Here is a 52401-nt window from a genome sequence, read left to right as displayed (position 1 = left end):
TCTAACTTGGAAGTAAATGACCTCATTGAAGTACGAAACGAGGAAATTGTACCTTGTGATGCTATCCTTATGAGCCAAGAAGCATTGGTAGATTACAGCTTTGTTTCTGGAGAGTCTATCCCCAATACAATTTTCGAAGGTGATAAAATATATGCTGGTGGCAAAATCAAGGGGGTAGCTGTTCAAATGACAGTAATAAAACCCGTTTCGCAAAGCTATTTGACTCAACTATGGAATCATTCTTCCTTTGAGGATAGTGATATGAGCACCCCCTCTCTTATAGATCAAGTGAGCAGATACTTTACTCCCATTGTACTGCTGATTGCGCTAATTTCAGGAGTTTATTGGTCAGTGGTAGATAGTTCTAAAGTACTGTTTGTCATTTCTTCTGTATTAATAGTTGCCTGTCCTTGTGCACTAGCATTGGCCACTCCATTCACATTGAATGCCACTATGAATACTTTGGGCTTTCATAAGATGTACTTGAAAGGCACTCATGTCATTGAAAAATTGTGGCAAATCCAAAAAATAGTTTTTGACAAAACTGGAACCATCACTACAGGCAGTAAACAAAAAGTAGAGTGGATAGGTCGTGAATTGACTAATCATGAGAAAAGTAGCTTACACTCATTAGCTACTCAATCTGTGCATCCATTGAGCTTGCAACTTGCTCAGCACCTTCCACAAATCCAAAAAGGAAAATATTGTATCTGATTATCAGGAAGAAAAAGGAAAAGGCATCTCCGGAATTGTAAATGGATTCGAAATAAGATTGGGGTCTCCAGCTTTTATAGGTTTATCAGTTGACTCATCAAATGCATCCATTATAGCTGTCTCTATTAATCAGGAAATAATTGGGCGTTTTCTAATTCGAACTAAATATCGGTCGGGATTAAACTCAATGATAGACCGTCTCAGTAAATTATTTGACCTTGCCGTTTTATCAGGTGATAATGAAGCTGAACAAGAGAACCTAAACAAAATATTTCCTCAAGGAACAAAAATCAGTTTCAATCAAACACCAGAGAATAAGCTTCATGCTATTGAAGACTTCGAAAAGAAGCAAAAAACAATGATGATAGGTGATGGACTCAATGATGCAGGAGCCTTGAAACGTAGTTTTGTAGGTTTATCCGTGGCAGAGAATATGTCCAACTTTACTCCAGCAAGTGATGTCATTATGCTTGGAGATAAGCTCACGGAATTGCCTAAATTTCTTCAGCTAGTCCAATCATCCAAACGTATCGTTTTAGCTGGATTTGTCGTATCATTCATATACAATATTGTTGGGTTAGCACTGGCGGTGGCAGGATTCATCACTCCCGTAATTGCTGCGATACTCATGCCTATCAGCAGTATTACAGTAGTGGCCTTATCCACACTTGGTGTGAAATTTATTAGTCATAGATTAAATTTGAAGGCATGAAAATTCTAGTAATACTTATTGTAGTCAGCCTTGTGATTGCCCTGGCATTTCTTGCACTCTTCATCTGGTCAGTCAAATCAGATCAATATGAAGATACAGACTCTCCGGCTATGCGGATCCTGTATGACGATAAACCTAAAACGTCGACCGCTTCGAAAAATAAATGATACAGATCATGTTTTCATGTGATCGACTCCTTTAGAAGTACGCACAGACTCCGGTTGATTTGCCATAATTAAAATAAAGACATGGCAACTTCACTGATCAGTAAATACAATATTCCAGGGCCAAGATATACAAGCTACCCTACTGTACCTTTTTGGAATGAAAACCTAAACCTGGAAGGTTGGAAAGGGCAAATCAAAAATGCGTTCAATCTGACTAATAATGATAAGGGTATCAGTCTTTATATTCACCTACCCTTTTGTGAAAGTCTGTGTACATATTGTGGCTGCACCACTCGAATCACCATCAATCATGCAGTTGAAAAACCATATATTGATACTGTATTAAAGGAATGGAAGTTATACCTGGAATTATTCGATGATGTCCCAGAAATTACTGAAATACACCTGGGTGGAGGAACCCCTACGTTCTTCAGTCCTGAAAATTTAGCTCGATTAATTGACGGAATTCGACAAACTTCAATCATCCGTAATGATGCAGAATTTGGATTTGAAGCACACCCAAACAATACCACAGAAGAACACTTAAAAACACTCTACGATCAGGGGTTTCGTCGAGTCAGTTTTGGCATTCAGGACTTCGATCCAAAAGTTCAACATATTATTAACCGAGTCCAGACTTATGAACAAGTAAAAAAGGTAGTGGATCAAGCAAGAAGCATAGGGTACGAATCCATCAACTTCGATTTGATTTATGGGCTCCCCTTGCAAACGGACAATAGCATTAAAGGCACTTTTGAAAAAGTTCAGAAGTTAAGACCCGATCGGATAGCATTTTATAGTTATGCTCATGTCCCATGGGTCAAACCAGGCCAACGTATGTTCACTGAAAAAGACTTACCAAACAATGATGAAAAAAGGAGACTGTACGAATTGGGCAAACAATTACTCCTTGATATTAGATATAACGAATTAGGCATGGATCATTTCGCACTACCTGATGATTCATTGAATGAAGCAGCCAATAGTGGAACTATGCATAGAAACTTTATGGGCTATACCACCAACCATAGTATGCTTTCCATTGGTCTTGGTGTATCGGCCATTGGAGATTCCTGGCTTGGATATGGTCAAAACGAGAAAAAAGTGGAGGTCTATAAAAAAGTGGTTGAAAACAGAGATTTTCCAATTATCAAAACACACATTTTAACCAAACAAGAAGCATTCGTAAGAAGACATATCACCAACCTGATGTGTCAATTCGAGACAAGGTGGGATTTATCAGACACACAGGCAGGACTTTTCGAAAAAGTGGAACCGAGACTTCAAGAAATGATTACTGATGGTTTAGTAACATTTGAACCAGGTCATATTAGCATAACAAAAAAAGGACGCCCATTCGTCAGAAATGCTTGTATGGCCTTAGACATCTTCTTATGGAATGAATCAGAAAAGTCTAACAAATTTAGCCTGACGGTTTGAATATGATCTAAATCATTTTTTGAATTGCTTTTACTCAGATGAAGCACTAACTCAGTATGATACCTTTATAGTGTTAAACAAACATTAATGTCATGCAAACTATTGCCGTCCCATACGATTTCAGTCCATATGCAGCAGCTGCTTTGGATTTTGCTGTTCAGCTTAGCCAAAAGACACAAGCTAAGATTAAACTTATTCATGTCATTGAGTACCCTCTGGCTACTACATTCAATGTTACAGGAGAAGTAGAGCCAGAAGAAACAATGGATAAAATTTTTACTCTACAATTAATTGATAAGGCTAATGTAAAAATGAGAGATGTCCTTCATTCTTATGATGGAAAAGCGGAGATAGATCAAGTCATTCTGATGGGTAATGCCTACGATGGAATAACTGACCAATTAGAAGAACTAGACGCTGATTTGATCGTAATGGGTACCAAAGGCGCTACTGGTCTCAAAGAACTACTTGTTGGATCTAATACTGAGAAAATAGTTAGAAACGCCCATTGCCCAGTCTTGGCCATTCCTGAGAAGTGCAATGCCAGCACCATCAATGATGTCGTTTTTGCAACGGATCTGGATGATACTCACGGAAATATCCTGAAAGCATTCGATGAGTATCGAAAACAATTCAATGCAAAGCTTCATTTGGTTTGGGTAGATACTCCACACAATTCTGTAAATGAAGACCTGGGTAAAGAAAGATTAAAAGAAATAGCACGTAAAAACAACATTGAAAACTACGAGGTACATATTGCTAAAGCCTTTAAGCCAGAAGAAGGGATTCTTTCTTTTAGTTGGCAGATTAAAGCAGGTATGATAGGTATGAGTACCCATAGTCATAAAGGATTGATCCACTTATTTGTCGGAAGTGTGGCAGAAGACGTAGTGAATCACGCTAAAATTCCAGTGTGGACTTGCAGTATAAAATAGAAGGCAATGAAAATTAATAGAATATTAGTCCCTATGGACTACTCTCCATGTGCTGAAAATGCTTTTCGCTCAGCGCTCTTGTTAGCAAAAAAAACAGGATCCAGCATCCATATTGTATCTGTAACACATGTACCTCATTTGCACGCAGAAGCGGTAGGTGCTACTTCCATTATCCAACCGCTCCTTCAGGAGTATCATGAGCAACTTGATGAACAATTTGAAAAACTGATTAGCACAAATGATGTTGGAGAGATAGAAGTTTGTAACACAAAATACAATGCTCCCCTTCACAATGCCATATACAGCTGTACCATTCAAAATGAATGCGATTTGATTATAACTGGAACAAAATCACAACATGGCTGGCTCACCAATCTCCTAGGCAGTAACAGTATGGACATGGTGGAAAGAGCCAAAATACCTGTGCTAGTGATTCCTGAGTCTTGTGAATCTGTTACCTTCAAAAAACTAGGAGTAGCTATAGATTATTCTGATTTTGATGACCCAAATATTCTGGCGCCACTTCGAGATTTTGCAACAGTGAATTTCTCTCAGCTTTGTTTCTTAAACGTAACCTCTAAGCAGCACAAGCTTTTTGTATATGATGATATTAAATTGAGTATTTCTAATTATTTTAATGGTCTTAAACAATCTTATCACACTTTTACTGATAATAGAAAACTTGAAGACATTTTAATGGAAGCCATCAGCGACTTGGAATTAGATATGCTTTTTATGTTACCAAAAAATCACACAGTGCTTGACCGTCTGATTAATAAAAGTCACACTAAAGCCATGGCTTCTAAAACTGACAAACCGATGATGACTATCCACGAAAAAAAATAAAAGTATGAACGGAATATTAATCGCTGTAGTAGCTGCTGCATTCGCCATTTGGGCACTTGTTTCTGTTGCAAAAAGCAATATCAAAAATGATCAAAAGGTTATTTGGTTCGCAGTTGTTATTCTACTGCCTATTCTTGGCCCTATTGTATATTGGTTCAAGCATAAGAAGTAAATAAGAAATGTCTTAAACGGCTTGTAAACTCACTTTTTGATGAATAAATTGATAAAAATATTATCACATGATTTTTATCATGTTTTTGAATGATATAAAAAATTTCACAGACCTGACATAGTAACCTAATTTAGTCTTCAAATTATAAAATCAATTGCCTCATATGGAACTAGAAAAATTCAGTTACGACAATAAAATTGTCAAGTACTTTACTATTGCCTCCATTATTTTCGGAGTGGTGGCTATGCTTGCAGGACTCACTGCTGCTATTCAGTTGTTTTATCCAGCCTTCAATTTCGACTTACAATACACCACTTTTGGTAGAGTCAGGCCGTTGCATACGAACGCAGTAATTTTTGCATTTGTAGGAAATGCGATGTTTGCGGGCGTTTATTATTCGATGCAGCGATTGCTCAAGACTCGAATGTTTAATGATATGCTCTCCTGGATTCATTTCTGGGGTTGGCAATTGATTATCCTGGCAGCTGCAATCACTCTACCGATGGGATTTACAACTAGTAAAGAGTATGCCGAACTCGAATGGCCTATTGATATTGCCATCACCTTGATTTGGGTCGTATTTGGCATCAATATGATCGGGACAATCATCAAAAGACGAGAGCGCCACATGTATGTGGCTATTTGGTTTTATATCGCCACATTCGTAACCGTAGCTGTTTTACATATTGTGAACTCTATGGAAATTCCGGTGACTTTATTCAAAAGTTACTCTTGGTATGCCGGTGTTCAGGATGCACTGGTGCAATGGTGGTATGGTCATAATGCGGTAGCATTCTTCCTCACCACCCCATTCTTGGGTATCATGTACTACTACCTCCCAAAGGCAGCTAACAGACCGGTATATTCTTATCGACTTTCGATTATTCACTTTTGGTCATTGATTTTTATTTATATCTGGGCAGGTCCTCACCACTTATTATACACTTCTTTACCAGATTGGGCACAGTCTTTAGGCGTAGTATTCTCCATCATGCTAATCGCACCGTCTTGGGGTGGTATGTTGAATGGTCTATTGACACTTAGAGGCGCATGGGATCGAGTACGTGAAGATCCGGTGCTTAAATTTATGGTAGTAGCTGTAACCGCCTATGGTATGGCAACCTTCGAAGGTCCGATGCTTTCATTGAAGAACGTAAGCGCCATTGCCCACTATACGGATTGGATTGTGGCTCACGTTCATGTTGGTGGACTAGGTTGGAATGGATTTATCATTTTCGGTATGTTCTACTGGCTAGTTCCTAAAATGTGGAAGACTGAATTGTTCTCAAGAAATTTGGCAAACACACATTTCTGGTTAGGTACATTGGGAATCATTTTCTATGCTTTACCGCTTTATGTTGCAGGTATTACACAAGCATCTATGTGGAAGCAGTTTGATGCAGAAGGCTTTTTAGTTTATAAGAATTTCCTGGAAACTGTAGTCCAAATCTTACCGATGTATATGCTTCGTGCTGTTGGTGGTAGTTTGTATTTAATTGGTGTCCTCATCATGATTTACAACCTCATCAAGACTGCTGGCATGGGATCGTTTGTCAGTGATGAAGAAGCTGAAGCTCCTGCATTAGAAAAGAAAGAAATCACAGGTGGACACTGGCACAGTGTTCTTGAAAGAAAGCCAGTCATTTTTACGACACTTTCTTTAGTAGCAATTCTAATCGGTGGAATCATTGAATTGGTACCCACATTCTTAATTAAATCTAACGTTCCAACTATTGCCTCTGTAAAACCATATACTCCTTTGGAATTACACGGTCGTGACATATACATCAGAGAAGGATGCAACAACTGTCATTCGCAGATGATTAGACCATTCAGATCTGAAACGGAACGATATGGCGAATATTCAAAAGCAGGTGAATTCGTATATGATCATCCATTCTTGTGGGGATCCAAACGAACTGGTCCAGATTTAGCTCGTGAAGGTGTTGGTAAACTAAAGAAATCAGATTCATGGCATTTTTATCACATGCTTGATCCGGCTCAGGTTTCTGAAGGGTCAATCATGCCGCCTTACCCTTGGTTGTTTGAGCAAATGATTGACAAGGAACTGACTGCTGGAAAAATCAGTGCATTAAGAACGGTGGGCGTACCTTATCCTGATGGATATGAGGAGACTGCCAATAGTGAATTGGAAGCTCAGGCTAAAACTATCACTGATAATTTAGCTGCTGAAGATGTAGAGATTTCGGGTGATGCTGAAATTATTGCACTGATCGCTTACTTACAGCGATTAGGAAAGGATATTACTGTTAAAGAATAAAAGGAGGTCATTATGTTTAAATACTATTTCGAACAGGTAAATGGTGTGGCGATTTGGCCAATTATTTCCTTATCTATCTTTTTCATCTTTTTTGTTGGGCTACTTTGGTGGGTTTTCAAAGGAGTTAATAATTCATACATTGATGAAATGAAAAATCTTCCGATCAATAAAACCCCTAAATCTTAATCACATGAATCAATTTAAAACATATATAAAGGGACTGGGAGCTTTTTTGATGTTGCTCCTTACAGGTCCAGCTTCATTCGCACAAAGCGACATCGCTACTTCAATGAACTCAATTGACTCTTCCAAAATCATGATTGTATTGGTTTTGGTGGTTATGCTTTTGGTTTTACTCGTGGCCTTTTACTTACTTGTTATTCTTCGAGTAATGGTTAGAGAAGATGCCATAAGAAAAGCCAAAGAAAAGGGCATTGAATATATAGAAGAGCCAAGTGCCTGGTCTAAGTTTTATGCAGGGCTGACGGATGCTGTTCCGATTGATAAAGAAGCGACTATCGAACTCGACCATGATTACGATGGTATCCGAGAATTAGACAATCATTTACCACCCTGGTGGAAATATATGTTCTACGCGTCGATCGTTTTTGCAGTGGTTTATATGTTCATGTACCACATCAGTGGTTCACTTCCTCTGCAAACGCAAGAATATGAGATCGCTATGGCCGAAGCTCAAGCAAATATGAGCGAAGCAGAAGCAGGTAGCTCTATAGACGAATCAAACATAGTGTTTTCTGATGACCCTGCAGTGCTAGCTAGCGGAAAGACGGTATACGAACGTAATTGTGTAGCTTGTCACAAAGCAGCTGGTGAGGGCGGAATTGGCCCCAATCTTACAGATGATTACTGGTTGCACGGAGGAAGTATTCAGGACATTTATAATACTATCAAAGATGGAGTTCCCGATAAAGGAATGATTGCTTGGGGCGATGTCCTCTCTCCTAGCAAGATGAATGATGTTAGTTCGTATATAGAAACTTTGAAAGGAACAAACCCTGCCAATGCAAAAGCACCGCAGGGAGAGCTATATAAAGCTGAAGTTTCCGAAGAAATTCCTGCAGAATAACTATATGGAAAACCATTATGAGTTTGAAGAAGAGTACCGAAACACGATATCTACTGTAGACGAATCTGGTAAAAGAGTATGGATTTACCCTAAAAAACCAAAGGGCAAATTTCATAATTACAGAATTGTAGTAACGGTCATACTTTTAGGGCTATTGTTCTCTGGTCCATTCATAGAAATTGGAGGACATCCCCTACTTCTTCTAAACATATTTGAACGAAAATTTGTAATCCTGGGGCAGGCATTCTGGCCCCAGGATTTCTTTTTGTTGGCTTTATTGGCTGTCACCTTTTTTGTGTTCATCATTTTGTTTACCGTAGCCTTTGGTCGCGTTTGGTGTGGTTGGGCTTGCCCTCAAACACTCTTCATGGAAATGGTATTTCGAAAGATTGAATACTGGATAGAAGGAGACGCTAATCAACAAAGAAAACTCAATGCCGCACCTTGGAATGCATCCAAAGTTTGGAAAAAATCTTTAAAGCATTTTATCTATTTGGCTTTTTCCATATTGATCTCTCACACGGTAATGGCTTATTTAATTGGAATTGAACAAGTCAAAGAAATAATATCTCAACCGCCAACCGCTCATATGAGTGGGTTCATTGGACTTGCTGTTTTTACCGGTATTTTCTACTGGGTTTTTGCCTATTTCAGAGAACAGGCTTGTGTCACGGTTTGTCCTTATGGAAGATTGCAAAGTGTATTAATCGTAAAGGAAACGATGGCAGTCATGTATGATTGGTTGAGAGGCGAGCCACGAACAAAGATCAAGAAGAGCGAACAAAAATCAGATGCCGGGGATTGTATAGACTGCAAGCTTTGTGTACATGTCTGCCCTACAGGAATAGATATTCGTAATGGCACTCAACTGGAATGTGTGAATTGTACAGCCTGTATGGATGTGTGCGATGAAGTAATGACCAAAATCAAAAAACCTAAAGGGTTGATCCGATTGTCCTCACATACGGCTATAGAGACTGGTCAGAAAAAGCTTTTCACGCCACGAGTGGCAGGCTATTCAATTGTTCTATTGGCTATGATGGTGTTTTTGTCTTTCATGCTTGTCTCTAGGTCTGATGTAGAAATTACAGTATTGAAAGTACCTGGCACACTCTATCAAAAAACAGATGATGGGCAAATTTCAAACCTCTACAATATTCAATTTGTCAACAAGACCTTTGAGGAATTAGAATTAGAATTAAAGGTATTGAATTTGAAAGAAGCCCATATCGACCGAGTGGGTACACAAAACATTGTTATTCCAGCCAATGACAAATATGAAGGTGTCTTTTTCATTAAAATGCCAACATCAAACATCACCAAAACTAAATCAAGTATCGACATTGGTGTTTTTAAAGATGGTGTCATGATAGACGAAATCGACACCAAGTTTTTAGGACCAGTAAAAATGAAATAATGAATTGGGGAAAGAGTATAGTGTTAGCCTTTGTGCTATTTGCAGGAGTTATTATTACCATGGTGGTCATTTCCATGCAGCACGATGTAAATCTCGTGGCTGTAAATTACTACGAAGAGGAATTGGCCTATGAGGATCAAATGAACAGGATTAGGAATTTTGAAAGTCTCCCTGACAAACCAATAGTGAAAAGAGATGGCGGTCAAATCGTATTGAGTTTTCCAAGTGAAGTTGCAGACCAAATGAAAAATGGAGAAATTCATTTTTTCAGGCCTTCGGATCACAAATTTGATAAAAAAATAAAAATCAAATTAGACGAGCAAAACAGTCAGGTATTTCCAGTTTCAGCATTTGGCTCAGGTTTGTGGAAAACCAAACTCCATTGGAATACTGAAAACAAGGAGTATTTTTCCGAACAAAAAATAGTCCTCTAATGCACTGGACGGCTCTATTTCTTGGTTTTGTAGGAAGTCTACATTGCGTAGTGATGTGTGGCCCCATTGCATTGGCTCTTTCTGGTCAGTCATCCTTATCAAGATTTCTCACCAGTCGCATACTCTACAACATAGGAAGAGTATTAACTTACGCATTTATTGGCTTGTTATTTGGCCTTCTGGGCGAGTTGGTGTCATTTGGAGGGTATCAACAAGCCTTTTCCATAGGCATGGGGTTATTCATGATTATGGTAGCCTTGGCTGTATCCAGTTCGATCAGAGGGAAAGTATACCAACCCATGTATAAGCTGGCCCAAGGCCTAAAAAAAACACTGGCAAAATGGCTTCATACCAACAAGCTATCCGGCACCTTCCTACTTGGTATGCTGAATGGATTTCTTCCTTGTGGATTAGTATATGCCGCCGTGGCAGGCGCACTAGCAACAGCTAGTTTTCTCGAAGGCACCAAATACATGGTGATTTTTGGTCTAGGCACATTTCCTGCCATGTTACTTGTAGCTATTTCTGGAAGGGCTTTTCAAAAACTTTCCTTTATTAATTTGAACAAACTCTCCACCATTTTCATCTTTTCATTAGGTTGTCTTCTCATTGTGCGAGGACTTGATTTAAACATTCCCTATTTGAGTCCAGCGATATCTTTTCTTTATCCTACTGCGGACATTACCGTTTGCGATTAATTTATTAACAAAGAATATATCGGTATGTTCTACACATTTATTGAATTCGAATTAAATTGAAGTAAATATTTAACCACCAACGCGAAGAACTTCATGAAGCTATTTTTAAAAGTCCTAAAGATTGGCCTTCTCATTTTTTTCATAACATTCGGTATACTAGCTTTTAGCGGATGGATATTACAAGAACGAATTACTAACTATGCGATTGAAGAAATAGGTAGTTTTTTTGATGCACCATTGGGCAAAAAAAAGGTGAGTTTCTCTTTGATCAAGGATTTTCCTTATGGAAGTATTCAATTTGAAGATTTATGGTTAGGCGCTTATGTGTGGGATCAAAACCATGAAATCGTAGGAATAGATACGTTAGCTAAAATGCAAAACTTGTCTATAGCTATCAACACAAAAGAGATGCTAAACGGTGTATTCAACATCCGAAATGTTGAAATTCAAAATGGCTATTTAAGATACGAAATCGACACACTTGGAGGCACTAACTTTGATTTTCTTATGAGTTCGGATACTGTGATAGTAGAAGAAGATATCGAATCAGAACCTTTGGATCTGAATGCAGAAGGAATCAAACTAAGTAACTTCTCCTTGATTTATAAAGACGATCAACAAAAGATAAAAAGCAAAGTCTACATCCCTAAAATCAATGGGGCAGTCAGACTCAAAGATCCAAAGGCTTTTGCGCACTTCAAAGGGGATCTAGAAATCACAGCGCTTGACATCGAAGACACCCATTTGGACCGTATGAAGAAAGCCAATCTATCCGTCAACTTGACTTATAAAACCGATACATTGGAGTTTGAATCTTTAAAAATTCAAACAGCAGAAATTAATGTATCCTCTCAAGGCAAATTAATCCTTGGAGATCAAATCTACGCCAACTTAAATACCACTATCAAAGCGCCAAGTTTGGCTAAACTCACTAAGTATGCTCCGGATGGAATCTTAGCCTCTAACGGCATCAATCAGCTTTCCGGAAGTTTAGATATGACGTCCAGAGTCGAAGGAATGCTGGGAGAAGATGAGCTTCCTCATTACGAAATTGCGCTCAAGTATGAAAAAGGTAGTATAAAGTATGAAAACTATCCATTGATTTACAATATCGCAGTAGATACTGAAGTAACGAACGGCGCACAAAACAACAATACCACCACAGCCATCAAACTATCTGAATTGGCCGCCAGCATAAGTGGCAATAAAATGGTAATCAGTGGTGATTTCAGCAACCTGGACAGATTAAAATATAACCTAAAATCAAGTTTGGAGCTAGATTTTGATGAATCAAAAGAAATCATTCCAGATTCGATCGCTCAAGATATTGGTGGCAAAATAAATCTTCAGCTCGCTACAAAAGGTACAGCTCCAGATTCTGTAACGAGTGACTTCGTGAAATCTGCATTAGCTCATACCATCGCAGATGTAACATTCGAAAATTTTAAACTTAAAATGGATGAATCGATTCATTTGAAAAAAATGAATGGTAAACTAAGCTATTCTGACAATAGCATAAGTTTGAAAAACCTGAGTACATATTTGCCCGAGTATAAAGTTGAATTAATAAAAAATAGCTTTGATCTGAGATTCGATGGCGACCCGATGAAGCCTGAAACATTGAACATAAATATTCCATCCTTTCATCTGGCCACTACAGAAGGAACTGTAGATGGTTCTGCTAAACTAAATCAACTCAAACACTTAGAATTTGTCGCCAACAATCGTCTGGACTTGGATCTTTCTAAAATCAAGAGATTCACATCAGATACTTTGGTCAATGATATGAGTGGATCAATACAAGCTTCTATTCAGACAAAAGGAAAGCTTAATATTGAGAAAATGAGTGATAGCGAAATCGAAGCCATCTTGTATGACAATACCAATATAGAGCTGAAACTCAGCCAAGTATATTTAGATATGAAAGATACGCTAATGAATGTGAAAAACCTTCGAGGCAAAATCACCAAAAACCATCACAATATTGCTATCAACGGCTTGAAAGGTGGCTACCAAGGCATTTCATTTGATATACAAACCACAGTAGAAAATGCCATTAATACGGCACTCAGAAATCAACCTGGCACACTCAAAGTGAATAGCGATATTAAGCTGGGAGATTTAGACTACCGTGCATTGGCTGCTTTCATACCACAGGAAGCTGAACAAGCTCCCTCTCCTGAGAAAGCAGAGCCTATCCATTGGAATTATGAAATCACAGGAGAGGCATCGATAAAAAGCTTCACTTACGACGATTCAAGGGTCGAAGGCATTAGTGCCAGTTTCAACGCAAATGATGCCAATAATCTTGCAAAAAGCACCATAGAGGTGAAAAAAACTCGCTATGGTCAAACAGCTGCGGTAAACAATCTCACTACCAAATTGGAAGTAGATTTATCTAACATGGAAGTAAAAGGTAAACTAGCCATTAGTGATATAAAATATGAAGATGCCATATTGGATGACATTTCTGCGTTGTATAATGTGAGTGACACCGTATATACTATTGATCAATTTAAGTTTAACGGATTTGGCGGAAAGACCACATCATCTTTTCAATTTCACATGAAACCAGAGGATGAAATGGAAATTGAAATGAAAAGCAACATTTCCGAATTGAATGTCAGAAGATTGATGAAGGAAATGAAAAATTTCGATCAAAAAGAAATGACTTATGAGCAATTGAATGGTTTTGTATCTTCAGACAATTTATTCTTAAGAATGGTGATGATCGGTGATTCAATTGTCTATGACGATTTGAGAATGACCTGTGATCTTAAATTTCATGATGGTGGGATATATCACTATCCATACGTTCAGGATATGGCCCAGTATTTGCCTAAAGTAAGCAACCTGGATACGATGCGATTTAAAACAATTGATACCCACATGTTCTTATTTAAAGATGCAGTCTATGTACCAAGTACCTATGTAGTCACTAGTGTTTTTGATGTGGAAGTGATGGGTATGCAGAGCTTTGGAGAAGTGTTTGAATATCATGCAGGTGTGAATATCTTTCAAGTATTGGGTAAAAACAAAAAATTCAATCTGGAAGACAAAGGACCTGTGAAAGAAAAGAAAATGATCAGAAGAATGATTATCGGAAAAGATGGTGATTTTACCAATGAAAATAGTAGTCCTGGGAAAAGAACAACCATGGAAACCAAAATAAAAACGCAGGAAAAAGTATTGGAATTCCGATTCCAGCCAAAAGCATTTAATTTTGATACAGGTGCCGAAGGCATATAATTTTAACTATTAAAACAATATAATCACGAATAGATCATTACATTTAAAGTAAGATCAAGTAGAAATTAAAAATCAATAATATGAAACACAAAATATTTTTATATGCATTGCTTGCATCTGTCTTTACACTTGGAGCATGTAGCGATGATGATGAAGAGTCATGCGAAAAAGATGAAGTATGTGAAGTAGAATTTTCTGTTTGCTGTTCATCTGGATCTGATGACGATTGCACCTATGTTGTAGATGGTACAGAATACGACAATTTTGAAGATGCTTCAGAAAATTTTGTATGTACTGCTAGTGCATTTCCTGACGAAGCCAAATCAAGAGCAATGCAAAGTTTGAAAGATTTAACTGCTCGCGCCAAAGCAAATCTTTAAGCGCTACCAAGTTCAGTAACCGAAAAGGGACTTAAACCAGGATTCGGATTTCCGATTCTTTTTAAGTGCCTTTTCGAGCTTATCCCCTCTTGGGTTGACAGCTACGATCACCCCATCTCCATCTATGAGATAACTCATAGGCAGGCTACCAATCTTATATCTTAATGCAGCTTCGTTTTTCCAGCCCATCAAGTCGCTGACATTAGTAGTCCAGATCAAACTATCTTTCGATATCGCTTTTTGCCAGGCTTCCTTTTTTTTATCAAGTGAAATACTATACACTGTAAATCCAGTCCCGTTTTCAAATTCTTCATCCTTGTACTTCATGTAATCAGCTACAATCTGTGGATTCTCTTTTCGGCATGGCTTGCACCAGGACGCCCAAAAGTCGATAAATACCATTTGACCCCTTAGTGAAGATAACTTAACGATTTCACCATTCATATTAGGCAAGGCAATATCAGGTGCGACCTCTCCTACTTTAAAAGTAGGATCACTAGGCCCCATCATTATCAAACCTATAAAAAGTACTGTTAGTAGTTTCATATCTGTATGTTAGCTAATACTGAGCCAAAAGCAACGCAAAATTCAATTCAACATTAAATATAGACTTTACCCAATACATTTCATTTGAACAATCCTAACAAAATTTAACGCCTTATAGAGAGTTTACATTCATCGCTTAGGATGGAAAACACGAATTAATCTATCTCTAGTTTTTCATAAGACTGGAATAAACTCAAATTCAACGCATTCACATCCTTCTCAAATGTTGCCCATTCAGTTTCAAAAAACTCATTGGTTTGAGCCAGCACTCCATTCAATTGTGTTTTTAGTTGATTGGCTACCATCTCCTGAGATGTGTTATTTCTACTGTATAGCTGAGAGTAGTAACTGGCAGTCCAGAGCTGCCCGGAAATAAGCTTACCACCATCGATAAATCCTTGCAAGTCTTCTTTTTCATTTATCAACTCTTTGAGAGATTTAATTTTCTCTTTCAGAACTTTAGATTGCTTAGAAACTTCATCATTCGTCACATCTTGTCTTTTCATGGCAGCCAAAGTTAAATCAATGCTTTTCTTTGCTCCATTGAGCTGATCTATTGCTGTAGTTGCCAACATCCGGTACTTGTTAATTTGATCCAGCGTTTGAGCATTCTTCGCCATAGTTTCTTTCGTAATTTCAATTCGAGGGTCTTTCTTAATTAAGACATTGGTCACCATAGAATCGTTCCCATATTTAAACTGAACTTTATACTCACCTGGAAGCACCCAACGACCAGAAACATCCTGAATTTCTTTATCCGGCTTTGCAGTAGATGTAGAGCGATATCCTTTTTGACACATATCCCAGTTGTAACGGTTCATTCCCTGCTTGCCTATTGTATATGCTTTTCTAATTTCATTATTCTCAGCATCAAACACTTTGACCCAAACTGTATCAGATTTGATCGTTGTATCTTGTTTTGATGTCTTCTTCAGGGAGTAAGTCAATAATGCGCCATTGGCTTTGTCATCCCCCTTATAAATAGCATCACCTTGAAATCTTGTGCCAGCTGCCTCTTTCCGACTCCATAGGTAAGCATCTGCAACTTCGTACACATGTATATTTTTCTCTAACAGTGAAGTGCTTTCTTTGGCCAAAGCTCTCAATGGCCGTATATCATCCAACACCCAAATGGAGCGCCCAAACGTACCTATTACCAAATCTCCAAACTCTTCTTGGATTTCCAAATCGTATGTTGAAACCGTTGGATAACCTTCTTTCCATTGATTCCATGATTGTCCAGCATTGAATGATACGTACAAACCAAACTCAGTGCCTGCAAACATCAGATTAGGTTCTACCGGATCCTGTACAAAACTCAGCACATAACCGGATACGTCTTGTTCATCGATCAACCTTTCCCAACTTTTCCCATAATCTTTTGTTCTGTATAACCAAGGTGTCCAATCGTCTCTTCTGTAATCATTAACTACCAAGACTGCTTCTCCAGCATTGTATTTGGAAGCTTTTATTTGTGGCATCCAAGCACCTGATTTCAAGCCTTTAATTCTGCTATTGAGATTCGTCCAAGTCTTACCTCCATCCTTGGTCAATTGAATATTTCCGTCATCGGTAGAAACCCATATCACCTGATCATCCATTGGTGATGGTGAAATAGCCAATATGGTTGTGAAATTCTCAGCACCTGAAGCATCCATAGTTAACCCTCCACTTTCATTGCTTTTTTGTTTAGCAGGATCATTGGTAGTCAGGTCAGGAGAAATAATGGTCCAATTCTGTCCTTTATCTATACTCTTATGGACATATTGACTTCCGTAGTATATCACATCAGGATTCGTGCGATCTTGAGCTATTGCTGCATTCCAGTTAAACCTCAAGTTTTTTCCTTCCGGATGTACTGGTTTTATGTATTGTGATTCTCCGGTTTCCAAATCAATGTACAGCACATTACCCCCTTGCCACATGCCGAAGGCATACCTCGGATTGGATCGATCAGGCACTACATCAAATCCATCTCCAAAGGCGATCTCATCCCAATAACTATTTCTCAAGCCCCCATTTCTAAGAGAATTGGATGGACCTATCCAAGAACCATTGTCTTGCATTCCACCATAGATATTGTAGGGTACTTGATTATCTGTTGATATGTGATAAAACTGACCAACAGGCAAATTTTCTACAAAACGAAAAGTCTTTGCACGATCTCTAGAAATGGCCAGTCCACCATCATTCCCTATAATCACTAGAGAAGGGTCTGTAGGATGAATCCATATTGCATGGTAGTCACCATGCACACGTGTTGGGTTCCAACCCAACAACGTTGAAAATGTCTTTCCTCCATCCTCACTCAATCCTACTTCAGAATAGATATTATATAATCTATTTTCATTCAATGGGTCTGCGGCAATCTCAGCGTAATAAAACGGTCTCCCACCTATTTGTTTGTCCTGAACCTTCTTCCATTTTACTCCTCCATCTTCAGATTTGTAGAGCGCATTCTTTTTCGATTCTATCAAGGCATATACTACTTTAGAATTACTCTTAGATATAGCCAATCCCATTCTGCCTAATTCTCCTTCAGGCAATCCATCGTCGCTCGATAATTTCTTCCAAGTCTCTCCGCCATCATAAGTCACATGCAGCGCAGACCCCTCTCCTCCAGATTTAAAGAACCAAGGCCATCTTCTAAACTCCCACATCGCAGCGAATAGTTTGTTTGGGTTATTAGGATCCATAATTAGTTCACCTATGCCTGTTTTTGAATTGGTATAAAGAATCTTTTTCCATGTTTTGCCTCCATCGATAGTTTTATAAACTCCTCTATCCGCACTTTCACCCCAAGCAGAACCTTGAGCTCCAACATAGACCATGTTGGAATTTCTTGGATCTACAATCACCCGATGAATATTTCTGGTTCCTTCTAGCCCCATTAATTGCCATGTGACGCCTCCATCTAGTGTTCTATATACTCCAGCACCGCTCGTTGCACTATTTCTAGGGTTTCCTTCTCCAGTTCCAATCCATATTACATCAGGATTCGATTGATCAATAGCAAGTGCTCCCACTGAAGCTACAGCCTCCTTTTCAAAAACAGGAATCCAGGTCACTCCACCACCTAAAGACTTCCATACTCCTCCAGATGCTGTTCCGATATAAATGATATCCGGATTAGCATGAACAGCATCTATGGCCGTCACTCGACCACTCATACCGGCTGGTCCTATATTACGTATTTTGATGCCCTTCATTAGTGACATATCTATGTCCTGAGCATTTATAAGAAATGAGAATAGAGCTAAACTTAGGGTTGTTAATATTTTTCGCATGGATTAATAGTTTATTGTAAAACTAAAATAACCATAATAACCCGAAGAAGGTGTTTATTCTGATAGGCGGATTAATAAAATGATAAACAGAAGGATATAAAAAAACCACGCTTACACGTGGTTATATAGTTGAGGTTATGTACTCTAATCCAGGACACAACCAGTTGAAATCCTAACAATAATAAGAATTCTAGACTTGCTTCAAAAATCTATTCTCTCTTTTTTCTAAATGTAATCGGAATATATTCGTCCGTAGGAATACCAATATGTGCCAAATCCCACTCCTGATCATAGCTTGATACCAAATTCTTGATACACTCTACTCTGTCTTCAGTTGGAAATGGACATTCCTCCCAGTAGAATATTTCAACACGATAGTTGTATTGCTTTTTAATTCCATTGATCTTGACTTCCACGCTGATGTCCTGATCTTCTTCTAGTCGTGGGATTTCGATTCCGATGATACTCATAATTTAAAGTTTTTATTGATATAGTTAATAATTTGTTAACAAAAAATATACCTAACCAATTATCTACCTGATTTACTGGTACTTACATTATTTTTAAACTTGACACATTGATCGGTATTGATACAACTGCTGTGCGATAATTGTGCAATGATTCATTGTTTCAAGAAATTAGATTAATTCTTTGAACATAATTAGGGGTATCTCGTACACTTGACTCAAGAAAATATTAATTTGGCAAATTGAAAGAAAGGTTATCAAATATGAATATGAGCAATTGGTGGAAACTAATCGTGATCTTAACTCCTCTTGCATTAAGTGGATGTTACCGTCCAGAATATCCATCAAAATTTATCTCTTCAGATTTGAAAGAATTTGAATCTTATCAAAAAAAATGCGCCTCCAGACCATCTCCCCCAGCAAGAGCAATTACAAGTCTGGGAGACACAGATGTTTTTATTACATATAGCCAACCAGCGGTGAAAGGCCGTACTATTTGGGGGGAATTAGTTCCGTATGATCGCATATGGAGAACTGGAGCCAATGAGGCTACCGTGCTTTCCGCTACAGGCGATATTTTAGTAAATGGAGATACATTACTAGCTGGCAATTATGCACTCTATACCATACCATCAAAAGATAAATGGACAGTAGTATTAAACACTAAATATGAAGTCTGGGGAGCATATGATTACGATCAATCATTAGATGTGCTTCGGTTTGAAGTTGAACCAACACTTAATAACGAATTGAGTGAAAGAATGACCTTCAACATAAACGATGCTGGAGAAATAGTATTTGCTTGGGAAAAATTAAGATTTGATTTTTTAGTAATGCCCTTATAGTCAGACCACTTGTGCAGCCATCACCTTCATGGTACCGTCTTCATCTACCATTTGCATATTCACTTGTCTGATCTCATTGACTAATTGCTCTTGATAAGGCAATTTCACTTTCAGATAGTTCTCAGTAAAACCGAACATAAACCCATCCTTCACATCATTTTCCAACAAAACAGAAAATTCATTTCCAATTTGAGATTCGTAGAAGGCACGTTTTTTCTTTTCAGATAGAATACGAAGCATATTTGAGCGTTCATTTCTTTCCTTCTTAGGAACCACCCCACCCATTTCTACCGCATTTGTATTTGCTCGTTCAGAATAAGTAAAAACATGTAAGTAGGACACGGGCAAATCATTGATGAAATTGTAAGTATCCAGAAAGTCCTCATGAGTCTCTCCTGGAAATCCAGTAATTACATCTACCCCTATACATGCATTTGGCATGGTTTCCTTGATCTTAGCTACACGCTCTACATAGAGTTCTCTCAAATATCTCCTGTTCATCAATTTGAGAATCTTATTGCTTCCAGACTGTAGTGGAATATGGAAATGTGGAGCAAAGCTTTTACTCTGCGCTACAAACTCTATGATTTGGTTATTAAGCAAGTTGGGTTCTATAGAAGAAATTCTAAACCGTTCAATTCCCTCTACCTCATCCAAAGCTTTAACCAATTCAAGGAAACGTTCTTTTCTTCTACCACCTTGAACTCCAAAATCGCCAATATTAACGCCAGTCAACACTACTTCTTTCACATCGGTTTGGGCAATTTCATACGCCGACTTGAGTATATTCTCGATACTATCACTACGACTTTTACCCCTAGCCAATGGAATAGTGCAGAAGGCACAACCGTAGTTACAACCATCCTGAACTTTAAGAAAAGTTCGCGTGCGATCTGCTATTGAATAGGCATTGTTGAATTCTGTAGCATTTGAAATTTCTGAAGCACAAACGATCGCTTCCTTTTGCTTTTCAAAACTCTTTAAATGTTCGAGTAATTTAAACTTCTCAGCAGCTCCCAGCACTGCGTCTACACCTGGGATTTCAGAAATCTCTTGAGGCTTTAGTTGCGCAAAACAACCAATGATAACCACAAATGAATCTGGAGATACCTTCTTTGCATTCTTTACTATTTGTCTGCATTTTTTATCTGCATTCTCGGTGACCGAACACGTATTAATCACAAAAATATCAGGTTCATTTTCGAATGCTACTTTCTCATACCCCTCTTCTTCAAATAGCCTTGAAATAGTAGAGGTCTCAGAAAAATTGAGCTTACAGCCCAACGTATAAAATGCAACTTTTTTCATGCTCAAGAAATAAAACGCAAAAGTACTAAAAAAAAGAAAGCCCCACTAGGGGGCTTTCTCCAAGGTAAATCTCTTTACCTTTTTCTCAATGAAGCGTCTTTATTAAAAAATATATCTTACGCCAAGTTGCAATTGCCATCTAGACCTAAGTCCAAAATCATCTGCAAAAGTTTCCGTGGCACTTGTATCAAACGAATATACTGGCTCGCCGGTACCGTCGAAACCAGCCACTCCAATAGGTGAAGTATTCAAAGGGACTTTTCTCACACCCCACTTATTTGAAATTAAGTTTCCAATATTAAGAATATCTAAGCTTAACTGCAAAGTTTGTTCGCCAATATAAAAATCTTGAAGTACTCTCATGTCCCAAGTAGAGAACCAAGGACTCATAGCACTGTACTTTTCTGCATACCTTCCTCTTCTTTTACTTAAATAATCATCTTGAGCTATATAAGCTTTCAAGCCAGCCTGTTGAGCTGCTTCAGTAGCAAAAAATGTATCGAATTGCATCTGATCAATTTCGCCATCAGTTGGTACGTAAATCAAATCATTCAAGCCAGAACCGTCATTATTGATATCTCCCGCATAGGTATAGGAAAATCTTCCACCTTTAGCATATTCAATAAAGAATGATACCGTAGTTGCAGTTTTATCACCACCGTAAGTGAATTTCTTATTGATAGATCCTACAATTCTATGTCTATTACCATAAAGCGAAGGAGTGGCTGTAGCCGCATTCACATTGTTTATTGCAGGGTTTCTATCATAAGTATCACTAGAAATTTCTCCAACAAGTGAGGAAGCATCCTTAGAATCCAAGAAATTATAAGCTAATGATGTATATAATCCGTTGACCCAGCTTTTCTTCAGTTCCAAAGACAAATTCACACTACGACCTACATCGGCGTTAGACAATACATAGGCGTTAGTTGCTCCTCCAAAAACAGTAGCTCGATCACCAGCACCATATACTTGTCTCCCTGGCTGCCCTGGCAATGATGAATTAGGCTGAATCAACCCATAATTTCTAACCATGATGCCATTGATATCCTTTGAGTAAACCAAGTCTGCTGACATGGTAAATCCTTCTCCTAATTTCTTATCTATACCCAAATTGGTTTTCCAAACTTGAGGAAATTTAAAGTCTGTTCTTGAAACCGTATAAAAGAAGAAGTTTGGATTCGCCACCTGGTTACCTATCCAAACAAATGGAAATCTACCCGTAAACAATCCAGTTCCCCCTCTTACCTGAACACTTCTATCTCCATTCACGTCCCAATTAAATCCAAGCCTAGGCGAGAATAAAGGTTTCTGCTCTGGGAATTCTAATGAATTGAACATGATTGGATTCCCATTTTCATCATAATATTGGATCGTAGGATCATAGCAACAGTTTCTATCTATACTCTCTTGCATCTTTTCTTTTGTATCAAAATACAAAGGCAGATCCATTCTCAAACCTAAGGTTAAAGCTAGATTATCTGTAGCTTGCCATTCATCCTGCAGATAAAATGAAAGCTGGCCCACATTCGTTTCTGCCAGCGCCCACCCTCCTGTATCAGGAGTGGCTGCATTATTTGAATTAAATGTGGCTTCTGCAGCAGCCATCTGACCTGCTATGTACCCACTTGCAATTGAGTCTTGGAATTGACCTACATTAGCATATGGAGGTCCAAAAGTTCCACCATACGCACCTAAGTTGAATGAATTATCAAACATGAATTTTTCAAAGGACCCCCCAACTGTGAACGTATGAGCGCCTGTGAAAATATTGACATTATTTGTAATCTGGATGACATCTTGATTCAATTTATTATGAATAGAAAATGGTTCATGACCAGCCACGATATAATTGATTGTATTGTTTGCAATGTTCAGATCAGGAAAAGGAGCACTTTTAGGATCTCTGGCATCTCTAAACAGAGTCATACCGACTTGCAATTTGTTTGATACGGTATTACTGAATATAGAATTTAATTCAAGCATACCAGATTGAATTTTGTTCTCAATATTGTATCCTGAATTTTCAAACTGCATGGTTGTTCTGTCTGGCCCTCTTCTAATAATAGCATTCGGGTGAGCAGGCAAGTCTCTATTGGCATTCAGCATGTTATATGTTGCTGTCAAACTATGCTTATCATTGATATTCCAATCAATTTTCAACATCGCTTTTAAGTTCTCTGTATTGTGCGTATATCCCTGATAGGCACCTGGATCATATCCTATTCCTCTCAAGGCACTTTGCACCGCTATCAAATCCGTTTCGGACACTCTGGCAACATTGCTTTCTCCAGAATTACTTCCATTGTCAGCAACTACATTTTGTCCCAAGTCCTCTCTTTTCTCCATCTCCATATTGGCGAAGAAGAAAAGCTTGTTTTTAATGATCGGACCTCCTACGGAAAAACCACCCTGAAACTGAGTTAAATCAGGCACATCAATAGATGTACCATTGACTTTCTTCCCAGTCATGGCTTGGTTACGATAAAAACCGAATACGGTACCTTTAAATGCATTGGTACCACTTTTGGTCACTGCATCAACTGAAGCACCAGTAAAACCCGCTTTCGTCACATCAAAAGGTGCTACTGAAACTTGAATCTGATCAATAGCATCCAAAGAAATAGGCTGAGCTCCGGCTTGACCACCTGGGGTAGCTGCATCAAGTCCAAATGGGTTATTAAAAATAGAACCATCTAGAGAAAAATTAGTGTCATGATCACTTCGACCAGCGAAACCATTGCCATCATTTGAAGGCGTCAATCGGTAGATATCCTGAGTAGATCTTGAAATGGTTGGCAATAACACCAACTGATCATTGCTAATAGTAGTCTCAGCACCTGTACGCTCACTATTCATTACATCATCACGATTTGCAGTAATGACCACTTCCTGAATAGTTGTAGCATCCTCCTGCAAAACAAAATCAAGTCTTTGTTTTTGTCCAAGCGTTAGAAAAACACCTTCCGCTTTCTGGCTTTTAAAGCCAACAAAAGAAACTTCAACTGAATAAGGACCTCCAATTTTTGCATTCGGAATATCATATCCTCCATCCAATCTAGTTGATACACCATACTTTGTCCCAGTGGGCACATGTATAGCTATCACCGTGGATCCCACCAGATCCGCACCATCGGCACCTTGCACTCGACCTGTGATCCACGAAGTGGTAGTCTGTGCTACAGCACCAATACTAAAAAACAAGAAAGCAATCCCTATATACAGAGATTTTCGAGTATTGGTTTTTATCATAATTAAGAGTTTGAGTGAAGCACCAAATATATGATATAAATGTTATGCACGCATACAATAAAGCAGACTATATGTATGTACAATTAAAATTTCTTGCAACCTTTTTGTTAACCTGTAGTCCTTATAAGGAACAATCAAAAAATATTTAAACTCATGAAAAAAGCAATAACCTGTTTGGGGATAATTTTGGCCAGTATTCTTGTCGCTCAGGCACAGTCTAGCGAAACAAGAAAACTTGATTCATTTGATGAAATAAAAGTAAGTGAATCCATTTCTGTAAGAATGAAAAAAGGCAATATCAATGAAGCTAAAATCGAAACTCGTGGAGTTGATACGGAACGTGTAGAAACTGAGGTAGAAGGATCGACTCTATACATACGAATGAAAAGAGGCAATTACTTCTCCAAAAACGTAGAAATTGAGCTTACATATACCGGTGAATTAGAATCTGTTTCGGTAAGTTCTTCAGCCTCAATTATTGGTAAAGATGAAATAGCTACTGAGAATTTCGATGTAAGAGCTAGTAGCTCAGGAAGAGCAGACTTAGTTCTAAACGTCAGAAAACTAGATGTTAGGATTTCCAGTAGTGCAGATGTAATGCTATCTGGTAAGGCCAAATTTCAGGAGATCGATATCAGCAGTTCTGGGAAATTATCCGCCTATGATATGGACAGTGAAGAGGTAGATGTTAGCGTTAGTAGTTCTGGAAAAGCGGAAGTCACTGTGCATGCACTTATAGAAGGAAGAGCAAGCAGCAGTGGCAGAGTCTATTATAGAGGCAATCCAGACAAAGTATACGTGGACACAAGTAGCAGTGGGAAAATTAGAAAAGACTAAATCCCTAAAATAAAAAAGCCCGAATCACTAGTCAGAGATTCGGGCTTTTGTTTCTTAGCATTTTTTAAGCAACTGAAACATGCTCTTCTATGCCCACAATACTTTCTGTCACATTGATAATATGATCACCAATTCGCTCACAACCAAAAATGATATCTCTATAAACAATGCCAGTTTGCACATCATAGTGGTTCTCTTCGACACTTTTCCAGTGTTGCTTACTCAATTCCTTTTTAAGTTTGTTGATGGCATTTTCTTTCGACATGGCATCCTCAAGCACTACTTCTGAATAGTCAGACTTAAGATTTTCATGCATTACAGCCAATGCCTCATCCACTAAACCAAAAATCTTTTTGATATTTCCTACCTGTCCTTCAGTAAAAGTGAGGTTGTGTTTATTTTTTCTATTGATCTCTCGTGACATTCTCATGAAAATATCTGCTTTTCTTTCCAAGTCACTTGTAATACTCATAATCGCTCTAATCTCTTCAGAAGCCGCTGTACTCAATCGACCTTCAGATACTTTGACCAAGTAATCATCAATTTCCATTTCTAACTCATCAGTTCTATCTTCATATTTAGATATTTTCTCCGTCAACCTATCTATGCGCTTAGTATCATCAGCTTCTACAAGCTCTTGAACAAACTTGCTCATCTTCACTACATGCTTACTGAATTTAGCTACTTCTTTTCTAGCTTCCATTAATGACAATTCAGCAGTTCGCATCAATTGAGTACCAATAAATTCCAAATGAAATTCTTCATCCTCTTCATCTTTAGATGAAATCAATTTTGTTACTAGGTTTTCGATTTGTGGAACAAACCAAATCATTATGGCAGTGTTCAATATATTGAAACTAATATGAAAATATGTAAGTCCCCACTTGATCGCACCAGTCTCATTTAAAGGAGATCCATTGCCCGAACTTACCATTATCGAATCAATACCATTGATATAAAAATTGAAAATCAAAAGCATCCAGACCACTCCAAAAACATTGAACATGAAATGAGCAAGAGCTGCTCTTTTCGCATGCACGTTTCCTACTAGCGCAGCCAAATTAGCAGTAATAGTTGTGCCTATATTTTCTCCAAGTACAATTCCAGCAGCCATGTCATAAGGAATCCAACCATTATCACACATGATCAAAGTAATGGCCATAGCAGCACTTGATGACTGGACTACAACAGTAAGAACTGTACCGATTAGTACGGCAATAACTACTGATAAGAATCCAAGATTATTTATATCAGTGATCCAAGCTAGAATTTCCGGATTATGTTTCAAATCTGGAACGGCACCTTTCAATGCACTCAATCCCATGAATAGAAGTGCGAACCCAATAAGAAATTCTCCCCAGTACTTCCACTCCACCTTTTTAGCAAATAGTAAAGGAAAGCCTACTGCAATAATTGGAAGTGTATAATGCGAAATACTGAATTTCGAGAAACCAAATACCAAAATAAGTACTGCAGTAATTGTAGTTCCAATATTGGCCCCCATAATTACGCCAATTGCCTGTCTAAGCTTAAGTAAACCTGCGTTTACAAAGCTAACTACCATAACCGTGGTAGCAGATGAAGATTGAATAATTGCAGTGGTCAGAAATCCAGTAAAAACACCACTTACTCTATTCGAAGTAATTATGCTCATTACTGACCTCAAGGAATCCCCCGCTACCTTCTGAATCGATTCACTCATTACTTTCATCCCATAGATAAAAAAACCGAGTGCGCCTATAAGTTTTAAAATGTCATAAATTCCGTATTCCACGAGATCGTTATTTTATTTTCTGAATAATAATTTTTTACGCTGCAAAGCTATAAATATATAGCAAGCCCAATTTTAAATAAATGTTAAGGATAAACCCAATTCTTAGCCGCCTTCCTTTTATAAGTTAACAATTTGGTAATATATGGCTAGACAATCTACTCTACTTTTGCAGCCAGAATCATGGAAGGTAATACAAATCAAAAACAACTTAGTGTAATCCAATTCATTTTGAGCATATCCATTGCTCTTTTTGTGTTTTTGTGGTCATTAGACTTAATGACCAGCACCTTTCATGTTATTGGGAATGAGACAGTAATTAAAATACTATCTATCACCTCAAACCCTTTCATTAGTTTATTTATTGGATTGTTCATTACTGCTGTAATCCAAAGCAGCAGCACAAGTACTTCTCTTATTGTGGCCGTAGTGGCATCTGGTGGAATGACTTTAGAAAATGCAGTACCAATGATTATGGGAGCTAACATTGGCACCACATTAACCAGCACCATTGTTTCTCTGAGTTATATCACAGACAATAAAGAATTCAAAAACGCCATCGCTACTGGGGTGATGCATGACTTTTTCAATATCATGACTGTGATGATCTTGTTTCCATTGGAATACTATTATCACTTATTGTCGAGACTTTCGACATCCGTTGCGTCTGTTTTTAATCTTTCGGCTGTACCTACAAAAATTGATCAAGATCTTAATTCTGGATTATTTGATTTAATTAATGGATTCCTTATAGAGTCTATCAATTACAAAATCATACTTGTACTTATAGCTTGCGCTACCCTATTCGCGTCAATTAAAATAATTTCCAAAATCATATCAAAAAGAATGATAGGTGCTTCTGATGAAAAATTTCAAGAAGTATTCTTCAAACACACGCTCAACTCATTTGGGCTTGGTACCATGCTTACTGCTGGAATTCAGTCTAGCTCAATTACCACGTCTATCATAGTTCCTCTTGGAGCAACAGGAAAAATTCACCACAACAAAATATTTCCATATATAGTGGGAGCCAATATCGGCACTACCATCACGGCTTTAATTGCAGCTTTCAACAAGTCAGAAGCTGCGTTGAGTATTGCCTTAGTGCATTTTTTATTCAATTTTATTGGCACACTCATTTTCTTGCTCATTCCCTATTTGAAACAACTGCCCATACAATACGCACGAAAATTTGGATTGATGACTATGCAGTACAGAGTTATTGGCTTTTTCTATATTCTGTTTGTGTTTTTCATCTTGCCCCTTGCCCTAATCTTTCTCAACAAGCTCTGATAGTCGTATTTCAGGCTTTTTCTGTGTTAACAATTACATAACATTAAAATAATTGTACAGTAACTACTTGCGAATTGCAACCCCATATCTTCGCGGCATATATTCAGAAAATATGAGATTCATTTACATTACTTTAGCTTTAGCCGTATGCGCCGTTATGGCCCAAGCTCAATCGTTCGACGGCAGTAAGATGGGAAAAGGCATTCGCTTTATGGCGAAAGATTCCTCTTTCAGTATGCAATGGAATAACAGATTCCAAACGCAGTATATCGGTGCTCAAGACTTAGAAACCAATGAGTACGCAGATGCATTCACGATCAGACGTTTTCGTTTGAAATTCAAAGGACACTTGTACCATCCTAATATCAACTACAAAATTGAGTTGGCATTATCCAATCGTGATCAAGGGGACTTCTTTGCGGAACACAATGGAGCAGCCAGCATTGTATTGGATGCAGTATTGAAATGGAAGTTTCACCCAGGGTGGCAACTATGGGTAGGACAAACTAAGCTTCCTGGCAACAGAGAACGAGTCATTTCCTCAGGAGCGTTACAATTGGTAGATCGAAGTAGACTAAACAGTAGGTTTAACATCGATCGTGATAAAGGTATTTGGCTTCATCATGAGCACAAACTTGGCCAAGTAGTCCTAAGAGAAATAGTTGCAGCTACGAGTGGAGATGGAAGAAACATCACGGCTACTGCTGAAGAAGGATACGATTTCACATTCCGGGGAGAGATTCTTCCATTTGGTAAATTCATTGATAAAGGAGATTATTTTGGTGAAGATTTGGCTAGAGAGCCATCACCAAAACTATCTATTGGCGCCACTTATGATCATAATTTTGGTACTTCAAGACAGCGCGGACAATTGGGTTTATTTATTTTAGAATCAGTTGACGGTGACAAAGTGCACAGTGATTTGTCCACTATTTTCGTAGATATGATGTTTAAGTACAATGGCTTTAGTGTCATGTCTGAATTCGTGAACAAAAGAGTGGCTGATGGACCTATTAGCGGATTTACTACAAGTGGTGAATCCATATACTTTTATACGGGGCAAGCTTTCAATATACAAGGAGGCTATTTATTTAAAAATAATTTATCTATTGATGTGAGGTATACTGATGTTCAGCCTGAAAGAATGGAGATTGACGACGCGGAACAAAGGTATGAATTAGGATTCGGAAAATACATTGTTGGTCACACGTTGAAGTTTCAAGCGAGCGTAGCTTATAGAGACCGTGAGACAAAAAATGACAACATGATCTATTCTGCCCAGCTAGAGATAGGATTCTAACTTTGGAACAATATTTCTAAAAACACCCCATAAAGATTAATTCTTTGTGGGGTGTTTTTATTTAGAGTCTTTGAGTTTTATGATTTCGTTCTGAAGATTTTTGACGATGCCAGAAAGTTCCTCCATAGACAAGTCGCCTTTACCATCTGCATCAGGAAAATCAATACTAATAAATGCCTTTGATTCCCACACCTCAATGATATCCTTAGCATCTACTTGATACGGTGCATAAGATTTATTGTCTGAAACGAGAAATAGCTTTCCATTCTCCTCTACATAGTTAAATACTCTTTTGTACACTACTCCCTCCTCTTTGCTCAGCAAAACATAAGTCTTACCATTCTTTATGTTAGATATGTTCTCTACATACTCTCCTATGATCACAGTTCCTGGCAGTAAGGGCAACATGGAGTCACCTGAAATTTCAAAAGCCCTGTAGGTCGCATTCTTTGGTAACATGGGCAGCTGAAACTTAGGCATAGTTTCAATGTAAGTTGGGTCTGCATAGCCATTCATATAACCGGCAGATGCTTTCTGAGGAATCAGTTCAATGTTTTCATTTTCATCCTTATCCACAGTAATAGCCAGCACTTTAGCACTTCCCTCCTCCTGCTGATGTAGTTCATCACCAGACAACTCACTAACTACTTTACTAATCAGTGTATCCACACTCACATTGAACACCTCTGACATCCTAAGCAAGTTATTCAGACGAGGGTCCGCTCTACCTTCTTCATAAGCTCCTACCAGTGATCGTTTGATCCCAATGGCCTCGGCAAAAGTCTCTTGTGTGTATCCAAATTTCTTTCTTAAAAACTTAATATTATCGTTAACCTTGGCTTTTTCCATGTTCAATTTTGAATTGATAACAAACTTAACAGAACCCTACAATTTTGCAATCCTTATGCATCAAATAACACCATACCCGTATCACTGACAGCTGGCTTTCCAATGGAATACAGATTGATATGATGAAAATTTTCCCTATTCTTTAGCTTGTCCAAACGTTGAATAATTTTTTCTACGACGTGTTTTAAAGTCTCTCCAGAATCCGCCAAAACATAGCCATACATTTTCTTAGTTTTTTGAATAGATGCATGAAATTTGACTTGACATTTTCCAGATTTCAACTTTTTTGACGTGAGCTTCAGTCTGTATTCTCCTCCTACAGTATATGATTCCATTACTAATTTTTTTATCATTAAATTAATTAAACCTATTGATTAATCAATTAATTAGCGCTAATGACAATAAAATTAGCATTAAATTACTAATCAGCAAAACTAATTGCTAATTATTTTAGTTTTTCAAGAGTGATAGCTTCTATTTCTTACTAAATCGACGTTTGCCTTGGCCACCACCACTTCTCCGTGGTTTGGAAGCTCGAAATTTCGGATTATAATCTGGGCCTTCTCCGATATGCTCGGGAATTTTTACTTTCTGAATCTCCTTTCCTATCAACTCTTCAATGTTAGAAAAGTTGTACATGTCTTCTTCATTGACAAATGTAAAAGCGACTCCATTCGCATCTGCCCTACCTGTTCGTCCAATTCTATGTACATAATCAGCCGCATCTCCAGGCACATTATAGTTGATCACCATATCAATACCTTTGATATCAATACCTCTACTCATTACATCCGTGGCTACAAGTACATTGATTTTCTTATTGATAAAATCTTGTAGGACATCTTCGCGTTTCTTTTGTTCTAGGCCGGAATGAATAGGTGCTGCATTGATTCCGAGGCTTTTTATCTCCCTGGCAATTTTGTCTACTTCACTTTTTCTGGATAGGAACACAATCACACTATCCATTTTTTTGGCGGAAAATATATGCTTGATCAATTCAGGTTTCTGGCCATCGTAGATCATAAATGCCCCTTGAAGAATGTTTTCAGATGGCTTAGATATAGCAATATTTACCTCCTCAGGTTCATTCAATATTTCCTTGGCCAGCTTTCTGATTTTCGGTGGCATAGTAGCCGAAAACATCAGTCGCTGACAATCTTTGGGAATGAACTTCATGATTTTTTTCAGATCATCGTAGAAGCCCATGTCCAGCATTCGGTCGGCTTCATCAAGGATGAAATGCTTCACTTTCGATAGATCCACATACTCTTGATTCAAGTGAGCAATCATTCTACCTGGGGTAGCTATGATAATATTAGCTCCTTTGAGGAGTGCTTTTTTTTGCACATCCCAACTCATACCATCTCCTCCTCCGTAGACTGCCAATGAACTGGTTTCTACAAAGTAGCCCAAGCCTTGAATCTGCTGATCTATTTGGATAGCTAGCTCCCTCGTTGGCACAACCACCAATGCATCTATACTTCCATGATCAGATTGGTCATGGATTTGCTGCATGGTAGGTAACAAAAAAGCTGCGGTTTTACCTGTACCTGTTTGGGCACAGGCAATGAGGTCTTTGTTTTCTAAAATAATGGGAATGGCTTTCTCCTGAATCGGAGTAGTATTTTCAAAACCCATGGCATCTACCCCATCCAATACTGGAGGATGAATACCAACTTCTTTAAATTTCAAATTAAATATTCTTATTGATCGTACCCAAATCTACAAGTTATTCTCCATTTTCTGAGGCTTCCCCTTGATTTCTACTTCACTATTACGATTTGGATACTTATTATTATCATAATTGAGATCAATCATTCTACGAGATGGATCTATCTCGACAGATTCTACCTCATCAATGTCCACATCCACAATGAAAGAATAATAAGGATTCACCCATTTCCAAGGCGTCATCAAGGTTTCATGTCCGGACAAATCTCTATTCCCTCTCATCATTCCCATTGGAATATTGAAACTTTGCTTACTCCCGTCTTTCATGGTAAGTACTACATCAAGTGGCATGGGCATCAAGCCAATTTTTTCCATCGAAATTTCTATACCACCTTTGACCGTATTGACATTTGAAATGGAATAATCAATAGTTTTGGTTGTTTTTATCCAATAGTCAAAAAACCAACTCAACTCAAGTCCACTTTCTTTTTCCATAATTACTTCAAAATCAACTGCATTGGGGTGCTTAAATTTCCAAGTATTATAATACCTCAACATCGCTCGATCAAAAACTTCTCTACCCATAATGTATTCAAGACTCTGCAGTGCCAAAGCTCCTTTGCCATAAGCAGCCATACCATAGGCTCTGTGATCCTCAAAGTGGTCCGCATGAGTAGTCAAAGCTTCTTCTTTTCCAGATTCAACTATAGATTTATAAAATCTATATGAACCTGCCATTGGTTTGCGTGATTCATAATTTTCATCAAACAAATAATTCATGGTCATCTCATCATAATACTGATCAAACCCCTCATCCATCCAATACAGGTAACTCTCATTCGTACCTAATACCAGTTGGTAATAGCTATGTAAAAATTCATGAACTGCTGTACCAACCACAGACTTCAATGGTTTTTGACCCAACATAAGTGTGAGCATAGGGTATTCCATTCCTCCATCTCCACCTTGAACAACTTTGTACACTGGGTAAGGATATTTACCACATTTAGATTCAATGAATGGAATAGCCTTTTTCATGTAATCACCCAACTGTTTCCATTGTTCGACCAAGGTATCACCTTGATAGTATATGTGAAAATCCAATCCTTCTCTAATATTCACAACATCATGCAGATAATCAGGATCCGCTCCCCATGCAAAATCATGAACATTTTCTGCTAAGTATCTATAAGCTGTTAAATTTCCTTTTTTCGATTTCGTTGTTTTTTGTAAAACCCCGGAAGCAGCAACCACATAATCACTATCAATATTTATAGTCACATCATAGTCTCCCCATGGACTATAAAATTCTCTAGCTATATAATCGTGAGGATGCCAACCTGAATAGTCATATTCAGCGATCTTAGGAAACCATTGTCCCATGGAATATCTAACTCCCTCTCTATTATCTCTTCCGTTTCTTCTAATTTGAATGGGCACCTGGCTTTCAAACTCCATATCGAATACCACACTTTGACCAGGCAAGATTGGAGCCGAGAGTCTAGCTGTCATAATCGTACCATCAACTGAAATTTTCACTTTCTTTCCATCCCGTTTGAAGCTTTTGATTTTATGATAGCCAATCTCATCATCCTTGAGATTGAAGATGCGATCCTGAATTCCCCTTCTAGTATCCGCATGCGTTCTGCTTCGCACATCCATCATGCTCCCGGGTTGGAAGGCATTGAAATAAAGGTGGTAAAAAACCTTATCCAAAGTGTCAGGTGAATTGTTATAATATTTGAGTTGTTGAACACCGGTGAATTGATTCGTTTCTACATCCATATCAATTTCCATTTGATACTCCACTCTTTGTTGCCACCTGTCTGGTTGTGCCAACGCCGTGTACCCTATAATCACTAAACTCAACACAAGTATTCTCCCTGCCATCATAACTTTATCATCATTAAATTAAGTCGGCAATTTAAATACAATCTCTGGAGGTCAGTAGATAATTGTGATGGATTGAAATATGATGTGGTTGGCGGTAATTTGAATTTCTATTCCTAATCTAAACAGGTAAATAGTACTTCCCTTGGCATTTCGTGTTTACCATCAAATGTGATTAATTCCGGTTTCAATCCAATGACAGTCTCCATTTTATCTACTTCAGGTTGATAGTTTTTATCTAATGTGTAAAACTCATCATGATCCCCAAGCACTACTTTGAGCCTGGCACGCCCGTTAATATGTTCAAAATCTTCCGACTGGAGCTCTGGAGGAAAGCCTCCAGCCCACAGAACTAATGTTTTGAAATCTACTTTTGAATAGGCCGCCATTCTACTAATCATAGACACGCCTTGAGAGAACCCCATCAAATGAACCTTATAATCACTTAAAGACTTTGATTTGAACAACTCATTGATAACTGCATCAAAATAGAACTTTTGATTCCGCATATCGGTCTCTCTATCTTCTTTAGTCATCCAGCTGGCTCCTACATTCTTTTGGTCTGGAAGATAGAATTTTGATAAACCTTGAAGTACAACAACAAAATACTTTTTGGAATCAAACACATCGAATCTTCTGATGAAATACTTCCCTAATTGACCATAACCAGGACAAGCAATCCATATATCAGTGGTTTGATCACTTAGCTCATTAAGTGTATAGTACGGAGCTGAAAAATTAAACCTAATGTGATGCTCCATCAGTTCACCGAATATGTAATACGGTAAATGACTCCAGCTCGATCATCTGAAACTAGCATGGCTCCATCGGGCATGATTAAAACATCTACAGGTCTGCCAAATGCTTCCTGCGCTTCTTCATCTAACCAGCCAAATGCAAAGGGCTCATAGTCAGTAGCTATACCATCTTTCAACTTAATCCGCATGATGCGATACCCAATTTTACTACTCCTATTCCATGAGCCATGCTCTGCGATGAAAATATCATTTTTATATTCTTCTGGAAACATATCACCCGTATAAAATTTCAATCCTAAAGGCGCCACATGAGGGCCTAGCTTTTGTGCCGGAGGAGTGAATTCTGTACAGCTGTATTCTCCGCCATAGGTAGGATCAGCAATATCTCCTCCATGACAGTAAGGATAACCGAAATGCATACCTTCTTTTGGGGCATGATTCAACTCGCATGGGGGCATATTATCCCCCATCATGTCTCGACCATTATCCGTAAACCACATTTCATTAGTTTCTGGATGCCAGGTAAAACCAACAGTATTTCTTACGCCTTCCGCAAAGATTTCAAATTCAGAACCATCCTTATTCATTCGAGTAATAGAAGCATAAACCTCCTTCTTGCTTTCACAAATATTGCATGGAGCGCCAACAGGCACATATAGTTTATCATCTGGCCCGAAAGCAATGTATTTCCAACCGTGATGCTTGTCACTAGGAAAGTTATCTGAAACCAAAACGGGTTTCTTTACCTTGTTCAAATTGGATTCAATATTCACAAACTTCCATATTTTATTAATCTCGGCGACATACAAATCACCATCTTTGAATGCCACCCCATTGGGTGTATTCATATCCTGTGCAACAATGTATTTTTTATCAATTACGTTATCATCATCTGTATCCTCCAGGGCATACACTTTATCATCTTGCCTGGTTCCTACATACAAAATACCTCCTGGACTCAGTGTCATGGAGCGAGCATTTGGTACATTGTCAGCATATAAACTTATAACAAACCCCTCTGGCAGTATAATTTTCTTTAATGATTCATTCAGAGTTTCTTCTTCCGATGACTCTGTTGTCTCTTGGACAGATGTAGTATTCTGTGGTGTAGAATCACACTGATAGAATGAAAAAGCACTGAAAGTCAGTATGGTAATAGTAAGGAAGTAGTGCATGGTTGTCTAATGAAAATCTTAGCTAAAATTACTAGGGATGATATCCAATATCAAATGTTCTGAGAGTTTTAATTGCTTATGATCCTTTGCATATTTGCGGCATGATTTCAATCAACAATTTATCGTACTACCTGGGCAGTAGAGCCCTTTTTGAAAATGCGTCTCTCCACATCAAACCCAAAGATAAAATTGGTTTGATCGGACTCAACGGTACTGGTAAATCTACCTTATTGAAATTGATCACCGGGCAACTTCAAAAAGACAGCGGAGACATCAGTATGGCCAAGGAATGTTCTATTGGTTTTTTGAATCAAGACCTGCTTTCATTCCAGTCTGATGAATCCATCCTTTCTGTTGCGATGGAAGCGTTTGCCGACGTCATCGAGATTCAACATAAAATCGACAAAGTCCTCAAAAAAATGGAAACCAACTATGAAGATAAGTTGGTAGACAAACTGACTCGATTGCAAGATGAATTTGAAGCCAATGAAGGTTATGTATTGCAAAGCAAAGCCGAAGAAGTTCTGGAAGGAATCGGATTTAATACCGTTGACCTTCAACGTCCACTAAAAGAATTTTCCGGAGGATGGAGAATGAGAGTGATACTAGCTAAAATGCTACTCGAAAAGCCATCTATACTCATGCTGGATGAGCCTACCAACCACTTGGATCTTCCCTCTATTCAATGGATTGAAAACTATCTCAAGACCTATGAAGGAGCAGTAATCGTTGTATCTCACGACAGGCAATTCCTGAACAATACTGTGAATAAAATAGTGGAAGTCAGTAATCAAGATTTAATTTCCTATCCAGGTAATTATTCGAATTACCTAGAAGAAAAGGAATTGAGAAACGAGCTTCAGAAAAATGCTTTTGAAAATCAGCAATCTAAAATCAGACAAACCGAGCGATTTGTAGAGCGATTCCGTGCCAAAGCCACCAAAGCCAGACAGGTGCAGTCTAGAGTTAAAGCTTTGGAACGTATGGATCGTGTGGAAGACGTGATTGCCGACAATGCTGCGGTCAACTTCAAATTTAATTTCAATAAGCAGTCAGGTAGACATGTGTGTACCCTGGATGAGGTTTCCAAATCCTACCCTGAAATTGACATACTCAAGAAAGCCAGTGCGAATATAGAACGAGGAGACAAAATTGCACTGATTGGGGCCAATGGCAAAGGAAAATCTACTGTTCTCAGAATAATAGATGGAGACGAAAAAATTGAAGGCAAAGCCAAGTTGGGCTTTAATGTAAATCCTTCTTTCTACGCACAGCATCAACTTGAATCTCTGAACGTTGAGAATGACCTTTTGGAAGAGTTAAAGCAGTTTGGTTCCGGTAAATCTGAGCAAGAGTTGCGCGGCGTATTAGGCTGTTTCCTTTTCTCTGATGAAGACGTATTTAAGAAAATAAAAGTACTTTCCGGTGGAGAAAAATCCAGAGTAGCTTTGGCAAAAACATTGATTTCAGAAGCAAATTTTCTTCTACTAGATGAGCCTACCAACCACTTAGATATTCAATCTGTTAATATTTTGATTCAAGCTTTACAACAATATCAAGGTTCATTCATTTTAGTATCTCACGACAGATATTTTGTCACCCAAGTGGCTAATAAAATTTGGTGGATCGAGGATCATCAAATCAAAGAATATCTAGGCACCTACGAAGAATACACCTACTGGTGCGACAAAAACAACAAGCCTAAGGATACTTTCAAACCAACAGTGATCAAAGAAGAAAAGCCAAAAAAAGAAAAGAAACAAAAACCAGTTGATGTAGATCAAAAGGAACTTTCACGTTTGAAAAAAGAACTCAGTAAAGTAGAAAAAGATCTTGAAAAGCTTGAAAACGAGAAAACCAAACTAGAAGCTGATCTCGCTGATCCGGCTAATTTTAACGATGCCGAAAAACTGGCAGCTATAAATCTGTCCTATGAATCGAATGGTCAATCACTAAAAGACAAGGATCAGGCGTGGGAACAGCTGGTAGAACAAATTGAAGAATTAGAAAGTTAAATACGCTTTATATTTCATCGCCCAAGTTATGAGAAATCCATGATATCTCAAGAGTAACTATCTTTACTTATATTAAAACTATGAAACCAATGACTAGACTACTTTCCATCGCCTTTGCAGCCATCATAGCAGCAAGCTGCAGTACAGGATCAAATTCGGACAAAAAAAAGGAAATTGAAAAAATGGTTGCTGAACGAGAAGAATCAAATATCATTCACGATATTGATCAACTGCTCAAAGACCTTCCTGCTCCATCTTTAGTTCCATTTACTCTTAAATCAGTAAATGCTGTATTTGACAAAAGTCTTATCAATGAATTGAGCAATCTAGAAAAGTATAAAGGAAATGCTGACAAGATGGCGATGAACATGGGTGTATTTGCCTCTGATGTAAGCTATTTGGCAGCCTACGGATATGAAGAAGAGTGTCTGGAGTATTTAAAAACATCTCACTCCATTGCCCAAGAGCTTGGAGACTCAACGATTTATGATGATGCGCATTTACGCAACTTCCTCGGTCACATTAAAGACCAAAACCAAGAAGAAATTTCAAAGATTCTTAGTGAGCTATTTATTACCACAAGTGTCCAAATGGAAGAAGGGCATCATCTCAATATGGCCGGTCTGGCATTGGCAGGAAGTTTTATTGAAGGTTTGTATCAAGCGGTAGTAACGATAGATAATTCACCAGAAACAGCAGAAAGTGACAAACTTCTAGCACCTCTAGTAAAAGTCGTATTGGACCAAGAACCAGCACTCAAAGAAGTGATCAAAGTGCTCAAAGACTTACCTTCTGATGATGCGATCAGTACAATTATTGCAGAACTTCAGATTTTAGATGTACTATTTCAAGGTGAACTTCAGGAAATCGATGAAAAGATGAAGGCAGACCCAAATTTTGTTATCAAAAAACATATGCTTATCGATAGCGACTCTGAAATAAAAAGAATCCGTCAATGGATAGTGGAATGATATGAAAGCACCAGCCAATAGCTAACAACCTCCAAAAGGATGAAAAAAGTAATTGGAAAATATGCTTTTGAAGTGGTCGTGATATTTATAGGTATCACGACCTCTTTTCTTTTTGAAGAATGGAGGCAAAGCTTAGAAAAAGAAGCTAAAGCCATTGAAATTATGCAATCTTTGGTTATCGAATTGGAGCGAAACCACAACTATATGCTGGACATTGACACCGGTTATATGGAGTTAGACTCTGCTATTCATAGCTTGTTGGTCAGCGATAGCATCCAAAGAGAGGAAGTTGCAGAAATCACCTTTTTCCTCATGGAAGAAATTCCGAAATTCAGATTGAAAAGCATATCCTCCTTCATTCATGGCTTTTCATCCACAGACCAACTTCATATTCTCAATAGAAATAAAAAAATACGCCAATATTTAAGCTATTTAGAAGGTTTGCTCGAAGAGCATGAAAGCTACACCAATGCCATTAGTGAATACTCATCCACGCATCTTTGGCCTATAGCTAATAAGTATGGAGTTGCCAATTTCTTAATAGCCGAGGATAAAGAAGAATATGAAATTCTCGAGAATAGTTGGTCCGGACGAGCTAATAAAAATATCCAGCAAATTAAATCCAATCAAGATTTCATCACACATCTCAAGTGGTCTAGACTAAAAATCAGAAGACTAATAGAAATCAATCAGTTCATTCACAAACATATCAAAAACACAATCAGAGAACTGAATATAGCAATAGAAGAAGCCTAAAATTCACACTTTGCTAAGCATCCCCTACAAGAAGAGTTTAATAGTTAGTTTATATAATCTACAATTGCGAATTAAATAATTCTTTCTATATTTACGACAATTACGACTAATATAGAATAATGAAAAAGACCAAACTGGGTGAATTAGAAGAGCTTGTACTCCTTACCGTAGTGTATTTGAATGAATCAGCTTATGGCGTACAAATCAAATCTGAGTTGGAAAATCGTTTAAATCAATCTCTTAGCGTTGGCTCAATTCAAACTTCTCTCAAACGGATGGAGGAAAAGGGTTATTTGACTTCAGAATTTGGAGAGGCTACTCAAAAAAGAGGTGGCAAACGCAAACGCATTTATTATGCCACTCCACTAGGGCAAAACGTACTACAGGAAATGAAAGAAGTACGTACAAAATTATACGAAGTCATTCCTTCCATCTCCTAGCATATAAACTATGAAAAATAGACAGCAATCCCCTCCAACTTGGCCTTTGCAAATCCTCAAACTTCTAATTCACCAGCACTACCTGGAAGAAATTGAAGGTGACCTGGAAGAAATCTATCAGAATAACTTAGAAAAACATGCTACCCTCAAAGCCAATTGGCTTTATACGCTAGAAGTTATAAGACTACTCCGACCTTTACTTTTAAAAAGTCTTGAAGGCACTTATAGATTGAATAACTACGGAATAATAAAGAACTATATAAAAGTAGCCTGCAGAAACCTGCAAGCAAACAAATTTCAAAATGCTATTAAAATTGTCGGAATCACAATAGCACTGTCCACTTCCATGGCTATCTATCAATACATTACTTTCGAAAGGAGTTTTGACAACTTTCATTCCAATGTAGAGCAATTGTACAGAGTAGATGTGGATCGTATTCATAGCGGTGTCATACAAAGTCAAAAGGCCACCTCCTACTCAGCTTTTGGACCTGATGCTCAACAAGATATCGTCGGCATAGAAGAATTTACAAGAATCAGAATACGAGCTTCTAGCGTGGTGGTGGGTAAAGACTCTTCGCTCATGACTTATAGCATTCAAAAACCAGCTTTTGTCGACCCTTCTTTCTTATCCATGTTTGATTTTGGACTGAAAGACCCATCTATGCTTGAAAACCCTAACAGCATCATCCTAACGGAAACAATCAGTCGTAAATATTTTGGCAATCAGAATCCATTAGGGCAAATTGTCACCTTCATACATGGCAGGTATGAATTGCCGCTGGAAGTCAAGGCCATTATTCCAGATGTCAAACCCAATACACACATCCAATTTGAAGCTTTAATACCGTATCATGCCTTTTTCCCAGAAACCGATTGGATCAGTCATTCCTGGGATTGGTCAGGTGTGACCACCTATTTGAAACTAAGTACTGATGTGTCTCCGAACAAAGTAGCGTCTTCATTTCCAAATTTAGTGCGCAAGTTCAAAGGTGACAAAATGAAGGAGCGGGATATGGATTATCAATTTTCCCTAAGACCAGTTAAAGAAATTCATCTGAACAGTCAGCTAGACGGTGAATTGGAACCCAATGGCAATGAGCTGTCACTTTACTTCCTTGGTATCGCTGCCTTGTTAATTCTGACTCTCTCCTGGTTAAATAATGTAAACCTAACCACAGCACACAATGCAACCAGGTCAAAAGAAATGTCTGTCAGAAGAGTACTTGGGGCCCAAAAATCGCAAATATTCATGCAGTTATTTATGGAATCATTAATAACCCATGGCATAGCGGTTGTCCTTGCTTTCGCTGTTATTTTCACTTCAACTGACCTAATAGAAGCCTGGTTGGATATTTCACTAAATGTAGATACACACTTGCAATTTGAGTTTTGGGGTTTATTTATACTTTATATTGTTCTAGGTAGTCTCTTGGTTTCATTTGACTACCGAACAATCTTCAATTCAATTCGCACAAAGCGTACATCACAAGCTCTTAGTGCAAAGTCAAGTGGTTCTTTTAGAAAATTAGCTGTAGTATTTCAATTTGGTATTCTTCTGGCACTCATCATTATGACTTGGGCAGTCACTGCTCAACTCACCTACATCCAAAACTATAACCTAGGACTGGACAAAGAAAAAGTCATCGTCATTGAAAAGCCTAGACTATCAAGAAACGAAAGACAACTATCTCCGACATCTGCATTTCAAACTCAATTAGAGAATCTACACTGGGTCAAATCATATACCAGCAGTTTTCAAATACCCGGAAGTGAATTGGGTTGGAGTGGTGGAATCCGCCAAACCACGCAACCTAAGGAACTCGGTCAGGATCTTTATGCCACTGCAGTGAGTGATCATTATATTAGAACACTTGGACTAAAATTAGTAGCAGGATCGAGTTTTGAGGATATTTCTTGTGAAGAACACAGCCACGTAATTCTCAATGAAACCGCCACTAAATTGCTCGGTTTTGACAAGCCAGAAGATGCAGTATTAGCTAATTTGATCAACAGCACGGATCGCAAACAAAAAGTAATTGGCGTCGTAGAAGACTTTCATTACAGCTCGCTTCGAGACCAAGTAGAACCTTTGATGCTTGCCCACCTGTCCAGACCCTTGGATTATATATTTGTCAATCTAGGAGATGGTGACTTGTACAATCAAATTGAACAAGTAGAATTGGCATGGAAAGAGGCTTATGCAAATACTCCATTTGATTTTTTCTTCTTAGATGATCATATCAATCAGCAATACAAGGCAGATATTGAATTCAAGAAGTTGTTTACAGCATTTTCAAGTATAGCCAGTCTTTTGGCCACAATGGGTATATTAGGACTATCCTCGTTCTATGCTGCCAGAAGGATCAAAGAAATAGGAATCAGAAAGGTATTGGGAGCCAATATTGCTTCAATCATTTGGTTACTCTCTGGTCGGTTTATGATACTTATAGTTGTAGGCTCCTTTATTGCGGCACCTACCTCCTACTACCTCATATCCATTTGGCTTCAAAGTTTTGCTTATCAGATTGAGATTACTTGGGTGTGGTTTGCTGGCTCGTTTCTCTTGGTAGTTTTAATCTCGTGGAGCGTACTATGCCTTCAAACTTTAAAAACTGCCAACATCAATCCTGTTGAGTGCCTGAAAGATGAGTGATTGAAGTTCTCTAATTGAACTCAAATTTTTATTTCTTCTCCAGCGGTTTATCCATTTTCATGACTATGCCTTTGAATATCTCCCAAGCACGATAAAAACGATAATGGATTTTGAAATCAGAATCTTCTACAAGATTCTTCTGTGCGTAAAACAACATTAGACTATTCAACTTGGCATACAGTTCCTCTCCTAGTCTTGTCCTTTTGGTATATCCAAAGGGCACGAAACCCATCATTGCTACTTGCTTACCTCCCATAGGCTCTACATAATGCTCTTCTACTAGACCTAAGCCTTCCAATCTTTCCAGAATATCTTCAATAGACCCACCAAACAAAGAGGCATATTCAAAAATGGGATCTTCCAGTTTTTTACGAGTGGTATAAAACAACATAGAATTGAGCATCTCCAACATACCTTCTAGTGCTTCAGCTCTGTTACTCCATCGGGTACGATGGTGCGTCGTCAATGAGTCCAAAGACATCTCCAAAAAGATCTTCATGTCCTCCTCGGAAATCTCTACATTTTCGACGATGTACGACAGGATGGGCACCCACATATAAGCTTGTTTTGAAGTATAGAGCACTTCTGAACTTGGTTCCACTTCTCCCTCTGGAGGAATATAGGCGGTAGTCATACATAACAATCCATACTCATCTACTTTTAGAATGGCTTCGTTTCGCTCGTTTATCAGTTGTTCTAAACTCATTAATTCCCTTAATTATTTACGTGGGGCAGTCAATAATACGAAATATTCGCTAGTTATCAAATCCTATTTTTTGAACTTCATTTGATGCAACATCAGGCCGGATGCCGGAGCGATGTAGTAATCCGGAGATTCAGAAGGTAGATCAAGTGATTGCTGAATACTTTCCAAAGAGATTTGGTGCTTGCCCAACCTAATCAATCGCCCCATAAAAAAGTCGAATCTGATTGCGCATAAAACCCATTCCTTTTACCCGATAAACAAAACTCTGTTCAGGAAAAAAATTAGCGGTCCAAATGTCATTTTCTACAATCTCACTACAGCTAACCCTCTCGCTCAAACTGTGTGCCTTCTTTGGGTTTGTAGCAATACTCCTGGAAGTTGTGCGTACCTTGAAATAGCTGTGCTCCCTGTTTCATCAAGTCTATATCCAAGTCTTCACGAATGTAGGTAATAAAGGGCGCTGCAAACGGATGGTTTTTTCTCTCCAAATGAAAACAAGTACAAGTACTCCTTTTCCTTGGCATGTTGGATCACGTTAAACTTTTGATCTACGGCTTCGATGCTAATGGCTCGAATATCAGCAGGCAAGTTTTCATTGAAATCGGCCAATAATTGCTGCTCATCCTCAGACTCTTCTAAAAACAACTCAAATGCTGCCTGAGTAGCAGATACCATAGCATCTGTACGGCTTGCACCTAATATCTTAAAAGGCTTGTCAGACAAAATATACTTAAGCGTACGTTCAATCATTTCCTGCACGGTCTTCACGCCTGGCTGTCTTTGCCATCCATGATATCGAAAACCAAGGTATTGAACTTCTATTAAGTAGAAATGAGTTGCCTTCATAATTTATTGCGAACCAATAGGAAGGCGCAAAACTAGTAAGAATGTACTCCGTTCGGATACATCTCTACTTATTCAATCCTAAAATTTTATTGAGTTGATTTTGATCAATTGCACCTCCGGCAAAATCATCAAACGCTTTTTGTGTCACTTCTATGATATGATCTGTTATAAATGGTACTCCTTCGCTCGCCCCTCGTTCCGGCGATTTGATACAACACTCCCACTCCAGAACTGCCCAGCCATCGTAGCCATATTGACTTAGCTTACTAAATATTTGTTTGAAGTCCACCTGTCCATCACCTAATGATCGAAACCTACCTGGTCGATCTACCCAGTCTTGATAGCCTCCATAGACCCCGGATTTTCCGTTGGGATGAAACTCGGCATCTTTCACATGAAACATCCGGATATAATCGTGATAGAAATCGATAAACTGAATATAGTCTATCTGCTGCAAAACAAAATGGCTTGGATCGTACAAGATCTTGACATTCGAATGATTATTCGTCACTTCCAAAAACCGCTCGAAAGTCACGCCATCGTGTAAGTCTTCGCCAGGATGTAACTCATAGCACACCTCTACCCCTAAACCATTGCAATGATCCAAAATAGGCAACCATCTCTTCGCCAGCTCCTTAAATCCAGCTTCTACCAAACCCGTGGGCCTTTGTGGCCAGGGATACATAGTATGAAAAAGTAATGATCCCGAAAATGAACCCATCACCTTTAGACCTAAATGATTACTTGCTTGAGCCGAAGCTTTCATTTGATTTACGGCCCATTCAGACCTGGCTTTAGGATTGTTGTGCAATACCTCTGGTGCAAAAGCATCGAACATGGCATCATAAGCTGGGTGCGAAGCCACCAATTGACCCAGGAGATGGGTCGATAGCTCAGAGATTTCCAAACCAGCTTCGTTCACCACACCTTTGATATCATCACAATAACTTTTACTCTCTGCGGCTTTTTCTATGTCAATGACACGCTGGTCCCAGGCCGGAAGCTGCACAGCCTTATATCCCAATTCTGCTACCCATTCACAGATATTTTTCAGATTGTTGTAAGGGGCCACATCGCCGAGAAACTGAGCCAAAAATATGGCCGGTCCTTTAATCGTTTTCATCTTAGAGTGTTTTCCAGACGTTTCCGTCAAGGTTAGATTCTACTACTTTTTCTATAAACTTCATGCCTCGTACACCATCCATAACCGTAGGATATTCACCTGCCATCAGTTGTTCTTCACGTATGGCTTTGGCCATGCCTTTGTAAATATTGCCCATGGCATCAAAAATCCCTTCAGGATGCCCAGGTGCCATCTTAGTGCTCGCCATTGTTAGTGCCGTGTTGTAAGGATTGCCGGGCTTCAGTGTTTGAATAGGTTGTCCTTCTTTCAATAGTACCAACTCAGTAGGATTTTCCTGGCACCACTTTAAACCTCCTTCCTTTCCATATACCTGAATGGTTAGATTATTTTCTTCTCCAGTAGCAATCTGACTAGCTCTAATCACTCCTTTGGCTTTCCCCATACGGATCAGCATCGTACCATCCACATCCAAACTATTATCTTCATACAAATGATTGAGATCAGACAGCAAATGATCCACCTTTAAGCCTGTAGTGTATTCTGCTAGATTGAATGCATGTAGACCAATATCTCCGATACAGCAGGAAATCCCAGACTTTTCTGGATCCAATCTCCACACCTCTTTTCTTTTTTCACTTTCGTGAATGAAAGGATTGATCCAACCCTGATAATATTGAACATCCACGCGTTGAATTTCTCCAATTTCTCCCTTGGCGATCATGGTTTTCATCTGCCGAACCATCGGATATCCCGTATAAGTATGCGTCAAACAAAAATGCTTACCTGATTGTTTCACAAGACTTTGTATGTCTTCTGCTTCAGCAGCAGTCATTGTCATGGGTTTTTCGCAAATCACATGAAAACCGCCTTCCAAAAGACTTTTAGCCATAGGGTAATGCAAGAAGTTCGGCGTCACTATGGACACCACTTCCATCCGCTCCGAATTGGGTAATTTGCTCTCCTCTGAAATAAGCGTCTCTACGTCAGGATATACTCGTTGAATGTTTAACTCAAGATCATTGGCAAAAGACTTACCCTGTTCATAATCCACATCAAAGGCACCACCTACCAGTTCATATCGCTCTCCCATATAAGCTGCAATGCGATGAGCTATTCCGATAAAAGCACCTTGACCACCGCCAAGCATTCCCCATTTTATTCTTCCTTTACTCATCTGTTGTTAGGCTTTATATTCGACTTCCTCGTTTTTGAAACTCAGGCTAAAGACAATAAGAATAAGGGCTGCAAATCCCGCTGGATAAAACCAAATCTCATTCCAGTCATGTAGGCCTTCTGCATTTACATAGCTATCCGATATCTTTCCGGCTATCCAAAACCCAATCAACATTCCTACGCCATAAGTGGCCAAAGTGATCAATCCTTGTGCTGCACTTTTATGTTTTTCTCCTGCCTTGCTATCTGTATAAATCTGTCCGGAGACAAAAAAGAAATCGTAGCAAATACCATGGAGTGCTATGCCCAATAGGAGCATGAAGCTCAATTCGTCTGCATTGCCAAAGGCAAACAATACATATCGGAGAGCCCAGGCCAGCATACCTACCAAAATGGTTTTCTTAAATCCAAATCTCTTAAAGAACACTGGAAGTAATAACATGAACAATACTTCGGAAGCTTGTCCAATAGTCATCTTTCCAGTTGGGTTGGCTACACCAATTTCCGCCAAAAAAGGGTTGGCGTTTTGATAGTAAAAAGCCAACGGAATACAAATCATCACTGAAGAAAGGAAAAATATGAGAAAATTTCGATCTTTTAATAACTTTAGAGCTTCTAGTCCAAGTATATCAGACAAAGAAAGTTTATCACCTCCGTTTTCTCTAGGTGGTGTCTTGGGCAGGCTAAAGCTAAACAAACCCAAAACTCCAGAAGCAAAAGCAGTCATGAGGAATGAATTTTTGAGAAGTCCATTTTGAATCCCTTCACGAGAATCCCAACCAAAAACATAACTGATTGCCAGACCTGCAATAATCCACCCTATTGTACCCCATACTCTAATATAAGAAAACTCCTTAGTGGGGTCTGTCATCTGATTGAATGATACAGAATTAACCAAAGCCAGGGTAGGCATGTACAATATCATATAACCTAAAAGGTAGGGATAGAATGCACCAAAATCAGACGCTTGGGAAAGTAAAAACATCATAAGAGCGCCTGCAATATGGAGAACTCCCAATATTCGTTCTGCATTAAAATATCGGTCAGCAATCAGCCCAATAATAAATGGAGCAACAATGGCGCCCCAGGATTGCGTGGAATAGGCCATGCCCGTTTCTGCTCCTGTGGCATTTAGGTTATTTCCCAAAAAAGTACCTAGCGTCACAAACCACCCACCCCAAATAAAAAACTCCAGAAACATCATCACTGACAACTGGGTTTGTGTTGATTTCTTCATTAAAAACGTTAATTAAATTTTTGTATAAATTTGATCAATCCAATTGCCCCACTTTCCCGAAACTGGATAACTAAAGCAAAATAGCTTTTTTCAATTTGTAACATGTTTAAAATATTTCAATGAATAATATTAAACAAAGCATCGTACCCTTTCGGGAAGAAAATGGATCGGTCTATCATGCTGACACTTGCTTACCACTCGTAGACGCTGTCAAACGCGAAAAGGTGGAGTTTAAAGCATTAGCCAGGCACACCTACCCTGGTGACCGACTCACCAATGACACCAGAGGCCTGAATACCATCGGCTACTGGAGTGCCAACGAATCTCAAGATTGGGGGCTGGACTGGCACCGCAACGAAGGTGTGGAGTTTCACTTCCTGGAATCAGGCCACATGCCCTATGCAGTAGAAAACACTGAAACAGAATTATTTCCAGGAGACTTTACCATCACTCGCCCCTGGCAGCAGCACAAAGTGGGCAATCCATACGTCGGCATTGGCAAATTTTACTGGGTGATTATAGATGTGGGCGTTCGTCGTCCACATCAACCATGGACTTGGCCGGATTGGATTGTACTATCAGACCATGACCTCAATCGTCTTAATCTATTGCTCAGACAAAACGAACAACCTGTCTGGAAAGCTACAACTGAAATCAAAGCCTGCTTCAAACAAATCAATCAGACAATCCATCAGGATGTAAATGGCTCTTCAGCTTCCAAACTTAGGATTCATATCAACGAACTATTGATCCATCTTTTGGACATGTTTGACAAGGGCAAGATGGTACTAAATGAGTCACTAACTGACAGTATGCGCTCGGCTAAGCAGTTTATCTCCGAATTATCCAACAACCTTTCCCACCCCTGGACGATCGAAGAGATGGCTGCATCCTCCGGGCTGGGTGCTACACGATTCACCCATCACTGCAAGCAGTTAACCAATCTCACACCCATGCAGCTACTCACCAAGAAACGTATTGATTGGTCTAAAAGATTACTACTTGATCACCCTGAACAAAGCGCAACGCAAATCGCATATACCTGTGGTTTTGCGACCAGTCAGTATTTTTCTACTGTATTTAAGAAGCAAGAAAAATGTTCTCCGCAGGAGTTTAGGGTGAAAAATAAGGTGGAAGTGACTTGAGTTTCCTACTTGCCGCATTCATTGCGGCATCTGTCTCTTTCGGAGCTGCTGTTCTTTCAGATAGATCGCAGAACGGGTCTGCGAAGGAGATGAATACGAATTGAATACTGTAGTGCAAGAGTCAAACAGGTTAACCGGACTCTCCTATTCAACACTTCCAAAGTTTGGAACTTTGGAAGTGTTTCTATGTACAATTTCATTCATTGAATGATTTTAAACAATCCATTTATTCTAATCCTATACTTTAGATAAAGTTTTAAGTGAATTCATAAAACAGGGATTATGAACTGATAGATTTTATACACTTACTGACACTACATCAAAACGATTAAATGAAAACATTAAATCACGTCTTATTCTGCTACTTGAGTCTAGCCATCTTGAGTTGTGGTTCTGGCAAGAGCAGCGAGCAATCCGCAGCAGAGCGGCCTATAGCAAACAAATTCAAAATCAAGCAACTGCTGGAGAAAAACACCTGCTTTGCTTGTCATAAAGAAAAGGAGAAGTTGATGGGGCCTCCTTATGTGGAAATTGCCAAACGAAATTATAGCAATGAACGAATCGTCGAACTGATCTACAAGCCAGAACCTGAAAATTGGCCGGATTACCCTGCACCTATGATAGCATTACCCCACCTGGATAAAGACGAATTATTGGATATTGCTAACTGGATCAATTCCTTGAATTAACACAAATCAAAAATGAAAACAAACAGAAGAAACTTCATCAAGCAATCAGGATTACTCACAGGCAGTTTGGCCGTTGCTTCCTCTCCCCTCCTAAATGCATGTACAAACACAATGAATACTTCAGACTTCAAAATCTCACTGGCGCAATGGTCATTACACAAAGCCTTGTTCGCAGGAGAAATAGACAACCTGGATTTCGCCAAAGTCACCAAAAATGAATTCGGTATCTCGGCTGTGGAATACGTCAGTCAGTTTTTCAAAGACAAGGCCAAGGACAAAGCATATATCAACCAAATGAAGCAAGTAGCAGCTGATTAATGGCGTGAAAAGCTTGCTGATTATGATAGATGGTGAAGGTGATCTAGGTGATAATGATGAATCGAAAAGAAATCAGGCAGTAGAAAACCATTACAAATGGATAGAAGCAGCCAAACAGCTGGACTGTCACTCCATACGCGTAAATGCTGCTGGCCAAGGTTCAGCTGAGGAAGTACAGCAGAATGCCATCGAAGGACTTAGAAGCCTGTCCACTTTCGCCAAGGGTCTTGACATCAATGTGATCGTCGAAAATCACGGTGGGCACTCTTCTAATGGGCAATGGCTTAACAAAGTGATTTCTTCTGTTGATATGAACAACTGTGGTACCCTACCCGACTTCGGCAACTTCTGCATCACTAGAGACGAAAACTGGAATTGTCTCGAAGACTACGATCGCTACCAGGGCATGAAAGAAATCATGCCATTTGCCAAAGGAGTTAGTGCCAAGTCGCATGACTTTGACGAAAACGGCAATGAAATTCATTCTGACTTTTCCAAAATGCTGAAGATTGTGAAGAGCGCTGGATTCAAAGGATACATTGGCGTAGAATATGAAGGCAAAAAACTGAGTGAATATGAGGGCATCAAGGCCACAAAAGCGCTGCTAGAAAAAACCATCGCTTCCTTGTAAACCCATTAACCCAATAGAAAATGAACAAGATTCTAGAAGATAGCAGTACGTTCAACATCAACTCGAACAAAGCCAATCACTTTGACGCCATCGTTGTAGGTTCAGGCTTGAGTGGTGGCTGGGCAGCAAAAGAATTAACCGAAAAGGGATTTAACACGCTTGTTTTGGAACGCGGTCGCAATATCGAGCATGGCGACTATCCCACCGCGACGATGGAGCCATGGACGGACCCATATGGCATGGCCATGGATCCTCAAGTGATAGCCGACAATCCTGTCGTCGGCAAGTGCTACGCTTTTACTAAAGAACACGAGCACCACTTCGTGAAAGACAAAGAGCATCCTTACATCCAAATCAAACCGTTTGACTGGATCAGGGGTTATCAGGTGGGCGGAAAATCGCTCATGTGGGCCAGGCAGGTTCAGCGCTGGAGTGACCTGGATTTTGAAGCGAATGCTAAAGATGGAAATGGCATCGACTGGCCAATTCGCTATGCAGACCTTGCACCATGGTACAGTTATGTTGAGGAGTTCATCGGCATAAGCGGCAACCGTGACGGGCTAGATCAAATTCCAGATGGAGAATTTCTACCTGCTTTTGAGATGAATTGTGTAGAGAAAGACATCAAAAAAGCAATTGAGGGCGACTTTCCTGGCCGAAATGTGGTCAGTGGCCGATCAGCCAACATCACTCAAAGGCACAACGAAAGAGGACCATGTATGTCTCGTAATCGCTGTGCTAGAGGCTGCCCTTATGGAGGCTACTATAGTTCCAATAGCTCTACACTTCCCGCGGCCAAAAAAACGGGCTACATGACCTTACGTCCTCACTCCGTGGTTCATTCCATCATCTATGATGACGACAAAGGAAAAGCCATCGGTGTACGAGTTATTGATGCCAACACAAAAGAAGTAACTGAATATTACAGCCGTATAATCTTCTTAAACGCTGGTACAGTGAATACCACTGCGATATTACTCAATTCGAAGTCCAACACTTTCCAGGAAGGATTAGGAAATGAAAACGATGTACTTGGACGCTACCTGATGGATCACGATTTTAGAGGCTATGCTCGTGGGAGAATAGAAGGCTACGAAGACAGTTATTTTAATGGCCATCGCCCTACAGGCTTGTACATGCCTAGATTCAGAAATTATAAAGATGACAGACAAGAGGATTTCTTAAGAGGTTATGCCTATCAACTCAGAGCTGGAAGAGGTGCTGGAAATTTCAAACCAGATGATCCGAAATTTGGTATCGGATTCAAAGACAAACTGACTGAATTTGGTTCTTGGGGTATGAGTATGGGACCTATGGGTGAGCAACTACCCTATGCAGAAAACCGAATCACACTGAATGGTAAACAAAAAGACGAATGGGGTGTGCCACTGATTGAAGTAGATGCAGAGTTTAAAGAAAATGAGGATGCTATGCTTCAGGACTCGCTCGACACGGCAGCCGAAATGATGGAAGCTTTTGGCTGCAAGGACATAAGCACAGGGATTGACCCAAAATGGAATGTAGGGCTTGGGATACACGAAATGGGCACGGCACGTATGGGACACAGTCCAAAGGATTCTATCCTCAACAAATACAATCAAGTGCATAATGCTAAAAATGTATTTGTGTCAGATGGAGCCTGCATGACATCCTCAGCTTGTCAGAATCCATCGCTGACCTACATGGCAATTACAGCCAGGGCAGCTAATTATGCTATTGATGAACTGAAAAAAGGAAACCTATGAACAGACGTGAGATACTCAAATCAGTTGGCCTGATCGTAGGCGGAACGGTGATTGGCGCAGATGCCTTTTTATTGAATGGATGTACTTTTTCTGAGAAACAGGAAGGACTACTGACTATCAATCAGATAAAATTATTAGAAGAAATTGCAGAAGTAATCTTACCGCATACCGAAAAATCTCCTGGAGCAAAAGATGCTAAAGTGGGACC

Annotated in this window: 47 protein-coding genes (1 of these 47 cut by a window edge); 29 read left to right on the top strand and 18 right to left on the bottom strand. The window is 38.9% G+C overall.

What is annotated here, in order from left to right; genetic code table 11:
• From ACOQO5_RS07660 to ACOQO5_RS07595, 14 genes are all read left to right on the top strand, one after another.
• The coding region (locus ACOQO5_RS07660; protein WP_420581103.1) for an HAD-IC family P-type ATPase at positions 1 to 714 on the top strand (714 nt) is incomplete at its 5' end.
• Entirely contained in the window at positions 668 to 1426 is a 759-nt protein-coding gene (locus tag ACOQO5_RS07655) for an HAD-IC family P-type ATPase (protein WP_420581102.1), read from the top strand. The genes ACOQO5_RS07660 and ACOQO5_RS07655, both read left to right, overlap by 47 nt.
• On the top strand, positions 1423 to 1593 hold the full coding sequence (gene ccoS / locus ACOQO5_RS07650; RefSeq protein ID WP_420581101.1) for a cbb3-type cytochrome oxidase assembly protein CcoS: 171 nt from the start codon (positions 1423 to 1425) through the stop codon (positions 1591 to 1593). Before ACOQO5_RS07655 ends, ccoS begins: the two co-directional genes overlap by 4 nt.
• Before the next feature lie 81 nt (positions 1594 to 1674).
• Positions 1675 to 3033 (top strand): oxygen-independent coproporphyrinogen III oxidase, encoded by a 1359-nt coding sequence (hemN, locus tag ACOQO5_RS07645; protein ID WP_420581100.1) that lies wholly within the window; start codon positions 1675 to 1677, stop codon positions 3031 to 3033.
• A 92-nt stretch (positions 3034 to 3125) separates the two neighbouring features.
• Positions 3126 to 3968 carry a universal stress protein gene (locus tag ACOQO5_RS07640; protein WP_420581099.1) on the top strand — a complete coding sequence of 281 codons (843 nt, stop codon included), beginning with the start codon at positions 3126 to 3128 and terminating at the stop codon, positions 3966 to 3968.
• A 6-nt stretch (positions 3969 to 3974) separates the two neighbouring features.
• The gene (locus ACOQO5_RS07635) at positions 3975 to 4814 is read left to right on the top strand and encodes a universal stress protein (protein ID WP_420581098.1); all 840 of its coding nucleotides are present in this window, start codon (positions 3975 to 3977) and stop codon (positions 4812 to 4814) included.
• A gap of 4 nt (positions 4815 to 4818) precedes the next feature.
• Positions 4819 to 4986, top strand: a complete 168-nt coding sequence (locus ACOQO5_RS07630) for a PLDc N-terminal domain-containing protein (RefSeq protein ID WP_420581097.1) — start codon at positions 4819 to 4821, stop codon at positions 4984 to 4986.
• A gap of 163 nt (positions 4987 to 5149) precedes the next feature.
• Entirely contained in the window at positions 5150 to 7267 is a 2118-nt protein-coding gene (gene ccoN, locus ACOQO5_RS07625; protein WP_420581096.1) for a cytochrome-c oxidase, cbb3-type subunit I, read from the top strand.
• A 190-nt stretch (positions 7268 to 7457) separates the two neighbouring features.
• Entirely contained in the window at positions 7458 to 8354 is an 897-nt protein-coding gene (locus tag ACOQO5_RS07620) for a cbb3-type cytochrome c oxidase N-terminal domain-containing protein (RefSeq protein WP_420581095.1), read from the top strand.
• A gap of 4 nt (positions 8355 to 8358) precedes the next feature.
• A complete protein-coding gene (gene ccoG, locus ACOQO5_RS07615) occupies positions 8359 to 9771 on the top strand; it encodes a cytochrome c oxidase accessory protein CcoG (RefSeq protein ID WP_420581094.1) in 1413 nt (470 codons plus the stop codon).
• Complete coding sequence (locus tag ACOQO5_RS07610; protein ID WP_420581093.1) at positions 9771 to 10205, top strand: FixH family protein; 435 nt, start codon at positions 9771 to 9773, stop codon at positions 10203 to 10205. The genes ccoG and ACOQO5_RS07610 overlap by 1 nt, the downstream gene beginning before the upstream one ends.
• Complete coding sequence (locus tag ACOQO5_RS07605; protein WP_420581092.1) at positions 10205 to 10903, top strand: sulfite exporter TauE/SafE family protein; 699 nt, start codon at positions 10205 to 10207, stop codon at positions 10901 to 10903. The genes ACOQO5_RS07610 and ACOQO5_RS07605 overlap by 1 nt, the downstream gene beginning before the upstream one ends.
• A gap of 93 nt (positions 10904 to 10996) precedes the next feature.
• Positions 10997 to 14152 (top strand): hypothetical protein, encoded by a 3156-nt coding sequence (locus ACOQO5_RS07600; RefSeq protein ID WP_420581091.1) that lies wholly within the window; start codon positions 10997 to 10999, stop codon positions 14150 to 14152.
• An 80-nt stretch (positions 14153 to 14232) separates the two neighbouring features.
• Entirely contained in the window at positions 14233 to 14532 is a 300-nt protein-coding gene (locus tag ACOQO5_RS07595; RefSeq protein WP_420581090.1) for a hypothetical protein, read from the top strand.
• A gap of 12 nt (positions 14533 to 14544) precedes the next feature.
• Here the strand turns inward: ACOQO5_RS07595 and ACOQO5_RS07590 are convergent, their stop codons facing one another.
• The 3 genes from ACOQO5_RS07590 to ACOQO5_RS07580 all read right to left on the bottom strand — a co-directional run bounded on the left by ACOQO5_RS07590 (position 14545) and on the right by ACOQO5_RS07580 (position 18835).
• Entirely contained in the window at positions 14545 to 15078 is a 534-nt protein-coding gene (locus ACOQO5_RS07590) for a peroxiredoxin family protein (RefSeq protein ID WP_420581089.1), read from the bottom strand.
• 155 nt (positions 15079 to 15233) lie between these two features.
• Positions 15234 to 18365, bottom strand: coding sequence for a WD40/YVTN/BNR-like repeat-containing protein (locus ACOQO5_RS07585; protein ID WP_420581088.1), 3132 nt, complete (start codon positions 18363 to 18365; stop codon positions 15234 to 15236).
• Between the two features lie 209 nt (positions 18366 to 18574).
• A complete protein-coding gene (locus tag ACOQO5_RS07580; protein WP_420581087.1) occupies positions 18575 to 18835 on the bottom strand; it encodes a hypothetical protein in 261 nt (86 codons plus the stop codon).
• 266 nt (positions 18836 to 19101) lie between these two features.
• Here ACOQO5_RS07580 and ACOQO5_RS07575 point away from each other — a divergent pair, with 266 nt between their 5' ends.
• Positions 19102 to 19677 carry a DUF2911 domain-containing protein gene (locus tag ACOQO5_RS07575; RefSeq protein WP_420581086.1) on the top strand — a complete coding sequence of 192 codons (576 nt, stop codon included), beginning with the start codon at positions 19102 to 19104 and terminating at the stop codon, positions 19675 to 19677.
• Here the strand turns inward: ACOQO5_RS07575 and mtaB are convergent, their stop codons facing one another.
• Together mtaB and ACOQO5_RS07565 are read right to left on the bottom strand one after the other, a co-directional pair.
• Positions 19678 to 20985 carry a tRNA (N(6)-L-threonylcarbamoyladenosine(37)-C(2))-methylthiotransferase MtaB gene (gene mtaB, locus ACOQO5_RS07570; protein WP_420581085.1) on the bottom strand — a complete coding sequence of 436 codons (1308 nt, stop codon included), beginning with the start codon at positions 20983 to 20985 and terminating at the stop codon, positions 19678 to 19680.
• Between the two features lie 102 nt (positions 20986 to 21087).
• Positions 21088 to 24237, bottom strand: a complete 3150-nt coding sequence (locus ACOQO5_RS07565) for a TonB-dependent receptor (protein WP_420581084.1) — start codon at positions 24235 to 24237, stop codon at positions 21088 to 21090.
• 153 nt (positions 24238 to 24390) lie between these two features.
• Between ACOQO5_RS07565 and ACOQO5_RS07560 the strand changes: the two genes are divergently transcribed.
• Complete coding sequence (locus ACOQO5_RS07560) at positions 24391 to 25074, top strand: head GIN domain-containing protein (RefSeq protein WP_420581083.1); 684 nt, start codon at positions 24391 to 24393, stop codon at positions 25072 to 25074.
• Positions 25075 to 25138: 64 nt separating this feature from the next.
• Here ACOQO5_RS07560 and ACOQO5_RS07555 read toward each other — a convergent pair whose 3' ends face one another.
• Entirely contained in the window at positions 25139 to 26848 is a 1710-nt protein-coding gene (locus tag ACOQO5_RS07555) for a Na/Pi cotransporter family protein (protein ID WP_420581082.1), read from the bottom strand.
• A gap of 180 nt (positions 26849 to 27028) precedes the next feature.
• Here ACOQO5_RS07555 and ACOQO5_RS07550 point away from each other — a divergent pair, with 180 nt between their 5' ends.
• The gene (locus ACOQO5_RS07550) at positions 27029 to 28138 is read left to right on the top strand and encodes a Na/Pi symporter (RefSeq protein ID WP_420581081.1); all 1110 of its coding nucleotides are present in this window, start codon (positions 27029 to 27031) and stop codon (positions 28136 to 28138) included.
• 112 nt (positions 28139 to 28250) lie between these two features.
• Entirely contained in the window at positions 28251 to 29438 is a 1188-nt protein-coding gene (locus ACOQO5_RS07545; protein ID WP_420581080.1) for a porin, read from the top strand.
• 57 nt (positions 29439 to 29495) lie between these two features.
• Here ACOQO5_RS07545 and ACOQO5_RS07540 read toward each other — a convergent pair whose 3' ends face one another.
• The 6 genes from ACOQO5_RS07540 to ACOQO5_RS07515 all read right to left on the bottom strand — a co-directional run bounded on the left by ACOQO5_RS07540 (position 29496) and on the right by ACOQO5_RS07515 (position 35781).
• Entirely contained in the window at positions 29496 to 30287 is a 792-nt protein-coding gene (locus ACOQO5_RS07540; protein ID WP_420581079.1) for an XRE family transcriptional regulator, read from the bottom strand.
• Between the two features lie 53 nt (positions 30288 to 30340).
• On the bottom strand, positions 30341 to 30622 hold the full coding sequence (locus ACOQO5_RS07535) for a hypothetical protein (RefSeq protein ID WP_420581078.1): 282 nt from the start codon (positions 30620 to 30622) through the stop codon (positions 30341 to 30343).
• 139 nt (positions 30623 to 30761) lie between these two features.
• Positions 30762 to 31979 (bottom strand): DEAD/DEAH box helicase, encoded by a 1218-nt coding sequence (locus ACOQO5_RS07530; RefSeq protein WP_420581077.1) that lies wholly within the window; start codon positions 31977 to 31979, stop codon positions 30762 to 30764.
• Between the two features lie 30 nt (positions 31980 to 32009).
• Positions 32010 to 33851: a M1 family metallopeptidase gene (locus ACOQO5_RS07525; protein ID WP_420581076.1), complete on the bottom strand. Its 1842-nt coding sequence runs from the start codon at positions 33849 to 33851 to the stop codon at positions 32010 to 32012.
• Positions 33852 to 33964: 113 nt separating this feature from the next.
• Positions 33965 to 34609 carry an alpha/beta hydrolase gene (locus ACOQO5_RS07520; RefSeq protein WP_420581075.1) on the bottom strand — a complete coding sequence of 215 codons (645 nt, stop codon included), beginning with the start codon at positions 34607 to 34609 and terminating at the stop codon, positions 33965 to 33967.
• On the bottom strand, positions 34609 to 35781 hold the full coding sequence (locus ACOQO5_RS07515) for a PQQ-dependent sugar dehydrogenase (RefSeq protein ID WP_420581074.1): 1173 nt from the start codon (positions 35779 to 35781) through the stop codon (positions 34609 to 34611). The genes ACOQO5_RS07520 and ACOQO5_RS07515 overlap by 1 nt, the downstream gene beginning before the upstream one ends.
• A gap of 101 nt (positions 35782 to 35882) precedes the next feature.
• Here ACOQO5_RS07515 and abc-f point away from each other — a divergent pair, with 101 nt between their 5' ends.
• The 5 genes from abc-f to ACOQO5_RS07490 all read left to right on the top strand — a co-directional run bounded on the left by abc-f (position 35883) and on the right by ACOQO5_RS07490 (position 42619).
• Positions 35883 to 37796 carry a ribosomal protection-like ABC-F family protein gene (abc-f, locus tag ACOQO5_RS07510; RefSeq protein WP_420581073.1) on the top strand — a complete coding sequence of 638 codons (1914 nt, stop codon included), beginning with the start codon at positions 35883 to 35885 and terminating at the stop codon, positions 37794 to 37796.
• 89 nt (positions 37797 to 37885) lie between these two features.
• Positions 37886 to 38767: a hypothetical protein gene (locus tag ACOQO5_RS07505; RefSeq protein ID WP_420581072.1), complete on the top strand. Its 882-nt coding sequence runs from the start codon at positions 37886 to 37888 to the stop codon at positions 38765 to 38767.
• A gap of 39 nt (positions 38768 to 38806) precedes the next feature.
• Complete coding sequence (locus tag ACOQO5_RS07500) at positions 38807 to 39523, top strand: hypothetical protein (protein WP_420581071.1); 717 nt, start codon at positions 38807 to 38809, stop codon at positions 39521 to 39523.
• 119 nt (positions 39524 to 39642) lie between these two features.
• Positions 39643 to 39963: a PadR family transcriptional regulator gene (locus ACOQO5_RS07495; protein WP_420581070.1), complete on the top strand. Its 321-nt coding sequence runs from the start codon at positions 39643 to 39645 to the stop codon at positions 39961 to 39963.
• A 10-nt stretch (positions 39964 to 39973) separates the two neighbouring features.
• The gene (locus ACOQO5_RS07490) at positions 39974 to 42619 is read left to right on the top strand and encodes an FtsX-like permease family protein (protein WP_420581069.1); all 2646 of its coding nucleotides are present in this window, start codon (positions 39974 to 39976) and stop codon (positions 42617 to 42619) included.
• 28 nt (positions 42620 to 42647) lie between these two features.
• Here the strand turns inward: ACOQO5_RS07490 and ACOQO5_RS07485 are convergent, their stop codons facing one another.
• The 6 genes from ACOQO5_RS07485 to ACOQO5_RS07460 all read right to left on the bottom strand — a co-directional run bounded on the left by ACOQO5_RS07485 (position 42648) and on the right by ACOQO5_RS07460 (position 47665).
• Complete coding sequence (locus ACOQO5_RS07485) at positions 42648 to 43325, bottom strand: hypothetical protein (RefSeq protein WP_420581068.1); 678 nt, start codon at positions 43323 to 43325, stop codon at positions 42648 to 42650.
• 63 nt (positions 43326 to 43388) lie between these two features.
• Positions 43389 to 43532 (bottom strand): hypothetical protein, encoded by a 144-nt coding sequence (locus ACOQO5_RS07480; RefSeq protein ID WP_420581067.1) that lies wholly within the window; start codon positions 43530 to 43532, stop codon positions 43389 to 43391.
• A gap of 228 nt (positions 43533 to 43760) precedes the next feature.
• Positions 43761 to 44171: a hypothetical protein gene (locus ACOQO5_RS07475; protein WP_420581066.1), complete on the bottom strand. Its 411-nt coding sequence runs from the start codon at positions 44169 to 44171 to the stop codon at positions 43761 to 43763.
• 64 nt (positions 44172 to 44235) lie between these two features.
• A complete protein-coding gene (locus tag ACOQO5_RS07470; protein ID WP_420581065.1) occupies positions 44236 to 45294 on the bottom strand; it encodes a sugar phosphate isomerase/epimerase family protein in 1059 nt (352 codons plus the stop codon).
• A 1-nt stretch (position 45295) separates the two neighbouring features.
• Positions 45296 to 46429 (bottom strand): Gfo/Idh/MocA family protein, encoded by a 1134-nt coding sequence (locus ACOQO5_RS07465; protein ID WP_420581064.1) that lies wholly within the window; start codon positions 46427 to 46429, stop codon positions 45296 to 45298.
• Positions 46430 to 46435: 6 nt separating this feature from the next.
• Complete coding sequence (locus ACOQO5_RS07460) at positions 46436 to 47665, bottom strand: nucleoside permease (protein WP_420581063.1); 1230 nt, start codon at positions 47663 to 47665, stop codon at positions 46436 to 46438.
• A gap of 119 nt (positions 47666 to 47784) precedes the next feature.
• Between ACOQO5_RS07460 and ACOQO5_RS07455 the strand changes: the two genes are divergently transcribed.
• From ACOQO5_RS07455 to ACOQO5_RS07430, 6 genes are all read left to right on the top strand, one after another.
• On the top strand, positions 47785 to 48810 hold the full coding sequence (locus tag ACOQO5_RS07455) for a helix-turn-helix domain-containing protein (protein ID WP_420581062.1): 1026 nt from the start codon (positions 47785 to 47787) through the stop codon (positions 48808 to 48810).
• Between the two features lie 332 nt (positions 48811 to 49142).
• Complete coding sequence (locus ACOQO5_RS07450; protein WP_420581061.1) at positions 49143 to 49499, top strand: c-type cytochrome; 357 nt, start codon at positions 49143 to 49145, stop codon at positions 49497 to 49499.
• 12 nt (positions 49500 to 49511) lie between these two features.
• Complete coding sequence (locus ACOQO5_RS07445; RefSeq protein ID WP_420581060.1) at positions 49512 to 49817, top strand: twin-arginine translocation signal domain-containing protein; 306 nt, start codon at positions 49512 to 49514, stop codon at positions 49815 to 49817.
• Between the two features lie 4 nt (positions 49818 to 49821).
• The gene (locus ACOQO5_RS07440; RefSeq protein ID WP_420581059.1) at positions 49822 to 50448 is read left to right on the top strand and encodes a sugar phosphate isomerase/epimerase family protein; all 627 of its coding nucleotides are present in this window, start codon (positions 49822 to 49824) and stop codon (positions 50446 to 50448) included.
• A gap of 20 nt (positions 50449 to 50468) precedes the next feature.
• Positions 50469 to 52193 (top strand): GMC oxidoreductase, encoded by a 1725-nt coding sequence (locus ACOQO5_RS07435; RefSeq protein WP_420581058.1) that lies wholly within the window; start codon positions 50469 to 50471, stop codon positions 52191 to 52193.
• Positions 52190 to 52401: the start of a gluconate 2-dehydrogenase subunit 3 family protein gene (locus ACOQO5_RS07430; RefSeq protein ID WP_420581057.1), read on the top strand. The gene runs 391 nt beyond the window's last position; the window shows 212 of its 603 coding nt (coding positions 1-212); it begins with the start codon at positions 52190 to 52192; the stop codon falls past the right edge of the window. The genes ACOQO5_RS07435 and ACOQO5_RS07430 overlap by 4 nt, the downstream gene beginning before the upstream one ends.

It is taken from the genome of Reichenbachiella sp. (assembly GCF_965223055.1).
Lineage (GTDB): Bacteria > Bacteroidota > Bacteroidia > Cytophagales > Cyclobacteriaceae > Reichenbachiella.
This window is presented reverse-complemented; position numbering and strand designations above follow the sequence as displayed.

Excerpts from the sequence above, each read along its gene's own strand:
- ccoS (WP_420581101.1), top strand. The coding sequence starts at position 1,423 with ATGAAAATTCTAGTAATACTTATTGTAGTCAGCCTTGTGATTGCCCTG.
- hemN (WP_420581100.1), top strand. The coding sequence starts at position 1,675 with ATGGCAACTTCACTGATCAGTAAATACAATATTCCAGGGCCAAGATAT.
- ACOQO5_RS07640 (WP_420581099.1), top strand. The coding sequence starts at position 3,126 with ATGCAAACTATTGCCGTCCCATACGATTTCAGTCCATATGCAGCAGCT.
- ACOQO5_RS07635 (WP_420581098.1), top strand. The coding sequence starts at position 3,975 with ATGAAAATTAATAGAATATTAGTCCCTATGGACTACTCTCCATGTGCT.
- ACOQO5_RS07630 (WP_420581097.1), top strand. The coding sequence starts at position 4,819 with ATGAACGGAATATTAATCGCTGTAGTAGCTGCTGCATTCGCCATTTGG.
- ccoN (WP_420581096.1), top strand. The coding sequence starts at position 5,150 with ATGGAACTAGAAAAATTCAGTTACGACAATAAAATTGTCAAGTACTTT.
- ACOQO5_RS07620 (WP_420581095.1), top strand. The coding sequence starts at position 7,458 with ATGAATCAATTTAAAACATATATAAAGGGACTGGGAGCTTTTTTGATG.
- ccoG (WP_420581094.1), top strand. The coding sequence starts at position 8,359 with ATGGAAAACCATTATGAGTTTGAAGAAGAGTACCGAAACACGATATCT.
- ACOQO5_RS07610 (WP_420581093.1), top strand. The coding sequence starts at position 9,771 with ATGAATTGGGGAAAGAGTATAGTGTTAGCCTTTGTGCTATTTGCAGGA.
- ACOQO5_RS07605 (WP_420581092.1), top strand. The coding sequence starts at position 10,205 with ATGCACTGGACGGCTCTATTTCTTGGTTTTGTAGGAAGTCTACATTGC.
- ACOQO5_RS07600 (WP_420581091.1), top strand. The coding sequence starts at position 10,997 with ATGAAGCTATTTTTAAAAGTCCTAAAGATTGGCCTTCTCATTTTTTTC.
- ACOQO5_RS07595 (WP_420581090.1), top strand. The coding sequence starts at position 14,233 with ATGAAACACAAAATATTTTTATATGCATTGCTTGCATCTGTCTTTACA.
- ACOQO5_RS07590 (WP_420581089.1), bottom strand. The coding sequence starts at position 15,078 with ATGAAACTACTAACAGTACTTTTTATAGGTTTGATAATGATGGGGCCT.
- ACOQO5_RS07585 (WP_420581088.1), bottom strand. The coding sequence starts at position 18,365 with ATGCGAAAAATATTAACAACCCTAAGTTTAGCTCTATTCTCATTTCTT.
- ACOQO5_RS07580 (WP_420581087.1), bottom strand. The coding sequence starts at position 18,835 with ATGAGTATCATCGGAATCGAAATCCCACGACTAGAAGAAGATCAGGAC.
- ACOQO5_RS07575 (WP_420581086.1), top strand. The coding sequence starts at position 19,102 with ATGAGCAATTGGTGGAAACTAATCGTGATCTTAACTCCTCTTGCATTA.
- mtaB (WP_420581085.1), bottom strand. The coding sequence starts at position 20,985 with ATGAAAAAAGTTGCATTTTATACGTTGGGCTGTAAGCTCAATTTTTCT.
- ACOQO5_RS07565 (WP_420581084.1), bottom strand. The coding sequence starts at position 24,237 with ATGATAAAAACCAATACTCGAAAATCTCTGTATATAGGGATTGCTTTC.
- ACOQO5_RS07560 (WP_420581083.1), top strand. The coding sequence starts at position 24,391 with ATGAAAAAAGCAATAACCTGTTTGGGGATAATTTTGGCCAGTATTCTT.
- ACOQO5_RS07550 (WP_420581081.1), top strand. The coding sequence starts at position 27,029 with ATGGAAGGTAATACAAATCAAAAACAACTTAGTGTAATCCAATTCATT.
- ACOQO5_RS07545 (WP_420581080.1), top strand. The coding sequence starts at position 28,251 with ATGAGATTCATTTACATTACTTTAGCTTTAGCCGTATGCGCCGTTATG.
- ACOQO5_RS07540 (WP_420581079.1), bottom strand. The coding sequence starts at position 30,287 with ATGGAAAAAGCCAAGGTTAACGATAATATTAAGTTTTTAAGAAAGAAA.
- ACOQO5_RS07535 (WP_420581078.1), bottom strand. The coding sequence starts at position 30,622 with ATGGAATCATATACTGTAGGAGGAGAATACAGACTGAAGCTCACGTCA.
- ACOQO5_RS07525 (WP_420581076.1), bottom strand. The coding sequence starts at position 33,851 with ATGATGGCAGGGAGAATACTTGTGTTGAGTTTAGTGATTATAGGGTAC.
- ACOQO5_RS07520 (WP_420581075.1), bottom strand. The coding sequence starts at position 34,609 with ATGGAGCATCACATTAGGTTTAATTTTTCAGCTCCGTACTATACACTT.
- ACOQO5_RS07515 (WP_420581074.1), bottom strand. The coding sequence starts at position 35,781 with ATGCACTACTTCCTTACTATTACCATACTGACTTTCAGTGCTTTTTCA.
- abc-f (WP_420581073.1), top strand. The coding sequence starts at position 35,883 with ATGATTTCAATCAACAATTTATCGTACTACCTGGGCAGTAGAGCCCTT.
- ACOQO5_RS07505 (WP_420581072.1), top strand. The coding sequence starts at position 37,886 with ATGACTAGACTACTTTCCATCGCCTTTGCAGCCATCATAGCAGCAAGC.
- ACOQO5_RS07500 (WP_420581071.1), top strand. The coding sequence starts at position 38,807 with ATGAAAAAAGTAATTGGAAAATATGCTTTTGAAGTGGTCGTGATATTT.
- ACOQO5_RS07495 (WP_420581070.1), top strand. The coding sequence starts at position 39,643 with ATGAAAAAGACCAAACTGGGTGAATTAGAAGAGCTTGTACTCCTTACC.
- ACOQO5_RS07490 (WP_420581069.1), top strand. The coding sequence starts at position 39,974 with ATGAAAAATAGACAGCAATCCCCTCCAACTTGGCCTTTGCAAATCCTC.
- ACOQO5_RS07485 (WP_420581068.1), bottom strand. The coding sequence starts at position 43,325 with ATGAGTTTAGAACAACTGATAAACGAGCGAAACGAAGCCATTCTAAAA.
- ACOQO5_RS07480 (WP_420581067.1), bottom strand. The coding sequence starts at position 43,532 with ATGGGGCGATTGATTAGGTTGGGCAAGCACCAAATCTCTTTGGAAAGT.
- ACOQO5_RS07475 (WP_420581066.1), bottom strand. The coding sequence starts at position 44,171 with ATGAAGGCAACTCATTTCTACTTAATAGAAGTTCAATACCTTGGTTTT.
- ACOQO5_RS07470 (WP_420581065.1), bottom strand. The coding sequence starts at position 45,294 with ATGAAAACGATTAAAGGACCGGCCATATTTTTGGCTCAGTTTCTCGGC.
- ACOQO5_RS07465 (WP_420581064.1), bottom strand. The coding sequence starts at position 46,429 with ATGAGTAAAGGAAGAATAAAATGGGGAATGCTTGGCGGTGGTCAAGGT.
- ACOQO5_RS07460 (WP_420581063.1), bottom strand. The coding sequence starts at position 47,665 with ATGAAGAAATCAACACAAACCCAGTTGTCAGTGATGATGTTTCTGGAG.
- ACOQO5_RS07455 (WP_420581062.1), top strand. The coding sequence starts at position 47,785 with ATGAATAATATTAAACAAAGCATCGTACCCTTTCGGGAAGAAAATGGA.
- ACOQO5_RS07450 (WP_420581061.1), top strand. The coding sequence starts at position 49,143 with ATGAAAACATTAAATCACGTCTTATTCTGCTACTTGAGTCTAGCCATC.
- ACOQO5_RS07445 (WP_420581060.1), top strand. The coding sequence starts at position 49,512 with ATGAAAACAAACAGAAGAAACTTCATCAAGCAATCAGGATTACTCACA.
- ACOQO5_RS07435 (WP_420581058.1), top strand. The coding sequence starts at position 50,469 with ATGAACAAGATTCTAGAAGATAGCAGTACGTTCAACATCAACTCGAAC.